General features: G+C 40.7%; 60 protein-coding genes and 4 tRNA genes. 53 read left to right on the forward strand and 11 right to left on the reverse strand.

Annotated features, from left to right (window positions below; translation table 11 throughout):
* The first annotated feature begins 57 nt into the window (after positions 1–57).
* From CKV74_RS05130 to rplS, 14 genes are all read left to right on the forward strand, one after another.
* On the forward strand, positions 58–1,098 hold the full coding sequence (locus CKV74_RS05130) for an FAD:protein FMN transferase (protein ID WP_095176829.1): 1,041 nt from the start codon (positions 58–60) through the stop codon (positions 1,096–1,098).
* Positions 1,099–1,100: 2 nt separating this feature from the next.
* Positions 1,101–1,361, forward strand: coding sequence for a (Na+)-NQR maturation NqrM (gene nqrM / locus CKV74_RS05135; RefSeq protein ID WP_095176830.1), 261 nt, complete (start codon positions 1,101–1,103; stop codon positions 1,359–1,361).
* Between the two features lie 120 nt (positions 1,362–1,481).
* Complete coding sequence (gene mnmA, locus CKV74_RS05140; protein WP_007242843.1) at positions 1,482–2,636, forward strand: tRNA 2-thiouridine(34) synthase MnmA; 1,155 nt, start codon at positions 1,482–1,484, stop codon at positions 2,634–2,636.
* Between the two features lie 388 nt (positions 2,637–3,024).
* Positions 3,025–5,052 (forward strand): BCCT family transporter, encoded by a 2,028-nt coding sequence (locus CKV74_RS05145; RefSeq protein ID WP_164703786.1) that lies wholly within the window; start codon positions 3,025–3,027, stop codon positions 5,050–5,052.
* A gap of 64 nt (positions 5,053–5,116) precedes the next feature.
* Entirely contained in the window at positions 5,117–7,036 is a 1,920-nt protein-coding gene (locus tag CKV74_RS05150; RefSeq protein ID WP_095176832.1) for a BCCT family transporter, read from the forward strand.
* A gap of 198 nt (positions 7,037–7,234) precedes the next feature.
* Entirely contained in the window at positions 7,235–7,459 is a 225-nt protein-coding gene (gene tatA / locus CKV74_RS05155; RefSeq protein WP_007242912.1) for a twin-arginine translocase TatA/TatE family subunit, read from the forward strand.
* A gap of 2 nt (positions 7,460–7,461) precedes the next feature.
* A complete protein-coding gene (tatB, locus tag CKV74_RS05160) occupies positions 7,462–8,052 on the forward strand; it encodes a Sec-independent protein translocase protein TatB (protein ID WP_007242958.1) in 591 nt (196 codons plus the stop codon).
* Between the two features lie 8 nt (positions 8,053–8,060).
* Positions 8,061–8,852 (forward strand): twin-arginine translocase subunit TatC, encoded by a 792-nt coding sequence (gene tatC, locus CKV74_RS05165; protein ID WP_007243054.1) that lies wholly within the window; start codon positions 8,061–8,063, stop codon positions 8,850–8,852.
* 56 nt (positions 8,853–8,908) lie between these two features.
* The gene (hemB, locus tag CKV74_RS05170; RefSeq protein ID WP_095176833.1) at positions 8,909–9,931 is read left to right on the forward strand and encodes a porphobilinogen synthase; all 1,023 of its coding nucleotides are present in this window, start codon (positions 8,909–8,911) and stop codon (positions 9,929–9,931) included.
* Positions 9,932–10,152: 221 nt separating this feature from the next.
* Positions 10,153–11,502: an NADP-specific glutamate dehydrogenase gene (gdhA, locus tag CKV74_RS05175; RefSeq protein WP_007242864.1), complete on the forward strand. Its 1,350-nt coding sequence runs from the start codon at positions 10,153–10,155 to the stop codon at positions 11,500–11,502.
* A gap of 318 nt (positions 11,503–11,820) precedes the next feature.
* Positions 11,821–12,069, forward strand: a complete 249-nt coding sequence (rpsP, locus tag CKV74_RS05180) for a 30S ribosomal protein S16 (protein ID WP_007242907.1) — start codon at positions 11,821–11,823, stop codon at positions 12,067–12,069.
* A gap of 42 nt (positions 12,070–12,111) precedes the next feature.
* A complete protein-coding gene (gene rimM / locus CKV74_RS05185; protein ID WP_007242971.1) occupies positions 12,112–12,639 on the forward strand; it encodes a ribosome maturation factor RimM in 528 nt (175 codons plus the stop codon).
* Between the two features lie 37 nt (positions 12,640–12,676).
* On the forward strand, positions 12,677–13,426 hold the full coding sequence (gene trmD, locus CKV74_RS05190) for a tRNA (guanosine(37)-N1)-methyltransferase TrmD (RefSeq protein WP_007242948.1): 750 nt from the start codon (positions 12,677–12,679) through the stop codon (positions 13,424–13,426).
* A gap of 32 nt (positions 13,427–13,458) precedes the next feature.
* Complete coding sequence (gene rplS / locus CKV74_RS05195) at positions 13,459–13,809, forward strand: 50S ribosomal protein L19 (RefSeq protein ID WP_007242900.1); 351 nt, start codon at positions 13,459–13,461, stop codon at positions 13,807–13,809.
* 61 nt (positions 13,810–13,870) lie between these two features.
* On the opposite strand, the gene rhlB is transcribed toward rplS, so the two are convergent.
* The 3 genes from rhlB to ung form a co-directional block, all read right to left on the reverse strand.
* Positions 13,871–15,124, reverse strand: coding sequence for an ATP-dependent RNA helicase RhlB (gene rhlB / locus CKV74_RS05200; protein WP_007242835.1), 1,254 nt, complete (start codon positions 15,122–15,124; stop codon positions 13,871–13,873).
* Positions 15,125–15,415: 291 nt separating this feature from the next.
* Complete coding sequence (locus tag CKV74_RS05205) at positions 15,416–16,414, reverse strand: DUF4424 family protein (RefSeq protein ID WP_095176834.1); 999 nt, start codon at positions 16,412–16,414, stop codon at positions 15,416–15,418.
* Between the two features lie 164 nt (positions 16,415–16,578).
* A complete protein-coding gene (gene ung / locus CKV74_RS05210) occupies positions 16,579–17,238 on the reverse strand; it encodes a uracil-DNA glycosylase (protein ID WP_007242820.1) in 660 nt (219 codons plus the stop codon).
* 252 nt (positions 17,239–17,490) lie between these two features.
* On the opposite strand from ung, the gene grcA reads away from it, so the two are divergent.
* Together grcA and CKV74_RS05220 are read left to right on the forward strand one after the other, a co-directional pair.
* The gene (grcA, locus tag CKV74_RS05215) at positions 17,491–17,874 is read left to right on the forward strand and encodes an autonomous glycyl radical cofactor GrcA (RefSeq protein ID WP_007242872.1); all 384 of its coding nucleotides are present in this window, start codon (positions 17,491–17,493) and stop codon (positions 17,872–17,874) included.
* 120 nt (positions 17,875–17,994) lie between these two features.
* Complete coding sequence (locus CKV74_RS05220) at positions 17,995–18,594, forward strand: hypothetical protein (protein ID WP_007242965.1); 600 nt, start codon at positions 17,995–17,997, stop codon at positions 18,592–18,594.
* A gap of 33 nt (positions 18,595–18,627) precedes the next feature.
* Here CKV74_RS05220 and CKV74_RS10390 read toward each other — a convergent pair whose 3' ends face one another.
* Positions 18,628–19,143: a surface-adhesin E family protein gene (locus tag CKV74_RS10390; RefSeq protein ID WP_123947611.1), complete on the reverse strand. Its 516-nt coding sequence runs from the start codon at positions 19,141–19,143 to the stop codon at positions 18,628–18,630.
* 166 nt (positions 19,144–19,309) lie between these two features.
* Between CKV74_RS10390 and lepA the strand changes: the two genes are divergently transcribed.
* Genes lepA through era form a run of 4 tightly spaced genes read left to right on the forward strand, consistent with a single transcriptional unit; the run spans position 19,310 to position 23,770 of the window.
* The gene (gene lepA, locus CKV74_RS05230; RefSeq protein ID WP_007242850.1) at positions 19,310–21,106 is read left to right on the forward strand and encodes a translation elongation factor 4; all 1,797 of its coding nucleotides are present in this window, start codon (positions 19,310–19,312) and stop codon (positions 21,104–21,106) included.
* The gene (lepB, locus tag CKV74_RS05235; RefSeq protein ID WP_007242851.1) at positions 21,106–22,158 is read left to right on the forward strand and encodes a signal peptidase I; all 1,053 of its coding nucleotides are present in this window, start codon (positions 21,106–21,108) and stop codon (positions 22,156–22,158) included. The genes lepA and lepB overlap by 1 nt, the downstream gene beginning before the upstream one ends.
* 2 nt (positions 22,159–22,160) lie before the next feature.
* Complete coding sequence (rnc, locus tag CKV74_RS05240) at positions 22,161–22,868, forward strand: ribonuclease III (protein WP_007243025.1); 708 nt, start codon at positions 22,161–22,163, stop codon at positions 22,866–22,868.
* Positions 22,868–23,770: a GTPase Era gene (era, locus tag CKV74_RS05245; RefSeq protein WP_007242997.1), complete on the forward strand. Its 903-nt coding sequence runs from the start codon at positions 22,868–22,870 to the stop codon at positions 23,768–23,770. Before rnc ends, era begins: the two co-directional genes overlap by 1 nt.
* 125 nt (positions 23,771–23,895) lie before the next feature.
* Here era and priC read toward each other — a convergent pair whose 3' ends face one another.
* The 4 genes from priC to gloA form a co-directional block, all read right to left on the reverse strand.
* Entirely contained in the window at positions 23,896–24,480 is a 585-nt protein-coding gene (priC, locus tag CKV74_RS05250) for a primosomal replication protein PriC (RefSeq protein ID WP_095176835.1), read from the reverse strand.
* Positions 24,481–24,517: 37 nt separating this feature from the next.
* Positions 24,518–25,870 (reverse strand): Na+/H+ antiporter family protein, encoded by a 1,353-nt coding sequence (locus CKV74_RS05255; protein ID WP_007242885.1) that lies wholly within the window; start codon positions 25,868–25,870, stop codon positions 24,518–24,520.
* Between the two features lie 233 nt (positions 25,871–26,103).
* A complete protein-coding gene (gene rnt / locus CKV74_RS05260; protein ID WP_007243050.1) occupies positions 26,104–26,775 on the reverse strand; it encodes a ribonuclease T in 672 nt (223 codons plus the stop codon).
* A 10-nt stretch (positions 26,776–26,785) separates the two neighbouring features.
* Positions 26,786–27,193, reverse strand: coding sequence for a lactoylglutathione lyase (gene gloA / locus CKV74_RS05265; RefSeq protein ID WP_007242966.1), 408 nt, complete (start codon positions 27,191–27,193; stop codon positions 26,786–26,788).
* Between the two features lie 322 nt (positions 27,194–27,515).
* On the opposite strand from gloA, the gene pgtP reads away from it, so the two are divergent.
* Both pgtP and CKV74_RS05275 read left to right on the forward strand, forming a co-directional pair.
* Complete coding sequence (pgtP, locus tag CKV74_RS05270) at positions 27,516–28,847, forward strand: phosphoglycerate transporter protein PgtP (RefSeq protein ID WP_007242893.1); 1,332 nt, start codon at positions 27,516–27,518, stop codon at positions 28,845–28,847.
* A 125-nt stretch (positions 28,848–28,972) separates the two neighbouring features.
* A complete protein-coding gene (locus CKV74_RS05275; protein ID WP_095176836.1) occupies positions 28,973–31,504 on the forward strand; it encodes a GDYXXLXY domain-containing protein in 2,532 nt (843 codons plus the stop codon).
* A gap of 137 nt (positions 31,505–31,641) precedes the next feature.
* Here CKV74_RS05275 and cmoA read toward each other — a convergent pair whose 3' ends face one another.
* The gene (gene cmoA / locus CKV74_RS05280) at positions 31,642–32,364 is read right to left on the reverse strand and encodes a carboxy-S-adenosyl-L-methionine synthase CmoA (protein ID WP_007242952.1); all 723 of its coding nucleotides are present in this window, start codon (positions 32,362–32,364) and stop codon (positions 31,642–31,644) included.
* 154 nt (positions 32,365–32,518) lie between these two features.
* On the opposite strand from cmoA, the gene aspS reads away from it, so the two are divergent.
* The 8 genes from aspS (at position 32,519) to ruvB (ending at position 39,921) form a co-directional block, all read left to right on the forward strand.
* Positions 32,519–34,285, forward strand: a complete 1,767-nt coding sequence (aspS, locus tag CKV74_RS05285; RefSeq protein ID WP_039847868.1) for an aspartate--tRNA ligase — start codon at positions 32,519–32,521, stop codon at positions 34,283–34,285.
* 277 nt (positions 34,286–34,562) lie between these two features.
* The gene (locus CKV74_RS05290; protein WP_007243071.1) at positions 34,563–35,831 is read left to right on the forward strand and encodes an NRAMP family divalent metal transporter; all 1,269 of its coding nucleotides are present in this window, start codon (positions 34,563–34,565) and stop codon (positions 35,829–35,831) included.
* 87 nt (positions 35,832–35,918) lie between these two features.
* The gene (gene nudB, locus CKV74_RS05295) at positions 35,919–36,377 is read left to right on the forward strand and encodes a dihydroneopterin triphosphate diphosphatase (RefSeq protein ID WP_095176837.1); all 459 of its coding nucleotides are present in this window, start codon (positions 35,919–35,921) and stop codon (positions 36,375–36,377) included.
* Between the two features lie 50 nt (positions 36,378–36,427).
* Positions 36,428–37,168: a YebC/PmpR family DNA-binding transcriptional regulator gene (locus tag CKV74_RS05300; RefSeq protein ID WP_007242929.1), complete on the forward strand. Its 741-nt coding sequence runs from the start codon at positions 36,428–36,430 to the stop codon at positions 37,166–37,168.
* Between the two features lie 12 nt (positions 37,169–37,180).
* Positions 37,181–37,606: an ACP-like domain-containing protein gene (locus tag CKV74_RS05305; protein ID WP_007243012.1), complete on the forward strand. Its 426-nt coding sequence runs from the start codon at positions 37,181–37,183 to the stop codon at positions 37,604–37,606.
* A gap of 61 nt (positions 37,607–37,667) precedes the next feature.
* Positions 37,668–38,240 carry a crossover junction endodeoxyribonuclease RuvC gene (gene ruvC / locus CKV74_RS05310; protein ID WP_007242968.1) on the forward strand — a complete coding sequence of 191 codons (573 nt, stop codon included), beginning with the start codon at positions 37,668–37,670 and terminating at the stop codon, positions 38,238–38,240.
* Positions 38,241–38,297: 57 nt separating this feature from the next.
* On the forward strand, positions 38,298–38,909 hold the full coding sequence (ruvA, locus tag CKV74_RS05315; RefSeq protein ID WP_095176838.1) for a Holliday junction branch migration protein RuvA: 612 nt from the start codon (positions 38,298–38,300) through the stop codon (positions 38,907–38,909).
* Positions 38,910–38,922: 13 nt separating this feature from the next.
* A complete protein-coding gene (gene ruvB / locus CKV74_RS05320) occupies positions 38,923–39,921 on the forward strand; it encodes a Holliday junction branch migration DNA helicase RuvB (RefSeq protein ID WP_095176839.1) in 999 nt (332 codons plus the stop codon).
* A 59-nt stretch (positions 39,922–39,980) separates the two neighbouring features.
* Here ruvB and CKV74_RS05325 read toward each other — a convergent pair whose 3' ends face one another.
* Entirely contained in the window at positions 39,981–40,295 is a 315-nt protein-coding gene (locus CKV74_RS05325; protein ID WP_007243043.1) for a DUF5339 domain-containing protein, read from the reverse strand.
* Positions 40,296–40,721: 426 nt separating this feature from the next.
* Between CKV74_RS05325 and CKV74_RS05330 the strand changes: the two genes are divergently transcribed.
* From CKV74_RS05330 to iscX, 23 genes are all read left to right on the forward strand, one after another.
* Entirely contained in the window at positions 40,722–42,287 is a 1,566-nt protein-coding gene (locus CKV74_RS05330; RefSeq protein ID WP_007243003.1) for a cytochrome ubiquinol oxidase subunit I, read from the forward strand.
* 14 nt (positions 42,288–42,301) lie between these two features.
* Entirely contained in the window at positions 42,302–43,438 is a 1,137-nt protein-coding gene (gene cydB, locus CKV74_RS05335) for a cytochrome d ubiquinol oxidase subunit II (protein ID WP_095176840.1), read from the forward strand.
* 111 nt (positions 43,439–43,549) lie between these two features.
* Entirely contained in the window at positions 43,550–43,837 is a 288-nt protein-coding gene (locus CKV74_RS05340; RefSeq protein WP_094188657.1) for a cyd operon YbgE family protein, read from the forward strand.
* Between the two features lie 84 nt (positions 43,838–43,921).
* Positions 43,922–44,323: a tol-pal system-associated acyl-CoA thioesterase gene (gene ybgC / locus CKV74_RS05345; protein WP_007243032.1), complete on the forward strand. Its 402-nt coding sequence runs from the start codon at positions 43,922–43,924 to the stop codon at positions 44,321–44,323.
* A 20-nt stretch (positions 44,324–44,343) separates the two neighbouring features.
* On the forward strand, positions 44,344–45,030 hold the full coding sequence (gene tolQ / locus CKV74_RS05350) for a protein TolQ (protein WP_005696675.1): 687 nt from the start codon (positions 44,344–44,346) through the stop codon (positions 45,028–45,030).
* A 79-nt stretch (positions 45,031–45,109) separates the two neighbouring features.
* On the forward strand, positions 45,110–45,529 hold the full coding sequence (gene tolR, locus CKV74_RS05355; protein ID WP_014064913.1) for a colicin uptake protein TolR: 420 nt from the start codon (positions 45,110–45,112) through the stop codon (positions 45,527–45,529).
* Between the two features lie 18 nt (positions 45,530–45,547).
* Complete coding sequence (tolA, locus tag CKV74_RS05360) at positions 45,548–46,789, forward strand: cell envelope integrity protein TolA (RefSeq protein ID WP_039847869.1); 1,242 nt, start codon at positions 45,548–45,550, stop codon at positions 46,787–46,789.
* A 41-nt stretch (positions 46,790–46,830) separates the two neighbouring features.
* Positions 46,831–48,114, forward strand: coding sequence for a Tol-Pal system beta propeller repeat protein TolB (gene tolB, locus CKV74_RS05365; RefSeq protein WP_007242881.1), 1,284 nt, complete (start codon positions 46,831–46,833; stop codon positions 48,112–48,114).
* A gap of 22 nt (positions 48,115–48,136) precedes the next feature.
* Positions 48,137–48,601, forward strand: coding sequence for a peptidoglycan-associated lipoprotein Pal (pal, locus tag CKV74_RS05370; RefSeq protein WP_007242853.1), 465 nt, complete (start codon positions 48,137–48,139; stop codon positions 48,599–48,601).
* Positions 48,602–48,761: 160 nt separating this feature from the next.
* Positions 48,762–48,837 (forward strand) — tRNA-Lys (locus tag CKV74_RS05375).
* A gap of 20 nt (positions 48,838–48,857) precedes the next feature.
* Positions 48,858–48,933, forward strand: a tRNA-Lys gene (locus CKV74_RS05380).
* 24 nt (positions 48,934–48,957) lie between these two features.
* A tRNA-Lys gene (locus CKV74_RS05385) sits at positions 48,958–49,033 on the forward strand.
* 19 nt (positions 49,034–49,052) lie between these two features.
* Positions 49,053–49,128 (forward strand) — tRNA-Lys (locus CKV74_RS05390).
* 98 nt (positions 49,129–49,226) lie between these two features.
* Positions 49,227–49,934: a tRNA (cytosine(32)/uridine(32)-2'-O)-methyltransferase TrmJ gene (gene trmJ / locus CKV74_RS05395; protein ID WP_007243069.1), complete on the forward strand. Its 708-nt coding sequence runs from the start codon at positions 49,227–49,229 to the stop codon at positions 49,932–49,934.
* 66 nt (positions 49,935–50,000) lie between these two features.
* Positions 50,001–50,453 (forward strand): Fe-S cluster assembly transcriptional regulator IscR, encoded by a 453-nt coding sequence (gene iscR / locus CKV74_RS05400; RefSeq protein ID WP_007242980.1) that lies wholly within the window; start codon positions 50,001–50,003, stop codon positions 50,451–50,453.
* A gap of 86 nt (positions 50,454–50,539) precedes the next feature.
* Entirely contained in the window at positions 50,540–51,754 is a 1,215-nt protein-coding gene (locus tag CKV74_RS05405; protein ID WP_007242908.1) for an IscS subfamily cysteine desulfurase, read from the forward strand.
* A gap of 25 nt (positions 51,755–51,779) precedes the next feature.
* On the forward strand, positions 51,780–52,163 hold the full coding sequence (gene iscU, locus CKV74_RS05410; RefSeq protein WP_007242894.1) for a Fe-S cluster assembly scaffold IscU: 384 nt from the start codon (positions 51,780–51,782) through the stop codon (positions 52,161–52,163).
* 118 nt (positions 52,164–52,281) lie between these two features.
* Positions 52,282–52,605 (forward strand): iron-sulfur cluster assembly protein IscA, encoded by a 324-nt coding sequence (iscA, locus tag CKV74_RS05415; protein WP_007242827.1) that lies wholly within the window; start codon positions 52,282–52,284, stop codon positions 52,603–52,605.
* Between the two features lie 9 nt (positions 52,606–52,614).
* Complete coding sequence (gene hscB / locus CKV74_RS05420) at positions 52,615–53,136, forward strand: Fe-S protein assembly co-chaperone HscB (RefSeq protein ID WP_007242939.1); 522 nt, start codon at positions 52,615–52,617, stop codon at positions 53,134–53,136.
* A 71-nt stretch (positions 53,137–53,207) separates the two neighbouring features.
* Positions 53,208–53,894 (forward strand): DUF2625 domain-containing protein, encoded by a 687-nt coding sequence (locus CKV74_RS05425; protein WP_095176841.1) that lies wholly within the window; start codon positions 53,208–53,210, stop codon positions 53,892–53,894.
* 18 nt (positions 53,895–53,912) lie between these two features.
* The gene (hscA, locus tag CKV74_RS05430; RefSeq protein WP_007243080.1) at positions 53,913–55,772 is read left to right on the forward strand and encodes a Fe-S protein assembly chaperone HscA; all 1,860 of its coding nucleotides are present in this window, start codon (positions 53,913–53,915) and stop codon (positions 55,770–55,772) included.
* A gap of 38 nt (positions 55,773–55,810) precedes the next feature.
* Complete coding sequence (gene fdx / locus CKV74_RS05435) at positions 55,811–56,152, forward strand: ISC system 2Fe-2S type ferredoxin (RefSeq protein WP_095176842.1); 342 nt, start codon at positions 55,811–55,813, stop codon at positions 56,150–56,152.
* Complete coding sequence (iscX, locus tag CKV74_RS05440) at positions 56,152–56,346, forward strand: Fe-S cluster assembly protein IscX (RefSeq protein ID WP_007242888.1); 195 nt, start codon at positions 56,152–56,154, stop codon at positions 56,344–56,346. Before fdx ends, iscX begins: the two co-directional genes overlap by 1 nt.
* Before the next feature lie 135 nt (positions 56,347–56,481).
* Here iscX and galT read toward each other — a convergent pair whose 3' ends face one another.
* Positions 56,482–57,528, reverse strand: coding sequence for a galactose-1-phosphate uridylyltransferase (gene galT / locus CKV74_RS05445; protein ID WP_007243022.1), 1,047 nt, complete (start codon positions 57,526–57,528; stop codon positions 56,482–56,484).
* Positions 57,529–57,671 lie beyond the last annotated feature (143 nt).

Raw genomic sequence — 57,671 nt, forward strand, 5'->3', positions numbered from 1 at the left:
AGGCAAGCTGATGGAAGAGTCGGTTTGCCTGTAATTCATATATTTAGGAAGGAATAGATGAAAAAAGTATTAAGCGGATTGATTGCGGTTGTCTTAGCTTGTTCATTAAGTGCGTGTAAGAAAGAGCCTGAAATTATTTCACTTAGCGGTAAAACCATGGGGACGACTTATCATATTCGCTACATTGATGATGGTTCTGTTAAAGAAAATTCTGAAAAAACACATGAACAAATTGAAGTAGTTTTAAAAGACGTGAATCAGAAAATGTCCACTTACATTAAAGATTCCGAATTAAGTCGCTTTAATCAAAATACACAAGTAAATACACCAATTGAAATTTCTGCTGACTTTGCCAAAGTATTACAAGAAGCGATCCGTTTAAATCAGGTTACTGAAGGTTCATTGGATGTGACTGTAGGGCCTGTAGTGAATTTATGGGGATTTGGGCCAGAAAAACGCCCAGAACGTAAGCCAACCCCAGAGCAACTTGCTGAACGTCAAGGTTGGGTGGGAATTGATAAAATTCACCTTGATATGAGCGGTAAAACCCCAACTTTAAGTAAAGCCGTGCCACAGGTTTATATTGATTTATCATCTATTGCTAAAGGTTTTGGTGTGGATCAAGTCGCGGATGTGTTAGAGCAAAACCACGTACAAAACTATATGGTGGAAATTGGCGGAGAAATCCGTGCAAAAGGTAAAAATGCCGAAAATAAAGCTTGGCAAATCGCTATTGAAAAACCGAATAATACGGGTGAAAGAGCAGTTCAAGAAGTGATTGGTTTAAATAATATGGCGATGGCAACTTCAGGTGATTACCGTATTTATTTTGAGGAAAATGGCCAACGTTTTGCTCATGAAATTGATCCGAAAACCGGCTATCCAATTCAGCATCATTTAGCCTCAATTACCGTGCTTGCCCCAAGTTCAATGACTGCTGATGGCTTATCTACAGGCCTATTTGTACTTGGCGAAGATAAAGCATTGGAAGTAGCAGAGAAAGAAAATATTCCGGTTTATTTAATTATGAAAACCGAACAAGGCTTTGAAGCCAAAATGTCTTCAGCCTTCCAAAAATTACTCGCAAATAAGGAATAATCATGCAAACTTTATTTTTTACCCTAATCGCTTTTGTGGCAATTATTGTATTAATGTCTGTGGGCTTTATCTTTAAAAAACAAAGCTTAAAAGGTAGCTGTGGCGGCCTTTCTTCACTTGGTATTGCCAAAGCCTGCGATTGCGATAAACCTTGTGACACCTTGCAAGAAAAACTGGATGCTGGCGATGAAAATGCCAAAGCTGAATATGAGCAAAAATTTGCAAAGAAAGGTGATGATTCACAATTTTATGAAGTGAAATAATTCACTCTAAATCAAGCGTACGTTGTACAACTATCTTCATTAATGGGGCGGAGGTCATTCCGCCATTTTTCAATCATTATCACCAATGTGCTTCGCCTTAACCGAAGTTACGGGAGACTTATGTTAATTTCAAATACTTATAATCAACATTTTGTACCATTGAGTGCAGAACAACTTGCCGAAAATGCCACTAAAAAAGTGATATGTGGTATGTCCGGTGGTGTGGATTCCTCCGTTTCTGCGTTTATTCTTCAACAACAAGGCTACCAAGTGGAAGGTTTGTTTATGAAAAACTGGGAAGAGGATGACGATACCGATTATTGTACGGCAGCAGCGGATTTAGCTGATGCGCAGGCAGTATGCGACAAACTAGGCATTAAACTGCATAAAATTAATTTTGCCGCGGAATATTGGGATAACGTGTTTGAGCATTTCTTAACGGAATACAAAGCCGGACGCACGCCAAACCCGGATATTCTGTGCAATAAAGAAATAAAATTTAAAGCTTTCTTGGAATATGCCGCAGAAGATTTAGGTGCTAATTATATCGCTACCGGTCATTATGTACGCCGTCGAGGTGCTGATGAACAGGCTGAGCTATTGCGTGGTTTGGATAACAATAAAGATCAAAGCTATTTCCTTTACACCTTGAGTAAAAATCAGGTAGGGCAGAGCCTTTTTCCGGTAGGTGAAATTGAAAAGCCGATCGTGCGCGCTATTGCTGAAGATTTAGGTTTAATTACCGCGAAGAAAAAAGATTCTACGGGTATTTGTTTTATCGGTGAGCGTAAGTTTAAAGATTTCTTAGCGCGTTATTTGCCTGCACAACCGGGCGATATCCGTACCGTGGATGGCGAGATTATTGGGCGCCATGAAGGCTTGATGTATCACACCCTGGGGCAGCGTAAAGGGCTGGGGATCGGTGGTTTAAAAAATGCCGGTGATGAAGCTTGGTATGTAGTAGATAAAAATGTCGAAAATAATGAATTGATTGTCGCGCAAGGACATGATCATCCACGTTTATTCTCTAAGGGCTTGCTTGCTAAACAATTGCACTGGGTGAATCGCGAACCTGTGCGAGAGGCCTTCCGTTGCACTGTGAAAACCCGTTATCGCCAAACGGATATTGCCTGTTTGGTTGAGCCTATTAATGACGATTGCATTCGAGTAATTTTTGATGAACCTCAGGCAGCGGTCACACCTGGTCAATCAGCGGTATTTTATCTAGATGAAGTCTGCTTAGGCGGTGGAATTATCGAAGAACGTTTAGACTAAACGGCAATCATAAGCAAGGCGTGCATGGCACGCCTTTTTCTTTTGTCCCAACAATTCTCTGGGGAAACGTCCTATTGTTTTTTGGAGTTTTCTTAAAAATACCATGTAAGTCATTGATTTTATTATAATTGTTTTCAAAACTCTTTTTATATAAAAATCCCCTATAAAACGCGTTGTTTTTTCTGTTATTTGAAAGAATTAAAGTATTTTGTTAGTATATGTGTACTTTTTGGAAACAATCCTTTCAATTTCTACTGAGCGTTTCCTTCAAAATCGCACTTCTCCGTGCTATCATTTGCGATGGTTCCATCTCACCATTTAGGGCTTAAGGCCTTATTTTATTTAATCTGATTTTATTTTTATTCACTTAATTTTTAAGGGGAAAGCGTTGTCTTTATCTAAATTTATGGAAAAGCAAACGTCGTTCAATCCTTTAGTGATTGGTGCAACGTTATTTTTTGTGGTGTTGCTTGTCGCGATGATTTTAATCGCACCTGAACAAACACAAACTTTATTAAATGCTGCTAAATCGGGCATTTTTGCCAACTTTAGTTGGTTTTACATATTAGCATTCTCAGTATTTTTGGGCTTTTTAGTCATTTTATCAGTCAGTAGCCTAGGTAATATCAAATTAGGCAATGATGAAGAAGAGCCTGAATTTGGTTTTCTGTCTTGGTTGGCGATGTTATTTGCTGCCGGTATGGGGGTAGGGTTGATGTTCTTTGGTGTAGCAGAGCCATTGACGCATTACTTATCTGATATTACCACAGGCAGCGCAGAGCATAAGCAACAAGAAGCCTTGTTACACACCTTATTCCACTGGGGAATTCATGCCTGGGCGGTGTATGGCACGATTGCGTTGGCATTGGCTTACTTTGGATTCCGTTACAAATTACCTTTGGCATTACGTTCTTGTTTCTATCCGTTATTGAAAGAGCGTATTAATGGCAAGTTAGGCGATCTTATCGACATTATGGCGTTACTTGCCACCTTATTTGGTGTTATCACAACATTAGGTTTTGGTGCATCACAATTGGGTGCAGGCTTACATCAATTAGGCTGGATTAGCGAAAATAGCTTCAGCTTGCAAGTTGTCGTAATTGCCGTGGTAATGAGTTTAGCGATATTTTCCGCGATTTCTGGTGTAGGGAAAGGGGTAAAAATCTTAAGTGAGCTGAATTTAACATTAGCTTTCTGTTTGTTGATTTTCGTCTTAGTGGCGGGACCGACACTTTATTTGTTATCAGCTTTTAGCGACAACATCGGAACGTATCTTAGCAACTTAGTAAAATTAAGTTTCAAAACCTATGTTTATGAACAAGAACATACTAGTTGGTTTAGCGGTTGGACAATTCTGTATTGGGCATGGTGGTGTTCTTGGGCGCCATTTGTCGGTTTATTTATTGCTCGTATTTCCAAAGGGCGTACAATTCGCGAATTTATTTTCGGCGTGTTGGTGATTCCTAGCATGTTTGGCATCTTGTGGTTTACCGTATTTGGTAATACAGCCATTTGGTTGAATGATGGTGAAGCTGCAGGTACGTTAGGACAAATGATTTCTTCGCCTGAAACGTTGCTCTTTAAGTTCTTAGATTATTTACCGCTTTCTGGCGTGACGGGCTTAGTGAGTTTGGTGGTGATTTCTTTATTTTTTATCACTTCTGCGGATTCGGGCATTTATGTATTAAATAACATTGCATCACGCGATAAAAGCCTTGCAGCACCTCGTTGGCAGGCCGTGATGTGGGGTATATTAATGTCAGTTGTGGCGATTGTGTTAATGCGTTCCGGAGGGTTAGCTAACCTCCAAGCAATGACATTGTTGGTAGCATTACCTTTCGCTATGTTGATGTTGCTGATGTGTTTTAGTTTATGGAAAGGCTTGAATGCGGATAAAAAATATTTTGATACCAAAGTTAATCCAACCAGTATTTTCTGGACAGGGGATAAGTGGAAAGAACGTTTGGAACAAATGATGAACCAAACGCAAGAAAAAGATATTTTACGTTTCCTTAAACATACGGTATTACCGGCTATGCGTGAGCTACGCCAAGAGTTAATTAGTAAATATGAATTGAGTGTGCAAATTAACACGTTATTTGATCAAGATGAACCTGCAGTCGAGTTAGTCATTCAAAAAGATTTGATGCGAGACTTTATGTACGGGGTGAAATCTATCGGTCGTGAGGTGTCAGAGCAATTAATTAATGATGATAACTTGCCACATATCCAACATAGTATGACCTATGAGCCATACACTTATTTCTTTGATGGTCGAGTGGGTTATGATGTGCAATATATGGACCAAGATGAATTGATTGCCGATATGTTGAAACATTATGAACGTTACTTAAGTTTGTTAGATGATGTGGGTCAAGAATTGATGGCACACGAACAAACAGAACTGGCTGAATAATAAGACGAAAGTGCGGTTGAAAATCCTCTAAATTTTTAACCGCACTTTTTATTTTAAAACAGATATGAAGATACAGAATACTTTCAAAGCAAATGTTATTTGGGGCAGTTTAGGCTTTAGTTTAGCGATTATTGCAGCCCTTTTATTTGATACGCAGCAAACGATATCTTATCTTGCTGCGGCGAAAGCATTTATTTTCTCTCAGTTTAGCTGGTTTTATATTTTACTGAGTGCATTTTTTCTATTCTTTTTACTCTTCTTGGCATTAGGACGATATGGCGATATTAAGCTGGGGAGTGATGAGGAGGAGCCAGAGTTTAAATTAAGCTCTTGGATCGCATTACTCTTTACCTCTGGAATTGGTATTGGCATTGTTTTCCTTGGCGTTGCTGAACCGCTTTCACATTTCCTTTCACCAATAGGTGAATATGAGAAAGTTCGAACGGCATTATTTTTTAGTATTTTTCATTGGAGTATCAGTGCTTGGGCTATTTATGGATTAATTGCACTTACGATTGCGTACTTCGGATTTCGCTATAAATTACCGTTTTCTTTACGCTCTTGTTTTTATCCCTTACTGAAAGAAAAGATTGATGGAAAAGTGGGGGATGTCATTGATATTCTCGGGATTTGTACCACCTTATTTGGCGTAGTTGCAACCTTAGGTTACAGTGCGATTCGGTTGGCGGCTGCCTTCCATTCAATGCATTTATTGGATAACTCACCGTATTTGGTTCCCCTTATTTTAGTGAGTGTTTTTATCATTGCTATCTTAATTTCACTGCAGGGTATCGCCAACGGGTTCCGTATTCTTAGTGAGCTAAATCTAGGCGTTACCTTTCTCTTTATGTTACTGGTTTTGTTATTCGGTCCGACAATATATTTAATTTCTGCTTTTACGGAAAATATTGGTACCTACTTAAGCGGTTTAATTAGAGTCGGCTTTAAGGCTTATGCCTATGATGTAGAACATCTAGACTGGTTTATGGATTGGACAGTTTTTTACTGGGCATGGTGGTTTTCGTGGGCGCCTGGCTTTGGAATTTTTATCGCACGGATTTCTCGTGGACGAACTTTACGGGAGTTTATTTTCGGCGTATTGATGGTACCAAGTTTATTCTTCGTTTTATGGTTCACTGTATTTGGTAATGGGGCAATTTGGGTCAATGAACATCTTGCTAAGGGGGCATTAGGCCAAGCTGTAAATAATGTGGGATCACTTCTTTTTGATTTTTTGAGTTATTTACCCTATTCCGGCTTAACTAAAATTTTAGCTTTATTTATTATCATACTCTTTTTTATCGTCACCATTAACTTTGGTATTTATACGCTTAATAATATCGCGATTGAAGACAAAAGCCAGGTTTCGCCTCGTTGGCAATCTATGTTTTGGGGTGGATTATTGTCAGCAGTTACGTTTGTTCTTTATCTTTTTGGTGGTATTGAAATACTCCAATCAACGATGTTGTTTTTTTCTTTACCTTTTGCTCTGTTGATGTCAGTGATGGCATGGAGTTTGTTAAAAGGCTTAGGATTTGAACGTCAATATTATTCCACAGAGGTTTCAGATTTGTGGACAGGTGCAAACTGGCGTAGCCGTTTAAGACAATTAGTTATTAAACCGAAGCAAGATGACGCCATTTTTAATCTTAAAACAACAGCGCTTTTGGCAATGAGAGAGTTACGCCAGTTACTCATTGGTACCTATGGTTTAAATGTGACATTACAGCAACATTTTGGTCGCGATAATAATCAACTGGTTCTTTCTATTGAAAATGGACTAGCAGAGGATTTTTTTTACCAAATCACCTTGTTTGAGAAGCCCGTATCTGAAACAGCACAAGTTCATCATGCATTAATGGTTTCAACCAATATTCAAGTAGAAGGTTATCCCTTGAGTATCACAAGGGAAGAGGATTTGATCGTGGACATCTTGCAATGCTATGAGCGATACATGAAAGAACTGGATTTTGTTATTTCATAACTCCTATCATATAAGCTCAGTATGCAGGACAAGAATTAATGGCTCTCGAACAAACAGAATTAGCAGAATAGTAGAAAAAGGGCAGATTCTTTAGGTTTTTGTCTGCCCTTTGAGAATAATCAATTTCGGCTATTGTTCAAGCGGATTAAAAAGGATATAGTTCACCGCGTTTTTTCATTTAATTTAATGGAGTTTTTTATGTTTGGTTTATCCCCGGCACAAATGATTATTTTGTTAGTGGTGGTTTTATTGGTTTTCGGTACCAAAAAATTACGTAATGCAGGTTCGGATTTAGGCGCCGCGGTAAAAGGCTTTAAAAAAGCAATGTCCGATGAGGAGAAAAAAGACGCTGAATTCAAACAAATTCAAAATGATACCACTGCACAAAAAAGTGAAACCGTAAAAGATAAAGAGCAGGCATAACCGTGTTTGATATTGGTTTTTCCGAACTCGTTCTATTAATGTTTGTGGGCTTAGTGGTACTAGGCCCCAAACGTTTGCCCGTGGCGATAAAAACCGTAATGGGGTGGGTTCGTACGATTCGTGGATTGGCTGCGAATGTACAGAATGAGTTAAAACAAGAGCTTAAATTGCAGGAATTGCAGGAAGGCATTAAGAAAGCGGAACAACTTAACCTCAAGCAATTGTCGCCCGAGTTAGGCAAGACTGTTGAAGAGCTTAAAGCTCAAGCACATAAAATGCGTGCCGAATTAGAGCAAAAGGCGGCAGAAGCCGGTACCACGGTGGAACAGCAAATTAAAGAAATCAAAAGTGCGGCGGAGGAAAATCATACAACCGCAGCCGAGCAGTTACAGATTGCTAGCCCACAAGCATCCGAGCAAGCATCTGAAGAGACTTCAAGCACTTCAAAGCAATCATCCGTTACTGATTTAAGCACGCTTAGTGAACATGAGCAGGCAGAATTAACCGAGCGTTTGACTGATTATTATCCGCCTGATGAGGTTGATATGACATCGAGTGTATCTCCAGCTTCCACTTCCAAAGCTAAGTCGTAGAGAATGTTATGAGCACAGTGGACGATTCCCAACCGCTAATTACCCATCTTGTAGAACTCAGAAATCGCTTATTACGTTGTGTAATTTGCGTTTTAGTGGTTTTTGTCGCGTTGGTTTATTTTTCCAATGATATTTATCATTTCGTTGCGGCACCGCTCACAGCAGTGATGCCTAAAGGCGCGACTATGATCGCGACCAATATTCAAACCCCGTTTTTTACCCCGATTAAGTTAACGGCGATTGTTGCGGTGTTTATTTCCGTGCCTTATTTGCTTTATCAAATTTGGGCGTTTGTTGCACCGGCCCTTTATCAACACGAAAAACGTCTGATTTATCCGTTACTATTTTCTAGTACGATTTTATTCTATTGCGGTGTGGCATTTGCTTACTATATTGTATTTCCGTTCGTGTTTAGTTTCTTTACCCAAACCGCACCGGAAGGGGTGGCTATCGCCACAGATATCAGTAGTTACCTTGATTTTGCTTTAGCGTTATTCTTGGCATTTGGTGTGTGTTTTGAAGTACCAGTTGCTATTATTTTGCTTTGTTGGACAGGTGTAACCACGACGAAAGCATTGGCTTCAAAACGTCCTTATATTGTAGTGGGAGCATTTTTTGTCGGGATGATCCTCACTCCACCGGACGTGTTCTCACAAACCTTACTTGCTGTACCAATGTGTCTTCTTTTTGAATTGGGCTTGTTAGTCGCGCGTTTCTATCAACCGAAAGATGATGAAGAAGAGACAACGGATGAAGAAAGTGCGGTAGATAATCAGGCTGATTTGAATCACAAAGATTAAGAAAATGGGCGTAGGTGATACGCCCTTTTAACATCATAAAAAACAGGAATATTATTATGACTCAACAAATTTTAGGCGGTTTTCCAAGCCGTCGTCTTCGTCGCTTACGTAAACATGATTTTAGCCGCCGTTTAGTGGCAGAAAATACCTTAACAGCGAATGATTTAATTTATCCGGTATTTATTATTGAAGGCGAAAATCATCGTGAACCAGTGCCTTCTATGCCTAAAGTTGAGCGTTTAACCCTCGACCAATTATTAATTGAAGCAGGTCTTTTGGTGAAATATGGTGTGCCAGTGATCGCATTATTCCCTGTGGTTGAGCAAGATAAAAAATCTTTAATGGCAGATGAAGCCTTTAACCCAAATGGTTTGGTGCAGCGTGCAGTAAAAGCATTGAAAGCTGCGTATCCAGAATTAGGCGTATTAACTGATGTGGCGCTTGATCCTTATACTATTCATGGACAAGATGGCATCATAGATGAAGAAGGCTATGTCTTAAACGATATCACGACAGATATTCTGATCAAACAGGCTCTTTCTCATGCTGAAGCAGGGGCTGATATCGTGGCTCCAAGCGATATGATGGATGGCCGTATTGGGCGTATTCGTCAGGCATTGGAAGAACATGGCCATATCAATACGCAAATTATGGCGTATTCTGCCAAGTATGCCTCTAATTACTATGGCCCATTCCGTGATGCAGTCGGTTCTGCAGGCAATTTAAAAGGTGGGGATAAGAAAACCTACCAATTGGATCCGGCAAATGGTAATGAAGGTTTACAAGAAGTCGCCCTTGATTTGCAAGAGGGGGCTGATATGGTGATGGTTAAACCGGGCATGCCATATTTAGATATGGTGTATCGTGTGAAGGATTATTTCGGCGTACCAACTTTTGCTTATCAGGTTTCCGGAGAGTATGCGATGCATATGGCAGCCATTCAAAATGGTTGGTTAAAAGAAAAAGAGTGCATTATGGAATCTTTGCTTTGCTTTAAACGGGCTGGCGCAGATGGAATTTTGACTTATTTTGCCAAACAGGTTGCCGAATGGTTGTATTTGGAAGGCAAGAATAAGTAGAGTTTTATTAGAAATTTGTGATAAAAACCACATAATTTAAATTTGATCTAATTAAAGCAGGTAAATAATGAATATTTTCCTGCTTTTTTATTTTTCTTTAATTTTTTAATAAGAAAACGTTTGCATTGTTGATTTTCCTATTGCTATATTGTGACCACGCCGCAACAAGACGGTGATAAAAACAAACACACATCATCAATTAGTAGTAGAGGAAAAACCCTATGTCAACTGTAACTTCATTAGATGCATTTCTTGCCAAAGTCGCTCAACGTGATGGTAACCAACCTGAATTTTTACAAGCCGTACGCGAAGTGTTTACTTCAATCTGGCCTTTCTTGGAAGCAAATCCTAAATACCGTTCTGAAGCCTTATTAGAGCGTTTAGTTGAACCTGAGCGTGCGATTCAATTCCGTGTAGCATGGACTGATGACCAAGGGCAAGTACAAGTCAACCGTGCTTTCCGTGTGCAATACAATAGCGCGATTGGCCCATACAAAGGAGGGATGCGTTTCCACCCATCAGTGAATTTATCTATTTTAAAATTCTTAGGGTTTGAGCAAATTTTCAAAAATGCCTTAACCACTTTGCCAATGGGCGGTGGTAAAGGTGGTTCGGATTTCGATCCTAAAGGTAAATCCGATGCTGAAGTGATGCGTTTCTGTCAAGCCTTAATGGCGGAACTTTATCGTCATATTGGCCCAGATACAGATGTTCCAGCAGGTGATATTGGGGTTGGTGGCCGTGAAGTGGGCTACCTTGCAGGCTATATGAAAAAATTATCAAATCAAGCAGCCTGCGTATTTACCGGCCGTGGTTTATCCTTCGGTGGTAGTTTAATTCGTCCGGAAGCGACTGGTTATGGTTTGGCTTACTTTGCACAAGCGATGTTGGCAGAAAAAGGCGATAGCTTCCAAGGTAAAACTGTCTTGGTTTCTGGTTCCGGTAACGTTGCTCAATATGCAATTGAAAAAGTCATGGCGCTTGGTGCAAAAGTCGTTTCTTGTTCTGACTCCGCCGGTTATGTGTATTTGCCGGATGGTTTTGATAGCGAAAAATTAGCGGCATTAATGGAACTGAAAAACGTAAAACGTGGCCGAGTAAAAGAGTTCGCTGAACAATTTGGTTTGCAATATTTTGCCGGCAAACGTCCTTGGGAAGTGAAAGCAGATATTGCTCTTCCTTGCGCAACACAAAATGAATTAGAAATTGCCGATGCCCAAGCGCTTATTGCGAATGGTGTACAACTTGTCGCAGAAGGTGCCAATATGCCAACAACCATTGAAGCCACCGAGGCATTCTTAAAAGCCGGTGTATTATTTGGTCCAGGTAAAGCGGCCAATGCCGGCGGGGTTGCGACTTCTGGTTTAGAAATGGCACAGAGCTCACAACGCTTATACTGGACATCTGAAGAAGTGGATAAACAACTTCACCGTATTATGTTGGATATTCACGCCAACTGTAAAAAATACGGTTCGTTGGAAGGTCAAGCGAATATCAACTATGTGGTTGGTGCGAATGTTGCCGGTTTCGTTAAAGTAGCAGATGCCATGTTGGCACAAGGGGTTTACTAATCCGCTAATGTTTTTAATCACACGGCTGCCTAAAGGCAGCCGTTTCTTTATGTCTTTTTTACTAACTAAAACGCCCCTTGAAAAAACTAAGTTTTGCTAAAATATGGTGTAAGTTATTGATTTTATTAGTATTGCTTTTAAAAGCCAGTTTTGGGCGACTGTTGTTGAAATTCTATACATTAGCTTGCTTTTTTGCATAAAACCTGTAAAATTTGCGGGCTTTTTGTCTATATATACAGAGAAAAAAGTAAGCTATATTCCTGGCGGCTTTCGAGCTTGGGAATATTCTTTTAGTAATTAAACATTTAGAGGAAGGTTATGGTAACCATTCGTTTATCTCGTGGCGGAGCTAAAAAACGCCCATTTTATCAAATCGTAGTAGCTGACAGCCGTTCACCGCGTGACGGTCGTTTCATTGAGCGTGTAGGTTTCTTCAACCCTATCGCACAAGGTAACGCAGAACGTCTTCGCATCGACTTAGAGCGCGTTAACCACTGGGTTGCTCAAGGCGCATCTCTTTCTGATCGCGTATCTGCTTTGGTAAAAGAAGCACAAAAAGCGGCTTAATCGCTTTTTGATTTAGTTCTTAAACTAAGATAGGTGAAGAATATGGAACAACAACGTATTGAAGTTGTGGGCAAATTAGGCTCAACCTATGGTATCCGTGGGTGGTTACGTATTTATTCATCAACAGAACAAGCCGAAAGTATTTTTGAGTATCAACCTTGGTTCTTAAAAATTAAAGGTGAATGGCAACCTGCCGAATTAGAAAATTGGCGTCATCATAATCACGAAATCATTGTTAAATTAAAAGGCGTTGATGATCGTGAAGCTGCACAGGTTTTGGCAAATGTTGAAATTGGTGTGGATTTATCCGTTTTCCCAGAACTGGAAGAGGGGGATTATTACTGGCATGACCTTATTGGTTGTACAGTCATAAACCTACAAGGTTATACGATGGGAACGGTAACGGAAATGATGGAAACCGGTTCTAATGATGTGCTAGTGGTTAAAGCCAATACCAAAGATGCTTTTGGAAAACAAGAACGGTTAATTCCGTTTTTGTATGAACAAGTAGTTAAAAGAGTCGATCTCACCACGAAAACTATTGAAGTGGATTGGGACGCTGGTTTCTAATCTCAAGTATGCACAAACGTAATGTAGTAGGCTTTTTATGTGGATAGGGATTATTTCATTATTTCCCGAAATGTTTAAAGCGATTACGGAATTTGGGGTTACAGGTAGAGCCGTAAAACAACATCTTCTGCAGGTCGAATGTTGGAATCCAAGAGATTTTACATTCGATAAGCATAAAACCGTAGATGACCGCCCTTATGGTGGTGGCCCGGGAATGTTAATGATGGTGCAACCTTTACGGGATGCTATTCATGCAGCGAAAGCTGCGGCAGGAGAAGGCGCAAAGGTAATTTACCTTTCGCCACAGGGATGTAAACTCGATCAAGGCGGCGTGACTGAGCTTGCGCAAAATCAGAAATTGATTTTAGTATGCGGGCGTTACGAAGGTATTGATGAGCGATTGATTCAAACTGAAATCGATGAAGAATGGTCAATTGGCGATTACGTTCTGACCGGTGGGGAGTTGCCGGCAATGACATTAATTGATGCTGTTGCGCGTTTTATTCCCGGTGTATTAGGCAAGCAAGCCTCTGCAGAAGAAGATTCTTTTGCTGATGGTTTATTAGATTGTCCGCATTACACCAGACCGGAAGTGTTAGAAGGATTAACTGTACCACCCGTGCTGATGTCGGGACATCACGAAGAAATTCGGAAATGGCGATTAAAACAATCGCTACAGAGAACGTGGCTCCGACGCCCTGAGCTCTTAGAAGGCCTAGCTCTGACTGACGAACAACGTAAGCTGTTAAAAGAGGCGCAAGCCGAATATAACGCTAAAATCAGTTAAATCTAGGATCATTAGATCAAAAGGATCAAACAATGTCTAACATCATTAAACAACTTGAACAAGAACAATTAAAACAAAACGTACCTAGCTTCCGCCCAGGTGATACTTTAGAAGTTAAAGTATGGGTAGTTGAAGGTAGCAAACGTCGTTTGCAAGCATTCGAAGGCGTGGTTATTGCAATTCGTAACCGTGGCTTGCACTCAGCATTCACTTTACGTAAAGTGTCTAACGGCGTAGGTGTTGAGCGTGTATTCCAAACTCACTCACCGGTTGTAGATTCAATCGCTGTTAAACGTAAAGGTGCAGTACGTAAAGCTAAACTTTACTACTTACGTGAACGTTCAGGTAAATCTGCTCGTATTAAAGAGCGTTTGGGCGAATAATTATTCGTTTGAACAAAAAGGCTTAGGGTTTTCCCTAAGCCTTTTTTCTTTGTTTAACGTCTTAATGTTTACGATAAGGACGATGATTATTGACGCCGTTATTACGGTTGTTTGGTACAGCCCGTTTTAGACGGTAGGGTTTGGGAATATCACTAATCAGCGATGCCGGATCATATTGACTGACCGGAATGGAATGACCGATATACTCTTCGATAGCCGGTAAATTCATCGCATATTGCTCGCAGGCAAAACTAATTGAAACGCCGCTTTCACCTGCCCGCCCGGTGCGCCCGATACGATGCACATAGTCTTCCCGATCATCGGGTAAATCAAAGTTAAATACGTGGGTCACATCGGGGATATGCAAACCGCGCGCAGCCACATCGGTGGCTACTAAAATATCTAATTCACCATCGGTAAATTGTTTCAGTAGTGATAGTCGTTTTTTCTGAGCCACATCCCCGGTTAACAACCCCACACGATGTCCATCAGCGGCCAAATAGCCCCAAATGTCTTCACATTTATGTTTGGTATTGGCAAACACAATGCAGCGTTCCGGCCATTCTTCTTCCATTAAGGTGAGTAATAGTGGGATTTTGTCTTGATTGGATGGATAGAACAGCTCTTCCTTAATGCGATGACCGGTTTTTTGCTCCGGTTCGATTTCGATATATTCCGGCTCATTCATATCTTCAAAGGCCAGTTCGCGCACCTTATAGGACAGGGTGGCAGAAAAGAGCATGGTAAGGCGTGCTTGAGGGGGCGGACATTTGCGTAGCAGATAGCGAATATCACGAATAAAGCCCAAATCGAACATGCGATCAGCTTCATCTAGCACCACCACTTGAATTTGTTCTAAACGAATAACACCTTGTTTCACATAATCGATAACCCGCCCGGTGGTACCGATTAAAATATCCACGCCGGCTTCGATTGCCTTCAGTTGTTTATCATAACCATCACCGCCGTAGGCTAAGGCGGTTTTCAGTCCGCTGATCTTCTCCAATGTTTCCGCATCGTGGGCGATTTGCACCGCTAATTCACGGGTTGGAGCCAAGATTAAAGCGCGCGGTTGGCCTTGAGCGTTTTGTGGATGGGTTAATAGGTGATGGAATGTTGCGGTCAAAAATGCCATGGTTTTGCCGGTACCGGTTTGCGCCTGACCAGCTACATCTTTGCCCTGTAAACTAAAAGGTAGGGAAAGTGCTTGAATCGGTGTACAGAATTCGAATCCTTTGGCTTGTAATGCCTGTTGCACAATGGGGTGCAACGGCAGGTCGGCGAAGCGTTGCCGACTTAAATAATTTTCTTGCATAATCAATACTTCGTTGTAAAAAATGCGCTAAGGATAGCACGAAGTAGCACAAAACTTTAGGAAAAGCCATGTATTATTTTTATTCTGTCTCGATAATATCTCCCAACGCCCCAATAAAAATCAAAGTTTTTCTAAAAACACAAGCTAAGTTATTGATTTTATTGATAGTCTTAAAAAAGACTTTTGTGGCACTCGTTTAGCTCATTTGGAGCTGCCAACGACCAATGTGGACGATAAAAAGACAACGACCGCTAAAGAGCGGTCGTGTCGTATGCGAGCAGTTAATTTAGATTAGTCAAAATATTTAGGATCGATACCATAGATGACATCTAAATTATGCTTTGGTAGAAAATCTTTTTCTTTCACTTGGAATTGCACGACTTTGTCATTTTGCAGTACTTTTTTCACTTCACCTTGACCTTTCCAGCAAAAAGAAACAAGCTGATTTTTGGGTTTCTCAATGGTGAGCGTGAAATCGGCAATGGGTTTTGCCCAGTTGGCGCCGGTTTTGAGAATGTAACCGAGCTCTCGGTAATAGATGCCTTGAGATTCTTTGGCTTTAACCGCGCGTTTAAATGCGGCATCGGTACAAAATTTATCGGCAAAATCTGTAAAATTGATTAAGCCGGAGAGCCACATGCCACCGCCAACTAAGGGCGCATATTCGTGGTGAATGGTGGTAATAGCGTTAGCTTTAAAGGTTTGTGGCCAGCTATAAATAATTTGTCCACCCCAAATAACATTATCGTCGCCATCACTATCTTTATAATTAAATTTAGCAAGACGCGGATCCTGACATTGCAGGATTTTTTTATCTGCCACAGTCGATTTGCGTAACCAAGGTTCCATCAATTCTTGTTCGGTGAGACCGCAGGCGCGGAGAATATCAGTCACATCATGGGAAATCAGCTCTTTTTTTTCTCCATTATCGGCATGTTGAGTTTCGTAAAAAAATGCCCGCACATGGGTTTGCGGTTTAATTTCTTTACCATCAGCATAAATTTTAAAGGAATTGATTAAACTTTGGGGGTCGGCAAAATCACCATAATCGCCCAGCATGACCTCCGGCAAGGGAAATAGCACGGTTTCGGTAATGTCTTGGTCGGTCAGATTGCGATACTCATATTCAACCTTAATTTGCTTTTGGCTGATAAACAGGTTTTCTTTTTGCATAGCAATATGCTCATTTTTTATATATTCCACACCACCGGTGGAAACAGTGCCGACGCTATCGTTGGCTTGAGTGGCAAAGGGCATACAAAGGACAGCAAATATGAGTAATTTTTTCATATGGAACCAGGGGAGATGATGAATAATTTTGACGAAATTTATCAGAAACGGACTTTAACACACAACAAAATAAAAGAGGCGTTATACGAACGCCCCCTTGAAAATAAAAGTTTTTGCTAAAACGGTATGTAAGTTATTGATTTTATTATTGTTTGCTTAAAAATCTAAATTTGCCAATCAATTGGCGTTTGCCCATGTGCGAGTAAGTATTGATTGGTTTTAGAAAAATGATGACAACCGAAAAAACCACGGTGTGCAGATAACGGTGAAGGATGGGGCGCACAGAGCACGTAGTGGCGGTTTCGATCAATAAATTGTCCTTTTTTCTGGGCGTGGCTCCCCCAGAGTAGAAAGACTAAATTTTCCTTATGTTCGTTTAATGCGGCAATGACTCGATCAGTGAAGGTTTCCCAACCGAATTTAGCATGGGAATGGGCGAGCCCTCGTTCCACGGTAAGCACCGTATTTAGTAGGAGTACGCCCTGTTCGGCCCAGTAACGCAAATCACCGTTAGCCGGCATCTGGAAGCCCGGAATGTCCTGTTGCAGTTCTTTATACATGTTTAATAAGGAAGGAGGGATAGCAACTCCCGGTTGTACCGAAAAGGCCAAACCATGGGCCTGATTGGGGCCATGGTAGGGATCTTGACCGAGAATAACCACTTTGACATTTTCTAGGGGAGTAAAACTGAAGGCATTAAACACATCAGCATGAGGTGGGTAAATCGTTTTACCTTGCGCCCGCGCAGCGGCGACCTGTTGTAGAATATGTTGAAAATAGGGTTGCTGTTTTTCTGTGCCAAGCACATCATGCCAAGTTTTCATGGAAACTCCTCAAGATAAGTTTTGGGCATTATAAACGAAGGGATTTTGCTTGGAAAATGTTAAGTAAATGTTAATTATCCTCTTGTGTTTAGAGGGATTTGTGGTTTAAACCTTAATTTAGATCAAATCCACAAAAAATGTAGGAAAAAAGAAATTGTTTTTGGTCAAAATAATTTGAAGTTTTAAAATTCTTTGATAAAATTCGCTCAGTTTTTGGTTATTTTACACTCGCCCATCTAGAGGAGGCACTTTATGATTAAAGGTATTCAAATTACTCAAGCGGCAAATGACAATTTGCTCAATTCTTTCTGGTTACTTGACAGCGAAACTAACGAAGCGCGTTGCTTAGTTGCTAAAGGCGATTTCGCAGAAGACCAAGTTGTTGCAGTAAGCGAACTAGGTCAAATCGAATATCGCGAATTACCGGTTGACGTTGCGCCAACCGTTAAAGTTGAAGGTGGTCAACACTTAAACGTAAACGTGTTACGTCGTGAAACTTTAGAAGACGCGGTAAACAATCCGGATAAATATCCACAATTAACTATCCGTGTTTCTGGTTACGCAGTACGTTTCAACTCTTTAACTCCAGAACAACAACGCGACGTTATTACTCGTACTTTCACTGAAAGCTTATAATTTCAGTCCGCATAAAAGAATAAAAACCCCGAAGCCATTCGGGGTTTTGTTTTATCTAAAATTTGACTGTGTCCTTGTTATTTTGTGTAGAATAACTCCTCTTAATAACAAGGGGGATTTATGAAAAAATTAATTTTAAGCACTGTAATTCTTGCGTTGGCGGCCTGTTCATCAGTTCCGTCAAATTTGTCAAAGCAAGATTTTGTGGGAGAATGGTCCTGCACAATGAAGTATGAAAACATCGGAGTGGGAACCGTTGATTTACTCTATTTGCGGGCGGATGGTACGGTAAAAGATGAGAACTTTATTTTTGATCATAGTTTAAATCGATACGCTGATTCTTCAATTAAAGACTATTTTCACTCGCCATTAAAATATCTGACCATTAGTCATGGTACTTGGATTTTTGATAATAACCATTTGACTTATAAATTGAAAAAGCAAAGCGCACAACGTTTAATTTATTCTGATACTTTTGCAAAATTGCAACGTACGAAGAGCTTTAAGGATATTGAGGCAAAAGCTTTTAGTGTTTATTCTGCTGGTATTGGCCAAGAAGATAGTATTGAGGTACAAGTCACTAAATATTCAAAAGATAAGTTTACGGTTGTTCAATTTGCAGACAAAAAGTATGAAGGGCAATGTGTACGGAAGGATAAAGCCGACCATCAGTTCAATGGCTTTTTAGAAGCGCTTAAAGAACACTTTAAAGTGAAATAAAGCGGTTAGCCTCTTAACGATAAGAGGCTATGTTTACTTAATTTTATTTTTCTGTTTTGCTAATCTTTCATGCATTTCGTTAAGGGCATTTGGGTTATTCCCAAATGCTTTCCCCGCATCTTGACAAACAGCGGCCGACATAAGGGATAAAGGGGAAATCTCATCTTTCATATCTGTACGCGTCGCTTTTTCCGGGATATCTAGCAATTTTTCTCCCTTGGCAAAAAATTGGGTATATATTTCAAGTCGCTCGTCTACATTAAGTACGGATATTTTTTGGGCACAATTTAACGACATCAAATTTTTCATTGATGTACCTTTCGTATCGGGATCAGACGAATTTATATTGGTTATTGTGTAATAGACCAATTCATTCGCATTATTTGGATTGATGCGAATACTTGATCTATCTAAATAAACCGGATTTTCGCCTGGTAATATCAGTAAAAATCTTCCTTGTCGAGATGTCTCCTGGACTTGTAACGATGACGTTTTCGAGCAGCTAACACAAGTAAACAGAATGAGTATTAGTGCAATAAAATTTTTCATAATAGACGTTCGTTATACGGAGAAAAATGGGGAATTAAGGTTCGGCATTCTATCATGTGATTAAATAAAAAATCGCCCCTCTTTCCCTTTCGTTCTAGCGATTTACGCGCTTTTCGGGTAGAATCCGCCAGTTAAATTTTATGATTTCGAGAAAACCAATCTGTTTATGAAGAATATTCGCAACTTTTCTATTATTGCCCATATTGACCATGGTAAATCCACGCTTTCCGACCGTTTGATTCAAACCTGTGGAGGCCTTTCTGATCGAGAAATGGAGGCTCAGGTTTTAGATTCTATGGAACTTGAGCGTGAACGTGGAATTACCATTAAGGCCCAAAGTGTAACCTTAAATTATCAAGCTAAAGATGGCGAAACCTATCAATTAAACTTTATCGATACACCAGGACATGTGGACTTTTCCTATGAAGTGTCCCGTTCGCTTGCTGCTTGTGAGGGTGCATTGTTAGTGGTGGATGCCGGACAGGGCGTGGAAGCGCAGACCCTGGCAAACTGCTATACAGCTATTGAAATGAATTTGGAAGTGGTGCCGATTTTAAACAAAATCGACTTACCCGCAGCCGATCCGGAACGAGTTGCTGAAGAAATTGAAGATATTGTGGGAATCGATGCCATGGATGCAGTGCGCTGCTCGGCGAAAACAGGTGTTGGTATCGAGGATGTACTAGAAGAAATTGTGGCGAAAATTCCGGCGCCGGAAGGTGATCCTAATGCGCCATTGCAAGCTCTCATTATTGACTCTTGGTTTGACAACTACTTAGGTGTAGTGTCTTTGGTTCGAATTAAGAATGGTGTATTGCGTAAGGGCGATAAGATCAAAGTGATGTCCACAGGACAGGCTTACAACGTGGATCGTTTAGGCATTTTCACCCCGAAACAAGAGGACACAACGGTGTTAAATACCGGCGAAGTTGGTTGGGTTGTGTGTGCGATTAAAGATATTTTAGGCGCACCAGTAGGCGATACCTTAACTCATCAACATAATCCGGCAAGCCACGTGTTACCGGGCTTTAAAAAAGTAAAACCACAGGTGTATGCAGGACTCTTCCCGGTAAGCTCCGATGATTATGAGGCTTTCCGTGATGCCTTGGGTAAATTAAGTCTTAATGATGCTTCCTTGTTCTATGAACCAGAAAACTCTACAGCTCTAGGCTTTGGTTTCCGTTGCGGTTTCTTAGGTCTTTTGCATATGGAGATCATTCAAGAGCGTTTGGAACGTGAATATGATCTTGATTTGATTACCACTGCGCCGACAGTAATTTACGAAGTGGAAATGACCAATGGTGAAGTGATTTATGTGGATAGCCCGGCAAAATTGCCACCATTGAATAATATTTCGGAAATTCGCGAGCCGATTGCTGAATGTAATATGTTAGTGCCACAGGAATTTTTGGGCAATGTGATAACCCTTTGTGTAGAAAAACGTGGGGTGCAAACCAATATGGTGTATCACGGTAACCAAATCGCATTAACCTATGAAATTCCAATGGGCGAGGTGGTATTGGATTTCTTCGACCGTTTAAAATCTACCTCACGTGGTTACGCTTCCTTGGATTATGGTTTCAAGCGCTTCCAAGCAGCCGATATGGTACGCGTAGATATTATGATTAATGGCGATCGTGTAGATGCTTTAGCGTTAATTGTCCATAAGGATAATGCGCCTTATCGCGGTCGTGAATTGGTTGAAAAAATGCGTGAACTCATTCCACGTCAACAATTCGATATCGCAATTCAAGCTGCGATTGGTAATCATATAATTGCCCGTTCAACCGTTAAACAATTGCGTAAAAACGTATTGGCGAAATGTTATGGCGGTGACGTTAGCCGTAAGAAAAAACTCTTACAGAAACAGAAAGAGGGTAAAAAACGGATGAAGTCCCTAGGTAACGTAGAAGTACCACAGGAAGCATTTTTAGCTATTTTGCATGTGGGGAAGGATAAGTAATGAAGTCAAATGTATTTTTTGTGTTGTTGCTGATCGTCGGATTTATTGCCTGGAAGGTTTTAGACTCCTATCAGCTGCCAAACACCTTTAGTATTCTGTTATTAGTACTTACTGTTATTTGTGGTGTATTTTGGTGTTATCAACGCTTTGTTGATGCACCGCATCGCCGTCGTCAAATCGCCCGTGCCGAACAACGTTCAGGAAAAAGTTTGAGTGATGAGGAAAAATTAGCGGTAGCCCCAATTTCCGAAGGTAGTGAATTTCTTTCATCATTATTTCCTGTATTAGCATTGGTGTTTTTGGTGCGCTCTTTTTTATTTGAGCCATTCCAAATTCCTTCCGGTTCCATGGAATCTACGTTGCGAGTTGGTGACTTTTTAGTCGTGAATAAATATGCCTACGGGGTTAAAGATCCGATTTTGCAAAATACCTTAATTGAAGGAAATAAACCGCAACGTGGTGATGTGATTGTGTTTAAAGCTCCGCAGCAGGCATTGTTGCGTACCGCATTAGGTTCAGGTCGCGCCGCCTATGCAGATAACCTAGCTTTAACCGAGAAACATAACATGTCCGGGGTTGATTATATTAAACGAATTGTCGGTATTGGTGGCGATCGTATTAGTTTTGATATCGATAGCAAACATCTCACTATTACCTACGGTAAAGACGGTAAACCTTGTGAAGTCGCTTGCCAAACCCATAGTTTTGAATATCAACCACAACCAGCGAATCCGGACTTTCCAAATGACTTGGAATTTATTGAGGTTGGCGATGTGACCCATGCCATTTTGTTAGATCCTTATCGTCGTTATTCCGGTATGGAATTTTATCCACAAGATGATTTACCGGCTGGTGAGTGGGTTGTACCGGAAGGTCAATATTTTGTCATGGGAGATAACCGCGATCACAGCGATGATAGCCGTTTTTGGGGTTTTGTACCGGAACGCAATATCGTTGGTAAAGCGACCTATATTTGGATGAGTTTGGATAAACAAGCGAATGAATGGCCAACAGGATTCCGTTTCGAGCGTTTCTTCAAAAGAATTAATTAGTCATGAGTGCATTAGATAGATTAGAACGAAAAATCGGTTATCACTTCGCTACTCAGGACCTTTTAAAATTGGCGCTGACGCACCGTAGTGCCGCCCATCATCACAATGAGCGTTTGGAATTTTTAGGTGATTCTATTCTGAATTATGTGATTGCCGAAGCCTTATATCAACGCTTTCCTCGTTGTAATGAGGGGGAATTAAGCCGCATGCGTGCCACTTTGGTACGCGAGCCTACCTTAGCCATTTTGGCGCGGGATTTTACGTTAGGCGACTATATGAAGCTTGGTTCCGGTGAATTAAAAAGCGGTGGATTCCGTCGGGAATCGATTCTTGCCGACTGCGTTGAAGCGATTATCGGAGCCATGTCCTTGGATAGTAATTTTGAAGCCGCAGCAAATGTTGTGCGGACTTGGTATCAAAAGATGTTGGCGGAAATCAAGCCGGGCGATAATCAAAAAGATCCAAAAACGCGTCTGCAGGAATATTTGCAGGCCAAACGTTTTCCATTACCGACCTATGAAGTCATTGATATTCAAGGGGAGGCCCATTGTCAGGAATTTACCGTGCGTTGTACGGTAAACGAAGATAATAAAGGGGCTAAACCGACTAAATTGGCAGATAATGACAGCTTCGTCGCGAAGGGGAGCAGCCGGCGTAAAGCCGAACAGGCTGCTGCCGAACAAATCCTTAAGCTACTGGAGATAAACTAATGACAGCAAACGAAACCTATTGCGGCTTTATCGCCATTGTTGGACGGCCTAACGTGGGCAAATCCACTTTGCTTAATAAGATTTTAGGGCAAAAAATTTCAATTACTTCACGTAAAGCACAAACCACCCGTCACCGCATTGTTGGTATTAAAACGGAAGGAGCATATCAGGAGATCTATGTGGATACTCCAGGGTTGCATATCGAAGAAAAACGTGCGATTAACCGCTTAATGAATCGTGCGGCCAGTTCCGCTATCGGTGATGTGGATCTGATTATTTTCGTGGTAGATGGTACCCATTGGACTACTGACGATGAAATGGTCTTGAACAAATTACGTAATGCCAAAACCCCGGTGTTGTTGGCTATCAATAAAGTGGACAATATTAAAAACAAAGACGAGCTCCTGCCGTTTATTACCGAGTTAACCGCGAAATATGATTTTGCCCATGTGATTCCCATGTCTGCTGAAAAGGGCACTAACGTGGATGAAATTGAGAAAATTGTGCGCCAATCCTTGCGTGTCGGTGTGCATCATTTTCCTGAGGATTATGTCACTGACCGCTCACAGCGTTTTATGGCTTCGGAAATTATTCGTGAAAAACTCATGCGTTTTACTGGTGATGAATTGCCTTATTCCGTTACTGTGGAGATTGAGCAGTTTAAAGTAAATGAACGTGGTACCTATGAGATCAATGGCTTGATTTTAGTGGAACGTGAAGGGCAAAAGAAAATGGTCATCGGCCACCATGGTCAAAAGATCAAAACCATTGGTACCGAAGCTCGAGCCGATATGGAACGGCTTTTCGATAATAAGGTTCACCTTGAACTCTGGGTTAAAGTGAAATCCGGTTGGGCAGATGATGAACGGGCGTTGAGAAGCTTAGGCTATATGGACGATTAGAAAGCATAGTTTCTATCTCTTATTTAAATTGATGCTTGCTTAGGCGATGTAATCAGTAACCCGACTCAAGCCAACAAGTTGGTATATTAAAAGCGGAAGGCCTTTCGGGCTTTCCGCTTTATTTATTATAGTATTTCCTTTTCTGTTTTTTCTTCTTTAAATGCTAAATAGGCTTCTAATAATTCAATTGCATCAAGACATTTGGTGCGGCGCAGCTTGTATTGAGCCTTACGCTTTAATGCCAATTCACGGATAGCTTCATCATTGGCAAATTGTGCCGCATCACGGCATTCATCAATTTTCTCATTCAGCTGGCGTAAAGCCTCATAATATTTTTCCAAGCGTTCGCGCGGTGGTAGCTTATGTACCGGATCAGCTGCTTTGCTTGACTCGACAGGCTTGCTATTAATCGGATTTAACGGTGCGGTAGGTTTGCTTTTAGGACGTAAGGCATCACTTAACGCGGCACATTGTGCACTTAAACGGGTGGTAATAAAGGCGAATTGTTCTGCAGACAAGGTATCAAGGGATTTTAAATAGGCAAAGGTTTGTTCGATTTCCTGACGATAGAAAGCCAAGTCCTGAAAATCTTCGCTGAATAAACTCCGATCAAAACGCACAAAAATTGGCATTTTGCTATCGGTTGGAAAGGTTTGAAAAAGCGCCTGTAATTTTTCTTCCAAGCGTTGAATAAGCTGTTGTTGCTGCATAAAAAAATCCCCGCGGTTACGCGCGGGGATTATATGATTAAAGCGTCATGGCGGCAATCCAACCAAAAAGCAACAACGGGATGTTGTAGTGAATAAAGGTTGGTACAACGGAGTCCCAAATATGGTCGTGTTTACCGTCCACGTTCAAGCCCGATGTCGGCCCAAGAGTGGAGTCGGAAGCCGGTGAACCCGCATCACCTAAGGCCGCAGCAACCCCCACGATGGAAATAGTCGCAAGCGGTGAAAAACCAAAGGATAAGCAAAGTGGGATATAAATTGAGGTAATAATCGGCACGGTAGAGAAGGAAGAGCCGATACCCATGGTAATCAATAAACCGACTAGCAACATTAAGAATGCAGCTACGCCACGGCTTTGCACCACACCATTGGAAAGGGAGTCAACCAATTCGGTTACACCTGTAGTCGTATTAATGACATTGGCAAAACCTGATGCAGCAATCATCACAAAACCGATCATTGCCATCAAGCGTAAACCTTGTTGGAAAATATCGTTACTTTCTTTCAAATGGAATACACCGGCAATCGCGAAAATAAATAAACCGACTAAACCACCGATAATGGTTGAACTGGTCACCAATTGAGTCGCGAAGGTCGCCACAATAGCAAATAAGCTGGCATAGATTTGGCGTGGCTGAATATTCGCAATATGCTGCTTAATTTCATCAGCCGTTGGTTCTGCTTGTGTTACTGCATATTCGCGTGGTTTGCGATAGCTGAAAAATACTGCCGTTAATAGGCCTAAAATCATCCCGGTTACCGGTAATGCCATTGCCAGAGAAACCTGTGCAACGTTGGTCGAGATACCTAAAGAGGCACCCACCTGATTAATATTTTTCACCAAAATACTTTCGATAAAGATTTTCCCAAAACCCACCGGTAAAAGCATATAAGTTGCCGTCAAACCAAAGGTTAGCACACAGGCAACTGCGCGACGGTCGATTTTAAGACGATTAAAAATCGCCAAAAGTGGAGGAATGACGATTGGAATAAAGGCGATGTGTACCGGAATTAGGTTTTGTGAGGAAATGGCGAATAACACCAACACACCGAGCATCACATATTTAAAGATAGCTAAATTGTGGCCGCTTGGGGTTTTATTCATTTTGGTAATGATTTTATAAGCGATCAAATCGGTAATTCCCGATTTGGAAATCGCCACCGCAAAAGCACCTAACATAGCGTAGTTCATTGCCACTTCGGCACCGCCACCTAAGCCACCGGTAAAGGCTTCGATGGTTTTACTCAAACCTAAATTACCTAGCAAACCGGCTGCTAAAGCCGAAATTACTAAGGAAATCACCACATTAATTCGTAATAGGCTTAGGACTAATAGAATAATAATCGAAAGCACCACGGGATTCGTTAGCATTGTTTGTTCCTTAAAGTAACAGAAAAGCCCCAAGAGAGCTTAAGGGGCGGGGAATACGGGGTTAAGTTACGGGAAAATGCAAACGATTGCAAGGCATCCCGCACCTTTTGTCAGAGGCTTTTACAAAAACGCCCCCGTGAAAAAATACGTTTTCTTAAAAATGGCATCTAATCCATTGATTTTATTAGGGTTGGTTGCAAAAAGAGAAAGGCGGGCAGTAATCCCGCTTTAACTTACTCTTGTTCGGGCGTCGATGGATTTTCCGCTAGATGGGGAAAACCACCGAGTGCTTTGAGATGATTGACCATATAGCAAAATAGTTCGGCGGTTCGCTCAGTATCGTACAGCGCAGAGTGTGCCTGTTTGCCATCAAAGGGAATGTGTGCGGCTTGGCAGGCTTTCACTAACACCGTCTGACCGAACATCAAACCCGCTAGACTGGCCGTATCGAACATTCCAAATGGATGGAACGGATTGCGCTTCACACCGGTACGCTCAGCTGCCGCCATAACAAAGCTTTGGTCAAAAGCCGCGTTATGCGCCACGATAATCGAACGCTGACAATCCGCCGCTTTTTGCGCCCGCCGCACCATTTGGAATAATCCGGTGATGGCATCCAGTTCAGATACTGCGCCACGCAGCGGATTATGAATATCAATGCCGTTAAATTTTAATGAATCGGGATTGATATTGGCGCCGGCAAAGGGTTCGATATGAAAATGGCATTTTTGATCAGGTTGTAAATTACCATTTTCATCCATTTTTAAGGTGATGGCCGCCAACTCTAAGAGTGCATCGGTTTGCGCATTAAAACCGGCGGTTTCCACGTCGATAATGACCGGGAAATAACCGCGAAAGCGATTTTTTAATTGGTGATAGTAAGGGATTTCGGCACTTTCTGACACGTGCGCTCCTTTAGTTGCCTAGAGCTGCTTTGGCACTTTTGTTTTCAATAAATTCGATTTTGTAGCCGTCCGGATCTTCTACAAAAGCGATGACGGTGTTGCCACCTTTAACCGGCCCAGCTTCGCGGGTGACTTTGCCGCCACTGGCACGCACCGCCTCGCAGGTGGCGTAAATGTCATCGACTCCGATCGCGATATGCCCGTAAGCCGTACCAAGCTCGTATTCACTGACGCCCCAGTTATAAGTCAGTTCAAGCACAGATGCTTTGTCCTCATCATCGTAGCCTAAGAATGCCAAAGAATATTGATATTCCGGATTTTCGCTAGTGCGCAATAAACGCATGCCTAACACTTCTTGATAAAACTTAATGGAGCGCTCTAAATCGCCGACCCGTAACATGGTATGTAAAATTCGCATAATAACCTCCTGGGAATGAAAATGGCGCGGATTATAGCACAGAATTAGTCTGACTAAGACGAAAACTCAGTTTTTAAATCAAATATTAATAAAATCAATGGGTTGGATGCTGTTTTTGAGAAAACGTATTTTTTGGAGAGGGCGTTAGTAGGAAAAATTGACGGAGAGCATGTTATTCGGAAAATTTGGTTAATTCCTACTCATTTAGTGCGATAAGAGTCAAGAAAATATTTATTTTGAAAAAAGCTTTTGTTATTTTGCGCCAGTCCGACCCTTTTAAGGTATGACAATTCATTTATTAACCATTTCAGGAGAGCACAAGATGTTTGCATTTTTGAAAGCCTCACCGCCGGCGCCGAGAATTGAAAGTTCCCGTACTGACGCTGAGTATAAAAAATTGCGTTGGCAGGTATTTGCCGGCGTATTTATCGGTTATGCGGCCTATTATCTTATCCGCAAAAACTTTTCTTTAGCGATTCCGTACCTCATTGACGAATATGGCTTTACTAAAGCTGATTTAGGTACAGTAGGGGTAGCATTATCATTGGCTTACGGTTTTAGTAAGTTCATCATGGGGAATGTTTCCGACCGCAGTAACCCGAAATACTTTATTACTATCGGTTTGTTAGGTTCTGCACTGGTTAGCTTGATTTTCGGTTTGGTACCGGGCGTGCTTTCTTCAATTCCATTGATGATTATCTTGGCCGCATTGAATGGCTGGTTCCAAGGCATGGGATATCCACCGGGTGCTAAAACTATGACCAACTGGTTCTCCGTTTCCGAACGCGGTGTGTGGTGGAGTTGGTGGAACGTATCGCATAACTTAGGTGGTGGTTTAATCGGCCCATTAGCGATCCTCGGTCTATCTCTCTTTGGGGTATGGCAATCCTTGTTCTATTTACCTGCGTTGATTGCGATTGTGTTGGCCTTCATTATGTTCTACTTGATGCGTGATACGCCGGAATCCCAAGGGTTACCGCCGGTAGATGAATGGAAAGGCGAGAAAGTGGTGGAAAAAGTGGAATCTGCACACACCCTTTCCTCTAAAGACATTTTTATGAAATACATCATCAATAACAAATTCTTATGGGCAATTGCGTTGGCCAACGTGTTTGTGTATTTCATTCGTTACGGCATTATCGACTGGGCTCCGACCTATCTAAAAGAAGTCAAACACTTCTCCGTGGATAAACAAAGCTGGGCGTATTTCCTTTATGAATATGCCGGTATCTTCGGTATGTTAGCGAGCGGTTATTTAAGCGATAAAGTGTTTAAAGGCCACCGTGCACCACCGATGTTATTATTCCTTACCGGCGTATTAATTGCGATAGTTGTGTACTGGAAAAATCCGGCGGGCAATCCATTAGTGGATAATATTTGTCTTGTCGCTATCGGTTTCTTAATTTACGGTCCGGTAATGATGATCGGTTTACAAGCTGCAGACTTAGTACCACGTGTTGCTACAGGTACAGCAACTGGCTTAACCGGTTTATTCGGTTACTTATTAGGTTCTGCCAGTGCCGGTTATGTGATGGGTAAATTAGTCGACTTATTTGGTTGGGACGGCGGCTTCTATGCGCTGATCGTTTCTTGTTTCTTTGGTTTCGGCTTCATCGCCTTCACCTTATTACATAAACCGAATTCCGCTAAATAAGCATTAATTAGCATTAAATGAAAATGCGGCTAAATCTAAGGATTTAGCCGCATTTTTTTTGGATATCTATTTCTTTTAAAGTTTGGCAGAATGGCGCTAATTTATTGATAGAAGAAGGAAAAGCAATGAGCGCAACAGGTCTTTTTAATCTTTCTTGGCAACGCTATTTAACTTTGCTCTTTTTATTATTGACGCTGGGATTTGTTACCAGTGGGATTGTGACGTTAATCGCGGCGAATTGGGATTATTTTTCCGATTTAAGCAAAATCTATGGTCTGCAAAGCTTATTTGGCTTGACGGTTTTATTGGGGGGCTATTGCTTTCTTCGGGAAAGTCGCAGACAGGCAAAAGATACAATTAAATGGCAAACTTATAGCGCATTTTTTGTAGCATCCGTTATGCTTGGCGGCCTGTTTGCATTGGTTGGACAAACTTATCAAACCGGTGCGAATGCTTGGCAATTGTTTGCTTTGTGGTCGCTTTGTCAGTTGCCGTTTTTATTGTTATTCCCGAATGTGGCGTCTTCATTATTATTGGCTGCCACTACCAATATTGCGTTTTATTTATTTTATGCCCAGGTCTCACAGCATGTGCTCCCAATGGGCTGTGCGGTGCTGATTAATGCAGGATTACTTGTGTTGTCTGAGATATTCAGCGAAAAATTACATGATCAACATTGGCATATTTTACCTAAGGTATTTTTATCTCTGACGTTTGCGAGTTTGTTTGCGCTGATGATGGTCAATGGCATGTATTTTGATATTTATGCAAGCGATGATGTTGGTCGTTCATTACTGAGCGCATTGTTACTTGCTATTCCTGCCTTGATTGCTCTTTATGTGTACCGGAAATACCGCTTTGATTTATTCAACTTAGTGGTTTCCATTCTTGCCTTGGTTGCGCCTTATTTCCTGGTTACTTCTATTTTTATTTATGGCATTGAAGGGATACTATTTTTTGGCCTGTTAAGTTTCATTCTAACCCTATATGGGATCGGTTGGTTAGTGAAAGCCCATAGGAAAGAACACCCAGAAAATAAAAAGCTTCCTTGGGTAATTGCAATCTTATTGTCGCTGGCTATTTTACAGGGCGTTATGACGGGAGGAATTTGGTTATTTTTTACCTTAGATTGGGGCGAAAATAACACATTAATTTTTGGGGTTCTTTTATTTGGTATTGCTTGGGGCGTGATATCCGGTAGAGAGCAAAATCTCAATGTAAATATTTTTGCGGGGTTGTTTTTCTTAATCGGTAATAGTTTTTTAGGTTTTTATTTGTTTATTCAATTTGGTGAGAACATCAAGGATTCCTTAAATCTCGCCCTTTGGATGGCCGCATTGATTTTTACCCTGATTATTATCATTAATTATCGAATTATACCGAATATGCTGGTGCGGGCGTTGTTGGTGATACAGCTACTGACATACTGGCAGATTACCTACGATATGTACTTTTCTACCTTTTTTTATGGCAATAGTTGGTTTAATCAATTGCTATTAGTGGCTTCTGTGTTGCTATTTTATTATGTGTTAGGCGCTGAACAGCCTTGGCGCCTACACTTAAAACCGATTGCTTGGGGAATGGTAATATTCGGTTTAGGTAGCCTATTACCAATGGCCTATGCACGCTTTTTTCGCTGGTATGGCATCGATTTTACAGGACTTGCAGAGAATACAGATGCATCGGTAATAGATAATATCAATAGCCTATTGCAAGTGGTGACAGGCCAATTCTGGTTAACCTTTGAGTTTGATTTTGTCCATGTTTTATATTTGTTGACCTGCGCTTTACCCTTGATTACCTATATGCTGTTTAATCGTCGGCATGCCGGTTTGTCTCTGGAAACCTTGCTGATTGCATCGGCTTTAAGTTTATTTGTTTTAGGCTTTATCGGCGTGCCGCCAATTTTGTATTTAAGCGCATTATTGTTACTGGTTTACTGGACGGAAAGTCGGGCTTTCTTTGGCTTATTAGTTTTCCTCTTTATTGGGTATTTAGGCTTATTTTATTATCAATTAACTATTCCGTTATTGTATAAAGGGTTATTGCTGGTGGGCTTTGCAGCGATTTTTGCAGTGGTAGCCTTATATTTACATATGCGCTATAGAACCGTATCGCAACATTCGCTTGAATATCCGCCTGTTTTCAAAAGAACGATGGGGCTGGTTGGCGCTTTCGTGATTTGCTTACTGGGTGCTGTTAACTATAAAGTGCAGCAGTTTGAAGATGTGTTGGCGACAGGCAAATCGATTATTTTGGAAATTGCACCAGTGGATCCGCGTTCATTGATGCAAGGCGATTATATGACATTGCATTATGCTATTTTAGATGACTTGCAGAGCCGTACCGAGCTACTTTCTGATGAATTGAAAGAGGAGGAACAGCAAGCTTATTTGTTGCTGAAGTTAGATGCTAATAATCTGGCCGGCCTTTGTGCGGTAAGCGGAACGCCACCAAGTGACTTTGCCGATTGTACACCGGATGTTTATTTGCCGGTGAAATATGGATATTGGCGAATGCGTTTACCGAGTCAGGATTATTTTTTTGCGGAGGGGAAAGGTGCCTATTATGCGCAAGCCCAGTATGCGGAATATCGTTTTAAAAACGGCATTGTATTGTTAGCCCGATTACTGGACAAGAACTTGCAAGGGTTATAAAAAAGGCAGGAAATGCTTCCCGCCTTTTTTGAGCTCCATAAACGCCCCATCAAATTTCAGAGTTTTTGCTAAAATAAAATGCAAGTCATTGATTTTATTGAGGTTTGTTTTAAAAGTGACATTTCGGCTATGTTTCGTTATTTCACGGCGATCATGGAGCCGAAATTAAAGCATTGGAACCAAAGTTCTACTTGTGAGAAGCCGATGTCTTTTAGGCGAGTCTTGTGCATTTCAATCGCATCGGTACGCATGACATTTTCTAATGCGGTGCGCTTTTGGCTGACTTCTAATTCGCTGTACCCATTGGCGCGCTTAAATTGGTGATGCAGATCAATGAGCAGTTCATTCACCTTTTCATCTTCAAAACGGAATTTTTCCGATAGCACTAATACGCCATGCGGATTTAGACCTTGATAGATTTTACTGAGCAATGCTACGCGATCTTCCGGTGGTAAAAATTGTAAGGTGAAATTAAGCACGACCATTGAGGCATTGTTGATTTCGATATGGCGAATATCATCACAAAGAATTTCCACCGGTACGTCGCTATGATAGGCGGCAACATGTTGGCGGCAACGTTCAACCATCGGTTGGGAATTATCCACGCCGATAATTTTTACATTAGGTTGTTTAATGTTACGGCGCATAGCAAGGGTTGCTGCACCACGTGAACAGCCCAAATCATAGACTTGGCTGTCAGCAGTCACAAAGCGTTCGGCCAACATGCCGATAGCTGTGATAATGTTGGAATAGCCGGGAATGGAGCGTTGGATCATATCCGGAAACACTTCGGCAACGCTTTCATCAAAAGTAAAATCGCCCAATTTTTCGATTGGCGCGGAGAATAGGGTGTCTTTCATATCAAGTTGGATATTGTTTAAAAAAATGCGGCCATTTTAGTGAAAGTTTTTAAAGGATCAAATTAATTTCCCTTATCCAATTTAAAAGATAAGGCTTTTTCCGTATAATCGCGCCGTTAATTTTCCCTAATTCAAGAAACACAAGGAATATAAAATGATGCGTACTCATTATTGCGGTGCCTTAAACCGCAGTCATATTGGACAAGAAGTAACATTAAGCGGTTGGGTTCATCGTCGTCGCGATTTGGGCGGCTTGATTTTTATCGATATGCGTGATCGTGATGGCATCGTGCAGGTTTGTTTTGATCCTAAATTCCAGGATGCTTTAACCGCAGCAGCAGGCTTGCGCAATGAATTTTGTATTCAAATTAAAGGCGAAGTTATTGCCCGTCCTGAGAATCAAATCAACAAAAATATGGCGACAGGCGAAGTAGAAGTATTAGCGAAAGAATTACGCATCTACAATGCTTCTGACGTTTTACCGTTAGACTTCAACCAAAACAACACAGAAGAACAACGTTTAAAATATCGTTATTTAGATTTACGTCGTCCAGAAATGGCACAACGTTTGAAAACCCGTGCAAAAATCACCAGCTTTGTGCGTCGTTTTATGGATGACAATGGTTTCCTTGATATTGAAACCCCAATGCTTACCAAAGCAACGCCAGAAGGTGCGCGTGACTATTTAGTGCCAAGCCGTGTGCATAAAGGCAAATTCTATGCGTTGCCACAATCACCACAGCTTTTCAAACAGCTTCTAATGATGTCTGGTTTTGATCGTTATTATCAAATTGTGAAATGTTTCCGTGATGAAGACTTACGTGCAGATCGTCAACCAGAATTTACCCAAATCGATGTGGAAACTTCTTTCTTAACCGCACCGGAAGTGCGTGAGATTATGGAACGTATGGTACATGGTTTATGGCAAAACATTATTGGTGTGGATTTAGGTAAATTCCCGCAAATGACCTGGCAAGAAGCAATGACTCGTTTTGGTTCAGATAAACCAGATTTACGTAACCCACTTGAATTAGTTGATGTGGCAGATATCGTTAAAGATGTTGAATTTAAAGTATTTAATGAGCCGGCAAACAATCCAAATGGCCGAGTGGCAGTAATTCGAGTGCCAAATGGTACAGAAATCACTCGTAAACAAATTGATGAATATACGCAATTTGTTGGTATTTATGGTGCGAAAGGTTTAGCTTGGGCGAAAGTAAATGACATTAATGCAGGCCTGGAAGGCGTACAAAGCCCGATTGCGAAATTCTTAAATGAAGATGTATGGAAAGCCTTAGCTGAACGTGTGAAAGCTCAAACTGGCGATATCTTATTCTTCGGTGCAGACAAATGGCAAACCACCACGGATGCAATGGGTGCGTTACGTTTGAAATTAGGTCGTGATCTTGGCTTAACTCGTTTAGACGAATGGCAACCGCTTTGGGTGATTGATTTCCCAATGTTTGAACGTGATGAAGAGGGTAATCTTGCAGCAATGCACCATCCATTCACTTCACCAAAAGATTTTACGCCGGAACAATTAGAAGCGAATCCAACTGATGCGGTCGCAAATGCTTACGATATGGTGATCAATGGCTATGAAGTGGGTGGTGGTTCTGTGCGTATTTTCGATCCGAAAATGCAACAAACGGTATTCCGCATTCTTGGTATCAATGAACAAGAACAACGTGAAAAATTTGGTTTCTTATTAGATGCACTAAAATTCGGTACACCGCCACATGCAGGTTTAGCATTTGGTTTAGACCGTTTAACCATGCTTTTAACGGGCACCGAAAATATCCGTGATGTGATTGCGTTCCCGAAAACAACAGCCGCAGCTTGTTTAATGACAGAGGCACCAAGTTTTGCGAATCCGCAGGCATTAACGGAATTGAGTATTGCGGTGGTGAAAGCTGAATAGTTTTTATTAATATCGGAGAATAGAGTAAATGCGACCCAATTTGGGTCGCATTTTCTTTTGCTGTAAAAAATTTTATTCACTGAAACACATCATTTTTTTGGTATGAACAGGGGGGAGTTGTTCATTGATTTGAAATCATATTCTGTAATTATTAAATAATTGGTTTTTTATTCTATATCGCTGCTTTTAAGTAAATCTTTTTTGCTTTACTCAAGGATAAAATTCTATTATAAAAGCCACCTTTCCGTTTTATGGTGAATTTATAAGAGAAAATTTTATGAGTGAAGTATCAACTCCAGTAGAAAAATCAACATGGGCGAGTAAATTTTCCGCCTTGGGTCCCGGAATTGTGATGGCGTCAGCAGCCGTTGGCGGTTCACATATTATTGCCTCTACTCAGGCCGGTGCAATTTACGGTTGGGAGTTAGTGAGCATTGTTATTCTTGCGAATTTATTCAAATATCCTTTCTTCCGCTTTGGTGTTCAATATACCTTAGATACAGGTAATACTTTATTGGAAGGCTATCGTCAAAAGGGAAAATTCTATCTTTGGTTATTCCTTGCCTTAAACGTTTTTGCGACGGTGATTAATACTGCTGCAGTAGGATTATTAACGGCAGCAATTTTAACCTTTATTATTCCAATTCCATTGCCAATGCCAGTATTAAGTTCCCTAGTGATTCTTGTTACAACTGGCATTTTATTATTAGGAAAATATCGTTTATTAGATAGCTTATCGAAAATTATTATGATTGCTTTGACTATCACTACGGTAAGTGCAGTAGTTATTGCATTTATGCGTAATGGTATTCATGGAGTTGCCCCCGCAGACTTTGTTGCACCTTCACCATGGGAATTAAGTAAGTTGGCATTTTTAGTGGCATTAATGGGATGGATGCCGGCGCCAATCGAAATCTCGGCAATTAACTCTATGTGGGTGGTTGCGAAGCGTCGTTTGACGAAAGTGTCTTATCAAGATGGCTTATTTGACTTTAATGTTGGTTACATCGGTACCGCAATTTTAGCAGTGGTGTTCTTGGCTCTTGGCGCGTTAGTACAGTATGGTTCACCGGAAACGGTAGAGATGGTTGGCGGGAAATATATCGCACAACTTATCAATATGTATGCAAGTACCATTGGTGAGTGGTCTCGCTTATTGATCGCAGTGATTGCTTTCATGTGTATGTTTGGTACAACGATTACCGTGATTGATGGCTATTCCCGCACTAACGTTGAATCTTTGCGTATTCTGCTCGGAAAACAAGAAAGTTCGGTGAGAATTCTCAATGTTGGAATGATTTTTGCGGCATTATCAGGTTTAGCAATTATTTTCTACTTTAATAACGCCGTTGGTCCAATGCTAAAATTTGCGATGATCGCTTCATTTGTTTCAGCGCCAATTTTTGCATGGTTAAATTTATCGCTTACTAAGCATGCTAAACATAGTGTAAAAGGTGGACTATTGTGGTTGTCCTTAATCGGATTATTCTATTTGACGGCATTTGCAGCATTGTTTATTGCACAACAAGCCGGTTGGTTAAGTTAAAATAATTTTTGAATAATTACCGCATTTTTTAGTGCGGTAATTTTTTTTATCGATAGAATACCATGCTCTCTATTCTCAATAGTACAAATGACTCGCTTGAAATATAAAAATAATCAATCTGTTCTCGTAGTAATTTATGCTGAAAACACTCACCGTGTTCTCATGCTTCAACGCGAAGATGATCCGACATTTTGGCAATCCGTAACCGGGACAATAGAGATTGATGAAACTTTGAGAGAAACTGCCATAAGGGAGGTTTGGGAAGAAGCCGGGTTAAAAATAGCTGAAGATGCTGTTACTTTGTGGGATTGCAATGAAGTTGTGGAATTTGAAATTTTTCCTCATTTCCGCTATAAATACGCCCCGCATATCACCCATTGCCATGAACATTGGTTTTTATTGGCGGTGGAAGATGAGTTTAAGCCGATATTAAGCGAACATTTAGCGTATCAATGGGTTTCCCCTGAACAAGCAGTTCAAATGACGAAATCTCCGAATAATGCAGCTGCGATCAAGAAATATCTGATGAGTAGCGCACCTCTTTAGGCAAGAGGAAGAATCATTTATTAACGTTTTTAAATAAGAAGGAAAACAATATGGCAGGCCATAGTAAGTGGGCAAATATTAAACATCGTAAAGCCGCACAGGATGCACAACGCGGTAAAATTTTTACCAAATTAATTCGTGAATTGGTGACTGCAGCAAAAATTGGCGGTGGTGATGTGGGTTCAAATCCGCGTTTACGTGCTGCGGTAGACAAAGCGTTATCAAGTAATATGACGCGTGATACTATTAATCGTGCAATTGAACGTGGTGTGGGTGGTGGTGATGATACCAATATGGAAACCCGTGTTTATGAAGGTTATGGCCCAGGCGGTACCGCAGTAATGGTTGAATGTTTAAGTGATAATGCTAACCGTACAATTTCTCAAGTACGTCCTAGTTTTACCAAATGTGGTGGAAACTTAGGAACCGAGGGCTCTGTGGGTTATTTATTTAGTAAAAAGGGTTTGATCTTAATTGCTGAAGCGGATGAGGATGGTTTAACCGAAGCTGCAATTGAAGCTGGTGCAGACGATATTCAACCACAAGATGATGGTTCGTTTGAAATTTATACAGCTTGGGAGGAACTTGGCAACGTTCGTGATGCCATAGAGAAGGCTGGTTTCAAAATTCAAGAAGCCGAAGTCACAATGATTCCTTCCACAACCGTGGATTTAGACTTGGAAACCGCACCTAAACTACTTCGTCTAATTGATATGTTAGAGGATTGTGATGATGTACAAAATGTTTATCACAATGGTGAAATTAGTGATGAGGTTGCGGCGCAACTTTAATTAGGAGCAAATATGAAATATTTAAAAGTGTTATCCATTGCTACATTAGTTACTTTAGCTGCAGCATGTTCACAAAATGATAAACCTAAACAGATGGAGAAGAAACCTTCAACTTCATTGGTTAAAAATGCGGTCTATAATTGTGGCGGTAAAACTTTAACGGTGAATTATACCTTTGAAGGTAAAACCCCAATTTCAGCCACAGCATATTTGGATAATCAACGTATTGCTCGTGAAATGCCTTTTGATGATAGTTACAAATCCTTACCAACCTTCAAGTTGGACAATCACCGTTTGACTTTGGATGATGGATTTGGTCCGGAAACGGCTACGACTACTGATGTGGTGACATTAACCGAGGCTACTAAAGCTAGCGATAAAATATTAGCAAAAAATTGTATGATTAACGCTGAAGCTACAGCTAAAGCTAATCAATAGTAGAACATAATAAAGAAAACGGATAGATAGATTTCTATCCGTTTCTTTATGGATGATATTTATGAGTATTATTTTAGGTATTGATCCTGGTTCCAGAGTCACAGGATATGGGGTTATTCGGCAAAATGGTCGACAGTTGGAGTACCTAGGCAGTGGATCCATTCGTACACAGGTCGAGGATTTGCCTGGCCGTTTAAAACGCATTTATGCTGGAGTTACTGAGATCATTACACAATTTCAGCCTGATATGTTTGCTATTGAGCAGGTGTTTATGGCAAAAAATGCCGATTCAGCTTTAAAACTTGGACAAGCCCGTGGCACAGCCATTGTTGCCGCAGTCAATCAGGATTTACCGGTGTTTGAATATGCTGCCCGGCTAGTTAAGCAAACAGTCGTGGGGATAGGGTCTGCCGATAAAATACAAGTTCAGGATATGGTGACACGAATTTTAAGGCTTTCCGATAAACCTCAGGCGGATGCGGCAGACGCATTAGCCATTGCGATTACCCATGCTCATACAATGCAGCATTCCCTCCATGTTGTAAGCTCAACAAAAATAACTGAACCCCATGAAAAAATGACCGCATTGTTAAAAACAAGGTATAGTCGAGGGCGATTCCGTTTAAAAATTTAACTGGATTTATATCCAGTTTTATTTTATCCTAAGCGAAATTTTCTCATCGAGGATTTTATGATTGGTCGTTTACAAGGGGTCTTGCTGGAAAAGCAGCCACCTGAAATTTTGCTTGATGTGCATGGTGTTGGTTACGAATTATTATTACCAATGACTAGTTTTTATGATTTACCAGAAATAGGAAAAGAAACCACCTTATTTACTCATCTTGTTGTTCGTGAAGATGCCCATCTTCTCTTTGGTTTTGCTCAAAAAAACGATCGTACTTTATTTCGTGAACTCATCAAAACTAATGGTGTTGGCCCCAAATTGGCATTGGCGATTTTATCAGCTATGTCAGTAGAACAGTTTGCTTACGCTATTGAGCGAGAGGAACTTTCTAAACTGGTAAAAATTCCCGGTGTTGGGAAAAAAACGGCTGAGCGCTTGTTAGTAGAATTAAAAGGGAAATTTAAAGACATCCGACAAAATGATTTCTTTGTCGAAAGCACTCATATCCCTTCAGTTTCAGAATTACGCCAATCAGAAAGTGCAGCTGATGAAGCTGTTGCTGCGTTAGTTGCGTTAGGTTATAAAACAACGGATGCAGAAAAGATGGTGAAAAAGGTCATGAAAGCTGATTTAACCAGTGAGCAGTTAATTCGTGAAGCCTTAAAAGCTGCACTATAAAAATTAAAGAAATATGATCGAAGCAGATAGAATTATTAGTAGCCAGGCAAAGATTGATGAAGATGTTATTGATCGAGCCATTCGACCAAAGCTTTTAGCTGACTATGTGGGGCAGCCTCAGGTGCGTGAGCAGATGGATATTTTCATCAAGGCTGCTAAATTACGACAAGATGCCTTGGATCATCTTTTGATCTTTGGCCCTCCAGGATTAGGAAAAACCACCTTAGCCAATATTGTTGCCAATGAAATGGGCGTGAATATTCGTACGACATCAGGCCCTGTACTTGAGAAAGCAGGTGACCTAGCGGCAATGCTCACCAACCTTGAGCCACATGATGTTCTTTTTATTGATGAAATTCATCGTCTTTCTCCTGCAATTGAGGAAGTGCTTTATCCTGCAATGGAAGATTATCAACTGGATATTATGATTGGTGAGGGGCCGGCAGCCCGTTCAATTAAGTTAGATTTGCCTCCCTTTACTCTAGTTGGTGCGACAACTAGAGCAGGTTCTTTGACTTCTCCATTGCGAGACCGTTTTGGTATTGTTCAGCGTTTGGAATTTTATTCTGTTGAAGATTTAACTTCTATTGTGGCAAGGAGCGCATCTTGTTTAAGTCTTGAGTTAGAAGATAAGGCAGCTTTTGAAGTGGCGCGTCGTTCACGCGGAACCCCTCGTATTGCAAATCGTTTATTACGTCGAGTGCGAGATTTTGCTGATGTGCGAAATGATGGCATCATTTCCGTGGATATTGCCAAACAAGCACTTTCAATGTTGGATGTAGATGATGCGGGATTTGATTATTTAGACAGAAAATTATTAACGGCTGTAATTGAACGTTTCGATGGCGGTCCTGTGGGATTAGATAATTTGGCTGCTGCAATAGGTGAAGAACGAGATACTATTGAAGATGTGTTAGAGCCTTATTTAATCCAACAAGGATTCCTGCAACGCACACCACGTGGGCGAATTGCAACATCATTAACTTACCGGCATTTTGGATTAGAAAAGTAGTTATTCTTGTAATAAAAAAAGCGCTTATTGAGATCAATAAGCGCTTTTTTACTGAGAACCTAGTTTATTTCTTCAGAAGAGTAGGCTTTCATACTATTTAGTTTGGCTAAGCCGACATCACAGCTTTTTTGTTGAGTAGCTAATTCCATTGCAAGGATTTGTTGTTTACTTTGATTAAGTTTGTTCTTGATTTTACCGACTTGGGTATGTGTGCCGGGTTGTTTTTCGGCCTGAGCAATTAAGTTTTCTGCTTCTTTAAATAACTTTTCACATTGTTGTGGGATTTCTACTTTTGAGCCTACTGAGGGGGCTGCGATAGAAAGTGAGGCAAAAGAGCCTAATATCGCTGCTAATATAAGGGATAATTTTTTCATTATGAATCCTTTAGGACTGTCTCCAAAAATAAACTGTCTGGAAAATAACAAAAATCAGCTTGTCTGTCCAGTATTTCGGTTCTACTTAATGCCTTTGTTTCTAGGGGGATTGTGTCGAAGGAGTAAGTGAAATTATAAAATTGATGTATATCAAATTTAACATTCTTAAGCAATTAGAGGTATTTAATGGGATATATCAAATTTTGTGATCGATATAACGCTTTTAGCTATTTTTTATCCCTATGTTTAGTAGTAGAATGCGCGAAATTTAGATTGTTTTCACGGCAATTAACTTGTTGGTAGATACTATCATATAGGTGTTTTGTCGTTGTTTGCTTGATGAATTTGTTAAGTTTGGGGTGATTACGGATATTTTTTCGATAATCATGAGTGATAAACTTGTAGTTTTATACAAGGAGTTGCGAGATGTTAGACGTTGTTGAACTCTCACGCTTGCAGTTTGCATTAACTGCGTTATATCACTTTATCTTCGTACCGCTAACATTAGGACTGAGTTTTGTTTTAGTCATAATGGAATCCATTTATGTGATTACCGGTAAAGAAGTATATAAGGATATGACAAAATTTTGGGGTAAGTTATTTGGTATTAACTTTGCCCTAGGGGTTACCACAGGTATCATCATGGAGTTCCAATTTGGTACTAACTGGTCTTACTATTCCCATTATGTTGGTGATATCTTTGGTGCACCTTTAGCTATCGAAGCATTGTTGGCATTCTTCCTCGAATCAACATTTGTTGGTTTATTCTTTTTTGGTTGGGAACGATTAACTAAATGGAAACATTTATTAGCCACGTTCTGTGTTGCTTTTGGTTCAAATCTTTCCGCAATGTGGATTTTAGTTGCCAATGGCTGGATGCAAAATCCAATGGGGTCAGAATTTAATTTTGAAACAGTACGGATGGAAATGAGTAGTTTCTTTGACCTTTGGTTAAATCCTGTTGCTCAAACAAAATTCTTACATACTGTAACTGCAGGTTATGTTACGGGAGCATTTTTTGTTTTAGCTATTAGCTCCTATTATCTTTTGAAAGGCCGTGATGTTGGGTTTGCAAAACGTTCTTTCTCTGTTGCTGCTACCTTTGGTTTTATTGCTGCAGTTTCCGTTTTAGCTGTTGGTGATGAATCTGGTTATGATATTGGTAAAGCTCAACCGGTGAAATTAGCCGCAATGGAAGGAGAGTTTGATACTCATCCTGCGCCAGCACCGTTCCATCCAATTGCGATTCCGAATACCAATGAAATGAAAAATGATTTTGCTATTGAGGTACCTTATTTAGGTGGTTTGATTGCAACTCGTTCTTTAGATACTGAAATTATCGGTCTGAAAGACATTCAGGCGAAAAATGAAGGTCGTGTTCGTAACGGTATGGTCGCTTATGATTTATTCACGCAATTAAAAGCAGAGAAGAAATCAGAAGGGCAAGTAAACCTAGAAACTAAAGCAAAATTTGATGAGGTGAAAGGGGACTTAGGTTTTGGTTTATTATTAAAACGCTATACCGATAAAGTAGTGGATGCGACCGAAGAGCAAATTAAACAAGCAGCGCGTGATACGATTCCTAATGTCGGTCCTAACTTCTGGGCATTCCGGGGAATGTTAGCTGCGGGGGGCTTAATTTTATTGCTTATGTTAGGTGCTTTCGTACAAAATTTAAGAGGCAAGGTTACTGCTTCCCCTGCATTGCTAAGAACTCTATTATGGAGTCTACCATTACCTTGGTTAGCCATTGAATTTGGTTGGTTCTTAGCTGAATACGGGCGTCAACCCTGGGCTATTTATGAGGTATTGCCGGTTGGTGTAGCTGCGTCTAACTTAGCTGTAAGCGATCTACTATTTTCAATTGGTTTAATCTGTGTTCTTTATTTGTTCTTCATTATCGTTGAAATGTACCTAATGTTTAAATTCGCCCGTTTAGGTCCAAGTGCATTGAAAACAGGTAAATACTATTTTGAACAGTCATCAAAATAAGCGGGAGATTAATTATGATTGATTATGAATTTCTAAGATTTATTTGGTGGGTACTGGTAGTTGTATTGCTTATTGGTTTCTCTGTAACCGATGGATTTGATATGGGAGTTACCTCTCTTTTACCTTTTGCCGGTAAGAAAGAGGTAGAAAAACGTATCATGATTAATACTATCGCGCCTCACTGGGATGGAAATCAGGTATGGTTATTAACAGCAGGTGGCGCAGTATTTGCAGCTTGGCCAATTGTGTATTCTGTAGCATTTTCTGGTTTTTATATTGCGCTATTTTTAGTTTTAGCTGCCTTATTCTTTAGACCAATCGGTTTTGAGTATCGTGCTAAAATTGATAATCCAACATGGCGTGCCATTTGGGACTGGGGGCTATTTGCCGGTGGTGCAGTACCAGCATTGGTTTTCGGTGTGGCATTTGGTAATTTACTGCAAGGTGTACCTTTTGAATTCAATGAGATTGGCCAAGTTACTTATACTGGGTCATTCTTTGCGTTACTTAATCCATTTGCGTTACTTTGCGGAGTATTAAGTTTAACAATGTTAGTTACTCATGGTGCTAACTGGTTGCAAATGAAAACAACAGCAGCTTTAAGAGATAGAGTTAGCTCAATAAGCCAAATCGGAGCGGGGGTAACTATCATTACTTTCGTTTTAGCTGGCGCGTGGCTTTATTTTAAAGATGGATATGTTGTGAATAGTGCAATTGACCACTTCGCAGCATCATCTCCGGTGGGTAAAAATGTATCGGTAGAAACTGCAGCGTGGTTTAAGAATTTTGCAGAAATGCCAATTCTTTGGATATTCCCTGTATTAGCTGTAATTTCTGCATTGTTTAATGTAGTTACTTCAAAAGCTAATCGTTGTGGATTTGCATTTTTCTTCTCATCATTAACAATGGCTGGAATTATTATTACAGCGGCTGTGTCTATGTTCCCGTTTGTGATGCCTTCTAGCAGTAAACCGGGAGAAAGCTTATTGATGTGGGATGCAACCTCAAGTGAATTAACATTGACTATAATGTTTTTCTTGGCGCTGATTTTTGTGGTTATTTCGTTGGCTTACACAATTTGGTCATACTATAAAATGTTTGGTCGTATCGATGAAAGCTTTATTGAAGAGCATAAACATACGGCTTATTAAGGAGATTTTATATGTTATATGTACTTTGGGTTATTGGTGTGCTTTTAGCTGTAGTGATAAGTGCAAAGCTAACAATCAAGAAAGAATATAATGGGAATTTTGATCACTAATATGATTAATTCACTTTATCAACTTGTAAATAAGGGTTCGTTTAGAACCCTTTCATTTCTTCTAGCACTAGGGCTTACTATTGCTTTTTTCTTAAATATTCACGGATTTTCTACCACCCTAAGAACAGCTTCTCCTATAGTGGTATTGAGTATTATATGGGGGATTGTGACCTCTTGGATTCATGGGATAGGGTTTGATATTCGCACATCTTTATTGAAATTGATCTTATCCCCACTAATAGGATATATAACTGGCTGCTTCGCTGTGATTTCTCATTTTCTTAGATGAAATATTATTTTTATTGATGGCTTGCATCTGCTAAACACAGGTTCTAGAATAGCCGACTTCTATTGCCATGATTTAGGAAATACAGTGAGTACTCAACAAACTATCCCAATTAGGATTTATTATGAGGATACTGATGCCGGTGGTGTTGTGTATCATGCACGTTACTTACATTTTTTTGAGAGAGCGAGAACTGAGTATTTAAGAAGTATAGGTTTTACTCAACAGGTACTGTTGCGGGAACAACAAATTGCTTTTGTAGTCAAATCGCTGGTTATTGATTATAAATTTCCTGCAAAATTAGATGATTGGCTTTTCGTTGAAACGGAAATTGTTGCAATTAAAGGAGCAACAATTTTGTTTAAGCAATATTTGAAACGGGATACAGACGTTTTATCTATGGCTGATGTAAAGGTTGCTTGTGTTGACCTTAATAAAATGAAACCTGTCGCAATTCCTGAAGAATTAAAAGCGGCATTTTTAAAGTAAATAACTTTTCGGAGTATGCAATGACTGCAGAATTGAACTTTTTAGATCTTTTTCTAAAAGCAAGTATTGTTGTTCAACTTGTAATTGTGATCTTGATTTCGTTCTCAATTATTTCTTGGGCAATCATCATTCAACGTAGCCGTATTTTGACGAGTGCGTTAAAAGAAGCGAATACTTTTGAAGATCGTTTCTGGTCTGGTGAAGATTTAAATAAACTCTATGATGGTTTATCTAATCGTCGTGAAGTATTAACAGGTAGCGAACAAATTTTCTTTGTCGGCTTTAAAGAATTCTCTCGCTTAAAACAAGTGAACGCAGATGCGCCAGAAGCAATCATTAAAGGTACGACTCGTGCGATGAACCTTGCAATGAATCGTGAAGTAGAAGCGCTTGAAAGTCGTGTGCCTTTCTTAGCAACAGTGGCTTCTGTAAGTCCATATATCGGTTTATTTGGTACCGTTTGGGGTATCATGCACGCATTTATGGCATTAAGTGGTGCGAAACAAGCGACATTACAAATGGTTGCACCAGGTATCGCAGAAGCCTTGATCGCAACAGCAATCGGTTTGTTTGCGGCGATTCCAGCTGTAATGGCGTATAACCGTTTAAGCTTACGTGTCAATGCGATTGAACAAAATTATGGTAACTTCATTGATGAATTCACCACAATTTTACATCGTCAAGCTTTTGGTAAAGCGCCCCATTAAAAATAGATGAAAAAATTGACCGCGCTTCATAAATCAAACAAAAAGTGCGGTGGATTTTAGCGAAGTTTTAGAGGAAATTATGGCTCGTCGTCAGCGTAAAGACATTAAATCTGAAATTAACATCGTGCCATTTCTCGATGTTCTTTTAGTTTTAGTGTTAATTTTTATGGCAACCGCGCCGATTATCAGTCAGAGTGTTCAAGTGGAACTCCCTGATTCGGTGCAAAGTCAAAATGTATCAAATGAAGATAAAACACCGGTTATTTTAGAGGTAGCAGGTATTGGGCAGTATTCGATTTCTATTGGTGGTCAACGCCAAGAAGGTCTTAACGAAGAAATGGTAACCCAGTTATCAAAACAAGAATTTGATAAAGATAATAACACAATGTTCTTAGTGGGCGGAGCAAAAGATGTACCTTATGAAGAAGTGATTAAAGCACTGAATTTACTACATCTTGCCGGCATTAAGTCTGTGGGTTTAATGACCAACCCGATTTAAGAATAAGTAGGTAAAACCGTGCAGAATAATCGACGAAAAAAACGTGCAAATGAGTTTGTCATCTCTATTGCGATGCACCTTGCATTGTTTGGTTTGTTGATTTGGAGCTCTCTTTATCAAACCGTTGAAATAATGGGTGGTGGAGAAGGTGAAGGTGATGCCATGGGAGCTGTGATGGTCGATACCGGCAGCGCAGCGCAGGAATGGGGACGTATTCAACAACAGAAAAAAGGTCAAACTGATAAACAGAAAAAACCAGAACCTGTAGTCGAAGAGAAAAAACCAGAACCTGAACCTGAACCAAATCAGCAAGAAATTGCGAAACAAGAAGAGATTAAGCGTCAGCAGGAAATTCAACGTCAAAAAGAACTTGAAAAACAAAAGCAGCAAGAAATTGAAAAGCAAAAACAGCAACAAGAACTTGCTCGTCAAGAGGCGTTAGAAAAGCAGAAACAAGCTGAAGAAGCGAAAGCAAAACAAGCTGCAGAGGCAGCGAAGTTGAAAGCTGAAGCTGAGGCAAAACGTTTAGCGGCGGCCGCTAAACAGGCTGAAGAAGAGGCAAAAGCAAAGGCACAAGCTGAAGCTCAAAAAGCGAAAGAAAAAGCAGAAGCAGATGCTAAAGCCAAAGCTGAGGCGAAAGCGAAAGCAGAAGCTGAAGCAAAAGCGAAGGCAAAAGCGGAAGCAGACGCCAAAGCGAAAGCTGAAGCGGAGGCTAAGGCGAAAGCTGAGGCCGATGCAAAAGCTAAAGCAGAGGCTGAAGCAAAAGCGAAGGCAGAAGCAAAAGCTAAAGCGGATGCAGAAGCGAAAGCGAAGGCTGATGCAAAAGCTAAAGCTGATGCAGCAAAACGTAAAGCGGATCAAGCAGCTTTAGATGACTTCATGAACGGTGGCGACATCGGTGGTGGTAGCGCATCTAAAGGTGGCAATGCGAATAAAGGTGGTACACAAGGTAGTGGTGCTGGACTTGGAGCCGGGGACGGTGGCAAGGTCGGTGACCAATATGCAGGTGTTATTAAACGTGAAATCCAACGCCGTTTCTTAAAAGACCCAAGCTTTGCCGGTAAAGTTTGTAGCATTAAAATCCAGTTAGGTCGAGATGGTACTATTTTAGGCTATCAACGCGTTTCTGGACCTGATGATATTTGTACTGCAGCATTAAGTGCGGTAGCTAGAACGAAAAAAGTTCCAGCAGCACCATCTGATGCTATTTATGAAAAATATAAAGCGCCGACTATCGATTTTGATATCAATGCTCGATAATCGGTTTTAGAAAAGTAACAACGTTAAAATAAGGTGATTAAATGAAATTGATCAAACGTGTTATGGGGCTATTTGTGATCATGTTTGCATTTGTAAGCACAGCAATGGCAGAAGATGAAGTTCGAATTGTGATTGATGAAGGTGTTGATGGCGCTCGTCCTATCGCAGTTGTTCCTTTCGCAGGTTCTGCACCTGAAAATATTGGTCAAATTGTTGCGGATGATTTACGTAATAGTGGTAAATTTAATCCAATTCCAGTAAGCCAAATGCCACAACAACCAACTACGGCAGCAGAAGTGAAACCAGAAGCTTGGACAGCTTTAGGTATTGATGCTGTTGTGGTAGGTCAAGTGACATCAACTGGTAGCGGTTATAATATTTCTTACCAATTGGTTGATACCGTAGGTGCATCAGGTACACCTGGTGCGGTGCTTGCACAAAATAGCTATACAGTGACAAATAAATGGTTACGCTATGGTGCACATACCGTGAGTGATGAAGTATTTGAAAAATTAACCGGTATTCGTGGTGCATTCAGAACGCGTATTGCTTACGTGGTGCAAAAAAATGGCGGCTCACAACCTTATGAAGTTCGTGTAGCAGATTATGATGGCTACAACCAATTTATTGTAAATCGTAGCTCACAACCAATTATGTCTCCAGCTTGGTCTCCAGATGGTAAACGTTTAGCGTATGTATCTTTTGAGAACAAAAAATCACAACTTGTTGTACAAGACTTAGGTTCAGGTTCTCGTAAAGTAGTTGCTTCTTTCCCTGGACATAACGGTGCACCAGCATTCTCTCCAGATGGTTCTAAACTCGCATTTGCTTCTTCACAAGATGGTTTATTAAACATCTATGTAATGGGATCAAATGGTGGTAGTCCAGTTCAGTTAACTCGCGGTGCGGGTAATAATACAGAACCATCATGGTCTCCAGATGGTAGCTCAATCCTCTTTACTTCGGATAGAAGTGGATCACCACAAGTTTATCGCATGAGTGCGAATGGTGGTGGCGCCTCACCAGTAGGTGGGCGTGGTAGTGCGCAAATTAGTGGTGATGGTAAAACCCTTGTAATGATCAATGGTAACAATAACGTAGTTAAACAAGATCTTACAACGGGTAGTTCAGAAGTGTTAAGTACATCGTTTTTAGGTGAAAGCCCGAGTATTTCGCCTAACGGCATTATGATTATTTACAGCTCTACCCAAGGTTTGGGAAAGGTGCTACAATTAGTTTCTGCTGACGGTCGTTTTAAAGCGAGCCTTCCAGGAAGTAATGGCCAAGTTAAATTTCCGGCTTGGTCTCCATACTTGACTAAATAAAAACTCATTGAGGAGAAATCTAATGAACAAATTTGTTAAATCATTATTGGTTGCAGGTTCAGTTGCTGCATTAGCTGCATGTAGTTCATCTAATAATGATGCTGCCGCTAATGGTGCTAATGGCCAAACTTTTGGTGGTTATTCTGTTGAAGATCTTCAACAACGTTATAACACAGTATATTTCGGTTTCGATAAATACAATGTTGAAGGTGAGTATGTGCAAATCTTAGATGCTCATGCAGCATACTTAAATGCAACTCCAGCAGCGAAAGTTCTTGTTGAAGGTAATACCGATGAACGTGGTACACCTGAGTACAATATCGCTTTGGGTCAACGTCGTGCTGATGCTGTTAAAGGTTATTTAGCAGGAAAAGGTGTAGAAGGAAGCAAAGTTTCAACCGTATCTTATGGTGAAGAGAAACCTGCAGTATTAGGTCACGATGAAGCTGCATATTCTAAAAACCGTCGTGCGGTGTTAGCTTACTAATTAAAATATAGCTAAGTAATAGAAGCAGAGTGCGCAATGCCTCTGCTTTTTTATTTTATATACTTAATTGATGACAATTCGTGCAGTTAGTTAAATTTATTCAAATATTTCTTGCGTCAACTTCGAAAATCCGTAATATACGCACCTGTTACGAAATTGAGGGTCGTTAGCTCAGTCGGTAGAGCAGCGGACTTTTAATCCGTTGGTCGAAGGTTCGAATCCTTCACGACCCACCACTCAATTTTAGCGCCTTGATGGGTCGTTAGCTCAGTCGGTAGAGCAGCGGACTTTTAATCCGTTGGTCGAAGGTTCGAATCCTTCACGACCCACCATCAGTAGTACAAGTTTTCTCCCATGGGTCGTTAGCTCAGTCGGTAGAGCAGCGGACTTTTAATCCGTTGGTCGAAGGTTCGAATCCTTCACGACCCACCATTCATTAAATTTTCCAGTTGGGTTGTTAGCTCAGTTGGTAGAGCAGCGGACTCTTAATCCGTCGGTCGAGAGTTCGAGCCTCTCACAACCCACCAACTATCATTTCTTAATAATAATTTAAAATTGTTGACTTATTTCTATGGTTACTATGTTAGAATAACCACAGATTGAAGTCGGAAATTCAAATGTTTAAATGTTTAAGAATATACGTATTGTTTTAGTTGAAACATCTCACAGCGGAAATATAGGTTCTGCTGCTCGAGCTATGAAAACAATGGGACTTAACGAACTGTATCTTGTTTCCCCAAAATGTATAGATGAGCAGTCGATAGCGTTAGCAGCTGGAGCCGATGATATTGTTATCAATGCCCATGTGGTAGATAATTTAGAATTAGCAATAGCTGATAGTACTCTGGTTGTAGGAACTAGTGCTCGTTTGCGACATTTACAAAACACCTTACTCGATCCTCGACAATGCGCTGAAAAGTCATTAGAACACCAAGGAAAAGTTGCCATTGTATTTGGCCGAGAGAGGATAGGGTTAACTAACGATGAGCTTTTGCGATGTCATTATCATCTTAATATCCCAGCTAACCCAGATTATTCCTCCTTAAATTTAGCTATGGCTGTTCAATTAGTCTGCTATGAATTACGTATGAGAGGTTTGGAATTACAATCTATACGACCTATTTCAACGATAGAACATGCCCATCCGACGGTACAAGAAATGGAGTATTTCTTTTCTCGTACAGAAGATTTATATAAGCGCATTGGTTTTGTGCAAAACCAAGCAGTTATTCGGAAAATTCGTCGTTTATATCAGCGTGTAAATATCGAAAAGAATGAATTAAATATCTTACTTGGTATGTTAAAAGCCGTAGAAAACAAATTAAAAGATTAAAGCTTATAGTTGACTGTGTTGGTAGGATATGCAACTATTCACGGGGCAAAAATAGAAGGATAATTTATGAAACTAACATCAAAAGGCCGCTACGCAGTGACAGCAATACTTGATATTGCATTAAATTCCAATAGTGGTCCAGTGAGTTTAGCTGATATATCTGAGCGGCAAAGTATTTCACTTTCTTATCTCGAACAGCTATTTGCAAAATTACGCCGTGATGGGTTAGTTAAAAGTGTAAGAGGCCCGGGTGGTGGTTATCGCCTAGGATTGCCTCCGAGTGAAATTTCTGTTGCGATGATTATTTCTGCTGTGAATGAAAATGTGAACGTAACCCGTTGCTATGGCAATAGTAACTGTAAAGGTGGTGACGAATGCTTAACTCATTCGTTATGGGAGGGGTTGAGTATGCGTATTGAGAATTTTTTAAGTGAAATAACTTTAGCTGAATTAGTTGAACAACGTACAAATAAGATCAAATCTCATCAGGATTTTGAAAATTTAGTTGTACTGAACTAGTGGTTCTGGATCTGAAATCAATAAATAAAGACAACTAAATAACTACGTATTGATGAGATCTATTAAGAATTTTAATAGGAGTGAAAATGAAATTACCAATTTATTTGGATTATGCAGCTACTTGTCCTGTGGATGAACGAGTAGCCAAAAAGATGATGGAATATTTAACCATAGATGGGGTATTTGGCAACCCTGCATCGCGTTCCCATAAATTTGGATGGCAGGCTGAAGAGGCTGTAGATGTAGCTCGTAATCAAATTGCCGATTTAATTGGTGCGGATTCACGGGAGATTGTTTTTACTTCAGGTGCAACAGAATCTGACAATTTAGCAATTAAAGGTGCCGCTCACTTTTATCAAACTAAAGGTAAACACATTATTACCTGTAAAACAGAACATAAAGCAGTATTAGATACTTGTCGTCAATTGGAGCGTGAAGGATTTGAGGTGACTTATTTAGAGCCTCAAGAGGATGGTTTAATTGATTTAGAAAAGCTTAAAGCAACATTGCGTCCGGATACTATTTTAGTTTCGATTATGCATGTTAATAACGAAATTGGTGTCATTCAGGATATCCAAGAAATAGGGGAACTCTGTCGTGCCAATAAAACGGTCTTTCATGTGGATGCAACACAGAGTGTTGGTAAGTTACCGATTAATCTTGAGGTGTTACCAGTTGATTTGATGTCTATGTCTAGCCATAAATTGTATGGGCCGAAGGGAATTGGTGCGCTTTATGTGCGACGTAAACCACGAATTCGTTTAGAAGCGATTATTCATGGTGGCGGGCATGAACGGGGTATGCGTTCAGGTACGTTGCCCGTACATCAAATTGTCGGTATGGGTGAAGCTTACCGTATTGCGAAAGAGGAAATGGCAACAGAAATTCCTCGTTTAACAAAATTACGTGATCGTCTTTATAACGGTTTAAAAGAAATAGAAGAAACCTATGTTAATGGTTCAATGGAGCACCGGGTTGGAACTAATTTAAATATTAGTTTTAATTATGTGGAAGGTGAGAGTTTGATGATGGCATTGCGCGATATTGCCGTATCGTCCGGTTCAGCTTGTACTTCAGCTAGTTTGGAGCCATCCTATGTGTTACGTGCATTAGGCCGTAATGATGAATTGGCTCATAGCTCAATTCGTTTCACATTAGGACGTTATACAACGGAAGAAGAGATTGACTATACCATCGAGCTGGTAAAAGGCGCTGTTGATAAATTACGTGCACTTTCCCCACTTTGGGATATGTTCAAAGAAGGCATTGACCTGAATACAATTGAATGGTCGGCCCATTAGTTTTTATTTAGGAAAGGAAAGAAAAATGGCATATAGCGAAAAAGTGATTGATCACTATGAGAATCCCCGCAACGTTGGTGCGATGGATAAAAAAGATTCCAATGTTGGCACGGGTATGGTAGGGGCACCTGCTTGTGGTGATGTAATGCAATTACAAATTAAAGTAAATGACAGCGGCATCATTGAGGATGCAAAATTCAAAACCTATGGTTGTGGATCAGCTATTGCATCCAGCTCGTTAATTACCGAGTGGGTAAAAGGCAAATCGTTAGATGAGGCTGGTGCGATTAAGAATAGTCAGATTGCAGAAGAGCTTGAATTACCTCCGGTAAAAGTCCACTGCTCAATCTTAGCTGAGGATGCAATCAAAGCCGCTATTGCTGATTATAAAAATAAACAAGGGAAATAATTCAAGTGCGGTCAAAAAGACCGCATTTTATTATGGATAAGTGCCAGGCTCGACATTAATCACCAGGCTAGTTTAGGCTTAGTGTTCTTGATTGGCGGAATTTTATAAGGTTCAGAATATGTCTATAACACTCACTGAAAAAGCAGCAGAACGCGTACGTACTTTTCTTGAAAATCGAGGTAAAGGTATTGGTTTACGCTTAGGGGTTAAAACCTCTGGTTGTTCTGGTTTAGGTTATGTGCTTGAGTTTGTTGATGTGCTAAATGATGACGATTTAGTGTTTGAACAACACGGCGTGAAGGTGGTCGTGGATCCTAAAAGTTTGGTTTATTTAGACGGGATAGAGCTGGATTATGTGAAAGAAGGCTTAAATGAAGGTTTTAAATATAACAACCCAAATGTGAAAGAATCCTGTGGATGTGGTGAAAGTTTTCATGTTTAAGGAATAAAAATGACAAATCCTTTTGCTATTTTTGATTTGCCAGTAACTTTTAATATTGATTTAGGTTTATTATCAAGTCGTTATTTGGAGCTTCAAAAAAGCCTACACCCGGATAATTTTGTTACGGCTGATTCTGCAACCCAACGTCAAGCCATGCAAAAAGCATTAGAAATTAATGATGCGTTAAAAGTATTGCGTGATCCGGTGCAACGAGCTGAAGCTATCATTGCAATTGAAACTGGTAATGCGGTTGATCCAGAGCAAAGGAGTACGCAAGATGTTGCATTTTTAATGCAGCAATTAGAATGGCGTGAAGAATTGGAAGATATTGAACAAAAAGCAGATGATGCAACATTGAACCGTTTTGCCCAACGAATCAAACAAGCACGCTTACAGCTCCTCAATACCTTAAATGATGCGCTAACTGACAGAAATTGGCATTTAGCAACCCAATCTTGCGATAAACTTCGTTTTATTGAAAAACTCAATAGTGAAATTGAGCGAGTTGAAGAACATCTATTCGAACTTTAAAAATACGGTGCTATGCTGGGAATATGAGTAAAAGGCATAGAGCACCGTATTTTTTACGTTAAAAATTTATTATGCAGACTCTAGAACAACTCACAGATACATCTTCATCGGTTTGGCCGGTGATATCTCAATGGCTTAATAATTCCCGTAACGATTGTCGAGTGTTAAAAAAAGATGCCTCCTCAGCAGAACGTGAACTTTTTTCAATGCAGATGCCTACCTCCTCGCCTTTAGGTGCGGTTATTTATGAGACCGGAGGTATTCTCATTCATCATGGTTGGCTACGTATTTTAGGTTCAGGTAGCTTTGCTCTCCCGCGAGGTTTAATGGACTGGAATTTTAGTAAGTCCTTCCATCAAACTGGGGATAAACCACAATACTTGCTGATTGCAGATGATGCTGTGGGCGGTTATTTTGCTTTAAACGGCGGTTCTCTCGGTAATAATTTAGGAAAGGTTTATTATTTTTCGACTAAAGATAATCGCTGGCATGATCTGAATTTCAGTTATAGTGAATTTTTAGCCTGGGCACTTAACGGTGATCTTGACGCTTTTTATCAAGGTCTGTTTTGGCCAACGTGGCAGGCGGATGTTAAACAATTGGACGGTAATTCGGTTTTTGTTTTTTTGCCTGATTTAGCCGAAGATAAGGAAACTCCAATCGCTCAGCGAGAAAAGCGCGAAGTGGCTATCGAAACCCATTACAGCGGCGTTTTTGCCGAAAAAGATAAATTTGCTCAGGCTTATAGCGTGGCATAAAAATAACGGAATACGAATATGGCATTATTACAAATTGCAGAACCAGGGCAAACTGAGGCTCCCCACCAACATCGTTTGGCCATAGGGATTGATTTAGGAACGACCAACTCTTTAGTAGCAGCTGTGCGTAGTGGACAAGCGACGATTTTAAATGATGAGCAGGAGCGAAGTCTTATACCATCAGTGGTTTATTATGGTAAAAATGTAAAGAATGTAGGCAGAGAAGCTCTTGCGCAAGCAGCAACGGATCCGCAGAACACTATTATTTCCGTGAAACGCTTAATTGGCCGTAGTTTGGCGGATGTCGAGTCAAGATACACTAATCTACCTTATGAGTTTGTAGCAAGTGAAAATGGCCTACCGTTATTGGTGACTCATCAAGGTCAAAAAAGCCCGATTGAAGTCTCAGCAGATATTTTATTTCGCTTAAATCATATTGCAGAACAGCGTCTTGCCGGAGATATTTCCGGTGTTGTGATTACTGTGCCTGCCTATTTTGATGATGCACAACGCCAAAGTACCAAAGATGCAGCTCGTCTTGCAGGGCTAAACGTATTACGCTTATTAAATGAACCTACCGCCGCTGCGGTGGCTTATGGTTTAGATAGCGGAAAAGAAGGCGTGATAGCAGTTTATGACCTCGGTGGTGGTACTTTTGATATTTCGATTTTACGTCTATCCAAGGGCGTCTTTGAAGTATTGGCAACTGGCGGCGATACCGCATTAGGTGGTGATGATTTTGATCATTTAATTGCCGACTGGATTGCTGACCAAGCTGGTATTCAACCACAAAATGCCAACGAACAACGCGAACTTTTGACTTTAGCTACTCAAACTAAAATAGCCTTAACGGATGCGCCTAGTGTCTCAGTCTCTTGGCGTGGATTCGAAGGACTACTACACCGTGAACAATTTAATGATTTAATTCATTCATTGGTTAAACGTTCATTATTGACCTGTCGTCGTGCTTTGAAGGATGCCAATGTTGCAGCTGATGAAGTCCAAGAGGTCGTGATGGTTGGCGGCTCAACTCGAGTTCCTTATGTACGTGAGCAAGTAGGCGAGTTCTTTGGACAAACTCCATTAACTTCGATTGACCCAGATAAAGTTGTGGCACTGGGGGCGGCGATTCAAGCGGATATTTTGGTGGGCAATAAAAATGACAGCGATATGCTTTTGCTTGATGTTGTACCACTTTCCCTAGGGATTGAAACCATGGGCGGTTTAGTTGAGAAAATTATTCCGCGCAATACCACGATACCAACTGCGCGGGCGCAGGAGTTCACTACTTTTAAAGATGGACAAACCGCAATGAGCGTGCATGTTGTGCAAGGTGAACGGGAATTGGTTGAAGATTGTCGCTCTCTAGGCCGTTTTACTCTGCATGGCATTCCGCCAATGGTTGCAGGGGCAGCCCATATTCGGGTGACTTATCAAGTGGATGCAGACGGTTTATTAAGTGTAACTGCGATGGAAAAATCCACTAAGGTGCAGGCATCAATTCAAATTAAGCCGTCTTACGGATTAACCGATGAAGAAGTGACCGCAATGATTAAGTCCTCTCAGGACAACGCACACAATGATATGCAGGCGCGAGAATTAGCCGAACAACGGGTAGAAGCAGATCGGGTTATTGATAGCGTCATTAATGCATTACGGGAAGATGGTGCTAACTTATTGAGTGAAGCGGAATTCCATCAAATTGAGGCCGTATTACAACAGTTGATAACCCTTAAGCAGGGTGATTCCCGAGATGCTATCGCACAAGGTATTAAAGCCCTTGATGCAGCGACCCAAACCTTTGCTGCACGCCGCATGAATAAATCGATTCAACAGGCGTTAGCCGGTAAAGCGGTCAGTGATATTGAAAACTGTTAAGTGATTTATTGTTATTTTGTTATTTAGAGGAAAGTGCCATGCCAAAAGTGATTTTTTTACCGAATGAAGAATTTTGCCCTGAGGGAATGGTCGTGGATGCGGCGGCCGGAGATAATTTACTCGAAGTAGCCCATAACGCGGGCGTCGAGATTCACCATGCCTGTGACGGTTCTTGTGCCTGTACTACTTGTCACGTGGTGATTCGCGAAGGTTTTGATTCACTTAACGAAGCTAGCGATCAAGAAGAAGATATGTTGGATAAGGCCTGGGGATTGGAAATGGATAGCCGCCTTTCCTGCCAATGCATTGTCGGAGAAGAAGATTTAGTGGTTGAAATTCCGAAATACAATATTAATCATGCGAATGAGGCAGCTCACTAATGAAATGGACTGATGCCCAACAAATTGCCGAAATGCTCTATGACCAAAATCCAGAGCTTGATCCGAAAACGGTACGTTTTACCGATTTGCACCAATGGATTTTAGCCTTGGAGGGGTTTGATGATGAACCGCAAAAATCCAATGAAAGTATTTTAGAAGCCATTTTGCTGAAATGGCTAGATGAATATGAGTAGACAGATATAAACAAAGGCCTGTGTGTATAACTCAGGCCTTTTTGTTGTCTTTTAAACGCCCCCTTGGGAATTGGAGTTTTTCTTAAAAACGGTCATAAGTCATTGATTTTATTAATGTTTGGCGAAAAATAGAAATTACCGTAATTTATAATGTACTTCCGAGAGGTCGCGCAAACGGGCCGCGGCTTGTTCAGCGGTAAGATCGCGTTGACTTTCTCCTAGCATTTCGTAGCCGACCATAAATTTACGTACGGTTGCCGAGCGTAACAATGGCGGATAAAAATGCGCGTGCAATTGCCAATGATCATTGGCCTCGCCGTTAAATGGAGCTGCATGAAAGCCCATGGAATAAGGAAACGAAGTTTCGAATAAATTATCGTATTTGGTCGTGAGTTTTTTCAAAATTACCGCTAAATCGCGCACCTCTGCCGGGCTAAGTTCGGTAAGGCGTTTAATGTGATTTTTCGGCAACAATAGAGTTTCAAAGGGCCAAACCGCCCAATAAGGTACCACTACCAACCAATGTTCAGTTTCTACTACGATGCGTTCTTTGTTAACCAGTTCCCGTTGGGCATAGTCGACTAACATCACGGAATCATATTTTGCATAATAACGACGCTGTGCAGCGTCTTCCCGAGCGACCTCATTTGGTAAGAAACTATTGGCCCAGATTTGTCCGTGTGGATGTGGATTAGAACAGCCCATGGCTGCACCTTTATTCTCAAAAATCTGTACCCAAGGATAGCGCTGACCTAATTCTCGTAGTTGCTGTTGCCAAAGCTCAATCACCGCCACAATTTCTTCTTCGCTTAGTAAGGGAAGGGTTTTACTGTGATCCGGTGAAAAACAAATCACTCGACTCTCACCACGAGCTGCCGACATTTGGAATAGTGGATCATCAGTTGAAGCCGGTGCCGGAGTATCTTCTAAAAGAGCGGAAAAATCATTCTTGAATACAAACGGTTTTTGATAATTAGGATTTTGTTCACCTGTGATGCGCTTATTACCAGGACATAAATAACAATTGGGATCATGTGTAGGTTTTTCCTCTTCACTTAATTTTTCCTGTTGTCCCTGCCAAGGGCGCTTCGCGCGATGCGGAGAAACCAACACCCATTGTTCGGTTAGCGGGTTATAACGGCGGTGAGGATGATCTGTAGGTTCGAATTGCAACTGACTCATAGTTCTTTTTTCCTAAAATGAAAGCGGTTACAGGTTTGATGGGCTAAAGATAGCAAAATGGTAAAAATAAACTGTGATTTAGCTCACAAAAAACCTCGTATTCATAAAAAAATAACGGTTTTTTGTGAGCTTGCTTACATTTT

Source organism: Haemophilus pittmaniae, from assembly GCF_900186995.1.
GTDB lineage: Bacteria > Pseudomonadota > Gammaproteobacteria > Enterobacterales > Pasteurellaceae > Haemophilus_D > Haemophilus_D pittmaniae.

Excerpts from the sequence above, each read along its gene's own strand:
- CKV74_RS05130 (WP_095176829.1), top strand. The coding sequence starts at position 58 with ATGAAAAAAGTATTAAGCGGATTGATTGCGGTTGTCTTAGCTTGTTCA.
- nqrM (WP_095176830.1), top strand. The coding sequence starts at position 1,101 with ATGCAAACTTTATTTTTTACCCTAATCGCTTTTGTGGCAATTATTGTA.
- mnmA (WP_007242843.1), top strand. The coding sequence starts at position 1,482 with ATGTTAATTTCAAATACTTATAATCAACATTTTGTACCATTGAGTGCA.
- CKV74_RS05150 (WP_095176832.1), top strand. The coding sequence starts at position 5,117 with ATGAAGATACAGAATACTTTCAAAGCAAATGTTATTTGGGGCAGTTTA.
- tatA (WP_007242912.1), top strand. The coding sequence starts at position 7,235 with ATGTTTGGTTTATCCCCGGCACAAATGATTATTTTGTTAGTGGTGGTT.
- tatC (WP_007243054.1), top strand. The coding sequence starts at position 8,061 with ATGAGCACAGTGGACGATTCCCAACCGCTAATTACCCATCTTGTAGAA.
- hemB (WP_095176833.1), top strand. The coding sequence starts at position 8,909 with ATGACTCAACAAATTTTAGGCGGTTTTCCAAGCCGTCGTCTTCGTCGC.
- gdhA (WP_007242864.1), top strand. The coding sequence starts at position 10,153 with ATGTCAACTGTAACTTCATTAGATGCATTTCTTGCCAAAGTCGCTCAA.
- rpsP (WP_007242907.1), top strand. The coding sequence starts at position 11,821 with ATGGTAACCATTCGTTTATCTCGTGGCGGAGCTAAAAAACGCCCATTT.
- rimM (WP_007242971.1), top strand. The coding sequence starts at position 12,112 with ATGGAACAACAACGTATTGAAGTTGTGGGCAAATTAGGCTCAACCTAT.
- trmD (WP_007242948.1), top strand. The coding sequence starts at position 12,677 with ATGTGGATAGGGATTATTTCATTATTTCCCGAAATGTTTAAAGCGATT.
- rplS (WP_007242900.1), top strand. The coding sequence starts at position 13,459 with ATGTCTAACATCATTAAACAACTTGAACAAGAACAATTAAAACAAAAC.
- rhlB (WP_007242835.1), bottom strand. The coding sequence starts at position 15,124 with ATGCAAGAAAATTATTTAAGTCGGCAACGCTTCGCCGACCTGCCGTTG.
- CKV74_RS05205 (WP_095176834.1), bottom strand. The coding sequence starts at position 16,414 with ATGAAAAAATTACTCATATTTGCTGTCCTTTGTATGCCCTTTGCCACT.
- ung (WP_007242820.1), bottom strand. The coding sequence starts at position 17,238 with ATGAAAACTTGGCATGATGTGCTTGGCACAGAAAAACAGCAACCCTAT.
- grcA (WP_007242872.1), top strand. The coding sequence starts at position 17,491 with ATGATTAAAGGTATTCAAATTACTCAAGCGGCAAATGACAATTTGCTC.
- CKV74_RS05220 (WP_007242965.1), top strand. The coding sequence starts at position 17,995 with ATGAAAAAATTAATTTTAAGCACTGTAATTCTTGCGTTGGCGGCCTGT.
- CKV74_RS10390 (WP_123947611.1), bottom strand. The coding sequence starts at position 19,143 with ATGAAAAATTTTATTGCACTAATACTCATTCTGTTTACTTGTGTTAGC.
- lepA (WP_007242850.1), top strand. The coding sequence starts at position 19,310 with ATGAAGAATATTCGCAACTTTTCTATTATTGCCCATATTGACCATGGT.
- lepB (WP_007242851.1), top strand. The coding sequence starts at position 21,106 with ATGAAGTCAAATGTATTTTTTGTGTTGTTGCTGATCGTCGGATTTATT.
- rnc (WP_007243025.1), top strand. The coding sequence starts at position 22,161 with ATGAGTGCATTAGATAGATTAGAACGAAAAATCGGTTATCACTTCGCT.
- era (WP_007242997.1), top strand. The coding sequence starts at position 22,868 with ATGACAGCAAACGAAACCTATTGCGGCTTTATCGCCATTGTTGGACGG.
- priC (WP_095176835.1), bottom strand. The coding sequence starts at position 24,480 with ATGCAGCAACAACAGCTTATTCAACGCTTGGAAGAAAAATTACAGGCG.
- CKV74_RS05255 (WP_007242885.1), bottom strand. The coding sequence starts at position 25,870 with ATGCTAACGAATCCCGTGGTGCTTTCGATTATTATTCTATTAGTCCTA.
- gloA (WP_007242966.1), bottom strand. The coding sequence starts at position 27,193 with ATGCGAATTTTACATACCATGTTACGGGTCGGCGATTTAGAGCGCTCC.
- pgtP (WP_007242893.1), top strand. The coding sequence starts at position 27,516 with ATGTTTGCATTTTTGAAAGCCTCACCGCCGGCGCCGAGAATTGAAAGT.
- CKV74_RS05275 (WP_095176836.1), top strand. The coding sequence starts at position 28,973 with ATGAGCGCAACAGGTCTTTTTAATCTTTCTTGGCAACGCTATTTAACT.
- cmoA (WP_007242952.1), bottom strand. The coding sequence starts at position 32,364 with ATGAAAGACACCCTATTCTCCGCGCCAATCGAAAAATTGGGCGATTTT.
- aspS (WP_039847868.1), top strand. The coding sequence starts at position 32,519 with ATGATGCGTACTCATTATTGCGGTGCCTTAAACCGCAGTCATATTGGA.
- CKV74_RS05290 (WP_007243071.1), top strand. The coding sequence starts at position 34,563 with ATGAGTGAAGTATCAACTCCAGTAGAAAAATCAACATGGGCGAGTAAA.
- nudB (WP_095176837.1), top strand. The coding sequence starts at position 35,919 with ATGACTCGCTTGAAATATAAAAATAATCAATCTGTTCTCGTAGTAATT.
- CKV74_RS05300 (WP_007242929.1), top strand. The coding sequence starts at position 36,428 with ATGGCAGGCCATAGTAAGTGGGCAAATATTAAACATCGTAAAGCCGCA.
- CKV74_RS05305 (WP_007243012.1), top strand. The coding sequence starts at position 37,181 with ATGAAATATTTAAAAGTGTTATCCATTGCTACATTAGTTACTTTAGCT.
- ruvC (WP_007242968.1), top strand. The coding sequence starts at position 37,668 with ATGAGTATTATTTTAGGTATTGATCCTGGTTCCAGAGTCACAGGATAT.
- ruvA (WP_095176838.1), top strand. The coding sequence starts at position 38,298 with ATGATTGGTCGTTTACAAGGGGTCTTGCTGGAAAAGCAGCCACCTGAA.
- ruvB (WP_095176839.1), top strand. The coding sequence starts at position 38,923 with ATGATCGAAGCAGATAGAATTATTAGTAGCCAGGCAAAGATTGATGAA.
- CKV74_RS05325 (WP_007243043.1), bottom strand. The coding sequence starts at position 40,295 with ATGAAAAAATTATCCCTTATATTAGCAGCGATATTAGGCTCTTTTGCC.
- CKV74_RS05330 (WP_007243003.1), top strand. The coding sequence starts at position 40,722 with ATGTTAGACGTTGTTGAACTCTCACGCTTGCAGTTTGCATTAACTGCG.
- cydB (WP_095176840.1), top strand. The coding sequence starts at position 42,302 with ATGATTGATTATGAATTTCTAAGATTTATTTGGTGGGTACTGGTAGTT.
- CKV74_RS05340 (WP_094188657.1), top strand. The coding sequence starts at position 43,550 with ATGATTAATTCACTTTATCAACTTGTAAATAAGGGTTCGTTTAGAACC.
- tolQ (WP_005696675.1), top strand. The coding sequence starts at position 44,344 with ATGACTGCAGAATTGAACTTTTTAGATCTTTTTCTAAAAGCAAGTATT.
- tolR (WP_014064913.1), top strand. The coding sequence starts at position 45,110 with ATGGCTCGTCGTCAGCGTAAAGACATTAAATCTGAAATTAACATCGTG.
- tolB (WP_007242881.1), top strand. The coding sequence starts at position 46,831 with ATGAAATTGATCAAACGTGTTATGGGGCTATTTGTGATCATGTTTGCA.
- pal (WP_007242853.1), top strand. The coding sequence starts at position 48,137 with ATGAACAAATTTGTTAAATCATTATTGGTTGCAGGTTCAGTTGCTGCA.
- trmJ (WP_007243069.1), top strand. The coding sequence starts at position 49,227 with ATGTTTAAGAATATACGTATTGTTTTAGTTGAAACATCTCACAGCGGA.
- iscR (WP_007242980.1), top strand. The coding sequence starts at position 50,001 with ATGAAACTAACATCAAAAGGCCGCTACGCAGTGACAGCAATACTTGAT.
- CKV74_RS05405 (WP_007242908.1), top strand. The coding sequence starts at position 50,540 with ATGAAATTACCAATTTATTTGGATTATGCAGCTACTTGTCCTGTGGAT.
- iscU (WP_007242894.1), top strand. The coding sequence starts at position 51,780 with ATGGCATATAGCGAAAAAGTGATTGATCACTATGAGAATCCCCGCAAC.
- iscA (WP_007242827.1), top strand. The coding sequence starts at position 52,282 with ATGTCTATAACACTCACTGAAAAAGCAGCAGAACGCGTACGTACTTTT.
- hscB (WP_007242939.1), top strand. The coding sequence starts at position 52,615 with ATGACAAATCCTTTTGCTATTTTTGATTTGCCAGTAACTTTTAATATT.
- CKV74_RS05425 (WP_095176841.1), top strand. The coding sequence starts at position 53,208 with ATGCAGACTCTAGAACAACTCACAGATACATCTTCATCGGTTTGGCCG.
- hscA (WP_007243080.1), top strand. The coding sequence starts at position 53,913 with ATGGCATTATTACAAATTGCAGAACCAGGGCAAACTGAGGCTCCCCAC.
- fdx (WP_095176842.1), top strand. The coding sequence starts at position 55,811 with ATGCCAAAAGTGATTTTTTTACCGAATGAAGAATTTTGCCCTGAGGGA.
- iscX (WP_007242888.1), top strand. The coding sequence starts at position 56,152 with ATGAAATGGACTGATGCCCAACAAATTGCCGAAATGCTCTATGACCAA.
- galT (WP_007243022.1), bottom strand. The coding sequence starts at position 57,528 with ATGAGTCAGTTGCAATTCGAACCTACAGATCATCCTCACCGCCGTTAT.